Origin of the sequence: Paenibacillus methanolicus (assembly GCF_008124765.1) — a bacterium.
GTDB classification, from domain to species: domain Bacteria; phylum Bacillota; class Bacilli; order Paenibacillales; family Paenibacillaceae; genus Paenibacillus_Z; species Paenibacillus_Z methanolicus.
The window spans coordinates 345531-402281 of the sequence record NZ_VNHS01000006.1 but is presented as its reverse complement, the minus strand read 5'-3'; the positions used below and the strand labels follow the sequence as shown (position 1 = coordinate 402281).

The following is a 56751-nucleotide window of genomic DNA, read 5'->3' as shown; positions in this document are numbered from 1 at the left end:
TTGCTCATCGGCCGTATTTTGCAAGCGGTCGGGATCGGCATTCTGCTGCCGCTAATATTCAACACGATCCTCGTTATCTTCCCGCCGGAGAGACGCGGCCAAGCGCTCGGCACGATGGGCCTTGTCATTATGTTCGCGCCGTCGGCCGGACCGACGCTCGCCGGACTCACCATTGAATATCTATCGTGGAATTATATTTTCTGGTTCACGATTCCGTTCCTGCTCGTCTCGCTGTTCGTAGGCATTCGTTATATGCAAAATATTTCGAAAATCACGAAGCCGAAAATCGACGTCCCGTCGATCCTGCTGTCGACGATCGGTTTCGGCGGCATCGTCTTCGGATTCAGCCACGCGGGCGAAGGAGACGGCGGCTGGTCGGATCCGGTCGTTATCGCCTCCCTGCTCATCGGCGTCGTCTCGCTGCTGATCTTCTGCTTCCGCCAGAACGCGTTGAAGCAGCCCATGCTGAACCTGCAGGTATTCCAATATCCGATGTTCGTCGTTGGCCTGCTCTCGGTCTTCCTATGCTTCATGATCATCATGTCGACGATGCTCATCTTCCCGATGTACTTCCAAGGCGCGCTGGCTAAGACCGCGATGGCAGCCGGTTTGATCCTGCTTCCGGGCGGCATCGTGAACGGCTTGCTCGCGCCGGTTATGGGCATTCTGTACGACAAATTCGGACCAAGATGGCTCGTTATTCCAGGATTCCTGCTCATCTGCATCGTGCTGTGGACCATGTCCGGCTTTGACGTGGATACGTCGATCGGATTCATTATCGGGCTGCACGTCTTGCTCATGATCGGCATCTCGATGGTCATGTCGCCGGCGCAGACGAACGGGCTGAACCAATTGCCGTCGCATCTTCATCCGGACGGCACGGCGTTCATGAACACGCTTCAGTAAATTTCCGGCGCGGTCGGCACGGCGGTGGCAGTCAGCATCATGACCGGCGGCATCGCCGATTACATGAGCGGCTCGTCCGATCCGGCTGCGGCTTCGGAAGCGGGAAGCGCGATGGCGTTCGGTTCCCAGCACGCGTTCATGTTCGCGCTGATCGTCGGCGTCATCGGCTTCGTCATCTCGCTCTTCATCCGCCGGGTGAAGGTCGAGGGCGGAGCACGGCCGACATCGATGCATTAAATAAGACAACAATCGAGGGCAACCCCCGTAACCGCTTTGCTGGAAGAACGTAGAAGCTATCATACACGAGAGGGGGGCGTATGTTCCTTTCCTCTTTATTCGCGGGACGTTCAGGCTGCTGCTTCGCATATCCAATGATGTTGATTGAACGGTCCGTTCGCGGACCGTTTTTTTTTATTGAGAACAGGTGCTTAGAGCACCCCTAATCATATCCAACCATTGACATCAATCGATCTAAGTTTTATCCTTTATTTAATTCGACTGGTCAGTATAAATAATAGGGGGCGAACCGATGCCAAAGCTGGGCATGGAACCGAGACGACGGGCGGACGTCATCAACGCCGCGCTTGCGTGTATCCGCATGTACGGAATCGACGGCATGACGCTCGACAAGGTGGCCGAACAAGCGGGCTGCTCGAAGGGCGTCGTCACGTATTACTACAAAAACAAAGATCATCTGACGCTCGAGGCGTTCAAGTCGTTCATGGCCTATTACGGGCACAAGATCGAGTCCGAGCTGGACCGCGCGATGCCGGCCGAGGCGATGCTGGATGTCGTATTGCGGCATATCCTTCCTCCCCGCGGCGAGAATGCGGATGCGACAATCAACGTGTCGCGGCTGGACGGGGAGGAGAAGATGAACATCCCTTACGACGATCAAGCCAAGCTGTTCGTGCAGTTCTTCGCTAGAGCGATGCTGGACCGCAATTTGCAGGAAGTCATCGCCGAGAGTTACGCGGGCGACCTGGTAGGCATTGCCAAAATATTCGATTACGGCAAGGCAACGGGCCGGATGGCGGTCGACGATTCGCGCGGGGCGGCATATGGGCTGCTCGCGATGACGGTAGGACTGAGCTTTTTTCGGGTGGCGGGCTTCCCGCTCAAGGACGGCGAGGATAATCGCATCGTAGGTGAAGATTACTTGAACAGGTATTGGATGAAATAAGAACGGAGGCAACCGAAAACGATGACGCATTCAGCAAACCAGCATGCCATACCCTATTCGATGGTCCCCATTCCGGCGGGAGAAGTTGCACTGCGGGATGACCGAATCAAGCGGTCATGGACGGAACAGGTCGACGCGTTCATGCTCGCCGCATATCCGGTCACGAACGCTCTGTTCGCTTCGGTCATGCCGAGCCCGCTCAGACCGAAGGAATCGTCGCCGGATGCGCCGGTCACGGACGTGTCGTGGCTGGAGGCGATCGCATTCTGCAATGCTTTATCGGAACGAGAAGGGCTCGCGCCTTGCTACGCGATCGGCGAGGACGGGGAGACGGTCGTCTGGGATCGGCGCGCCGGCGGCTACCGTCTTCCGACCGAGGCGGAATGGCAATACGCGTGCAAAGCGGGCACGTCCGGCTACCGGTACGGAGAGCTGGACGACATTGCTTGGTACAGCGGCAATTCGGAAGGCGGCGTGCGGAAGGTCGGAGGCAAAAAACCGAACGACTGGGGTCTGTACGATATGCTCGGCAATGTATGGGAATGGTGCTGGGACATCTATGATGCGGACGTATACGGCTCGTATCGGGTGTTCCGCGGCGGGAGCTGGGCGGAGGAAGCCCGAGGCTGCGGAGCGACGTGCCGCCGCCGCAGCCATCCGACGTTCCGCATCGACGATCTCGGCTTCCGTCTGGCCAGAACGTGATAAGAGTGGCGGCCGCTCCGGCATTGATGCGTTCGTCCATTGCATGACCAGCTCCCGTTAATGCGCTTCGCCCGAAACAAATCCGAGGTCGTATCCTCGTCATCCGCATCAGCTCCTCTCAATCCTCGTGTATTCCTCCGGAATGAAACGCGCATCGTCGCCAAAGACGGGCCAGCCTTCTCGTCTTGTGACAAGCGATGCCTACGCCGACCTTCGTGCCTCCGTCTCCGGACTGAACCGGGAAACGCCGAATTAAGGTACATTGAACGTAAAGGGCTCCGATTTGTTTAACTTCCGTTTAAATTCGGCCGGTAAGATCACCTTATCAACGATTACAGGAGGAACCAAGATGGTACGGAAACAACAAGGAGAATGGGCGGTCGAGGCGCGCGGGCTGGTCAAGACGTTCGGCGACAATCGCGCGGTAGACGGCGTCGATCTGAACGTGAAGACGGGTTCGATCTACGGGGTGCTCGGCCCGAACGGGGCGGGCAAGACGACGACGATTCGCATGCTTGCGACGCTGCTGCGACCGGATGCGGGCTCGGCCCGGATCTTCGGCCATGACGTGGCGAAGGAGTCGCACATCGTCCGGCAGCTGATCGGGGTGACGGGCCAATACGCGTCCGTCGACGAATCGCTGAGCGCGACCGAGAACTTGATCATCTTCTCGCGGCTGCTCGGACTCGGACGCGCCGAATCGCGGAAGAAGGCGCAGGAGCTGCTGGAGGAGTTCGGCCTGACGGAAGCGGCGAAGCGTCCGCTCAAGAACTTCTCCGGCGGGATGCGGCGGCGGCTGGACCTGGCGGCGAGCTTGATCGCGCAGCCCCCGCTTATTTTCCTCGATGAGCCGACGACGGGGCTGGATCCCCGGACAAGGACGCAAATGTGGGAGACGATCCGGCGGCTCGTCAAGACGGGCTCGACCGTGCTGCTGACGACGCAATATCTAGAGGAGGCTGACCAACTGGCCGACCGGATCGCGGTCATCGACCGCGGGCATGTCGTCGCGGAAGGGACGGTCGACGAACTGAAAGCTTCGGTCGGCACGTCGTCGCTGCACGTGAGCGTTCTTCGGCGCGAAGAGCTGGAGACGGCTCGCGGCATCGTGGAGCGGGTGCTGGGCGTTTCGTCCAGTCTCGTGCCGGAGGCGGCCACGATCACCGCGCCGATGGCGGATGCCGATTTGGTGACGGATCTCCTGGTGGAGCTTCGCGCGAGAGGGATCAAGCTGGCGGAGATGAGCGTGCAGAAGCCGACGTTGGACGAAGTGTTTCTCACGATTACCGGGCACGGCGCGACATCCACGGATACGACGAAAGCGGAGGGGAATTAACATGAATCAACAATCGATCATGACGGCCGGCGTTGCCCGGCCGCTGCGCCAGCGCGCGAGCCTCGGACAGACGATCCGGCATTCGCTGACGATGGCCTACCGGGGCTTGCTGAAGATCAAGCGCACGCCCGAGCAGCTTTTCGACGTGACGCTGCAGCCGATTATTTTCACGCTGATGTTCACGTATATTTTCGGCGGCGCCATCTCCGGCGACGTGCAGAGCTATCTGCCCGTCATCATTCCCGGCATTCTCGTGCAAACCGTCATCGGCACTTCGATCGTCACCGGCGTCCAACTGCGCGAAGATATGGACAAAGGCGTGTTCGACCGGTTCAAATCGCTGCCGATCGCGCGCATCGCACCGCTGGCGGGCGCACTGCTGGCCGATACGATCCGCTACACGATCGCGACGGTGCTGACGTTCGCGATGGGCTACATCATGGGCTACAGACCGGACGGCGGTCTTGACCACGTGGCGCTCGCCGGGCTGCTCGTGATCGTCTGTTCCTGGTCGGTCAGCTGGATCTTCGCGTTCTTCGGCGTCATCGCCCGTACGGCGTCCAGCGTGCAAGGCATCTCCATGCTCGTCTTGTTCCCGCTAACGTTCCTCTCGAACGCCTTCGTGCCGGTCGAGACGATGCCGAACTGGCTGCAGTGGTTCGTCAACGTCAATCCGATCTCTCACCTTGTCTCGGCCGTCCGGGATTTGACGAATGCGGGTACGGCCGGCTCGGACCTGGCCATCGCGCTGATCGGGGCGATCGCGATCGTGGCGGTTTTCGCGCCGCTAACGGTTAGGGCCTATATGAAGCGGACGTAGCCGGTCCATGAACAAGCAGCCTGAAGCGGGCTGCTTTTTTTCATGCAACTGGAACCGCTAGAATTGCTTGCGCGAAACGGCCGTATTAGAATGAGAGTACTTTACTTGACGGGAAGGGAAGCGGGAGAGGCGACAGAGGAGAACACGTGGGAGAAGCTCGATACGAGGGTCACGGAAGCGAACCGGATCGCGGGCGTCATCGCATCGGTCGTCTACGCCGCGATCGTGCTGACGCTCGTCGCGCTTACGGTCCGGTTCGGCTGGCCGTGGTGGATTGCGGCGGTTGCCGGCGCATTGGCCGCGGCGGCGATTCCGGTCGAACTTTTCCTCGCGCCCCGTTTCGCGTACCGGACATGGCGCTACGCGCTGCATGAAGAAGAGATCGAGCTGCTTCACGGTTTTTGGTTCCGGTGCAGGACGTTGATTCCGTATGCCAAAATTCAGCACGTCGATGCGAAGCAGGGACCGATCATGCGCAAATACGGCTTGTTCGCGATCACCTTCTCGACCGCAGCGGGCAGTCATCGCATTCCGGCCTTGGCCGAGCAGACCGCCGATCGCGTACGGAGACAAATCGCCGCGAAAGCGAGGATTGCCGATGAACGGCTCTAACGAACGCGCGGCGGGCGCGGGCAGACGTTTGCATCCCGTATCGATGCTATATTTTATCGGCAAAGGGATGAAGGAGCTGTACGGCTGGCTGCCGCTTATTCCCGTCCTGGCGCTATCCGCCCCCAAGGTGTTCGGTCCCGGCGCGAACCGGCTGGCCGTGGCGTCCGTCTTGGCCGGGATCGCCGTCCTGGCGCTTCTGGCGATGGCTTGGGTGCGATGGCGCAAATTCGTGTACCGGATCGATGCGAACGGCGTGTATGTAGAGCATGGGTTATGGATTCAAAATCGACTATGGATTACGAAAGAGAGCGTGCAGTCGCTGGATGTTAAAACGGCCGTATACGACCGTCAATTCCGCTTGGTAACTCTGCATGAACGGCGCGAGGAGAAGGCGATGTCTGGCGCTAACGTAATACAGGACAGGGGATTGACGGCCTCGCAAGCGGACCTAGAGGGTGGGAACGGCGGTATCGAGAACAGCTCAACGGCGATCGCGAGAAATCTAGGCAGGAGAGAACTGCTGCTGCATAGTACGACGTCGGATAAATTCGGGTGATCCTGCTGCTGGCGTCGGGCGGCATGGGCAAGCAATGGGACAGTTGGCTGGCCGATTCGTCCGCGCGGGACTTCTTCGCGCATCGGCTCGGCGCGGCAGGCATCGGGATCGCGGCGCTGCTCCTCCTCTTCCTTTGTTGGATCGTGGCGGTCGCGGCGACCTATCTCACCGATTACGGGTTCGAGGTGCGGCTGCAGGACGAGAAGCTCTATATCGCCAAAGGGCTGCTGGAACGCAAGCAATTCACGCTGCGCCGGGACCGGATCCAAGCGGTGCATCTCGTCGAAGACGCCCTGCGAAGACCGTTCGGACTAGTCGCGATTCGGCTCATTATCGCCGGCGCGCAAGAAAACAACGAGAAGACGACGGTGCTTTTCCCGCTCATGAAAGAAGCCGATGTGGCCGATTTTCTGGCGCAATTCCTGCCTTCCTACGCCTATGAGAAGGACTGGTCCGTCTTGACGCGTTCCGCCAGGCTAAACTACGTGTTCACCCCTGTTTTCATCTGCGCGTTGCTCGCGATTCCGGCGATGATCTGGATTCCCGGAGGCTTCGGTTGGCTGGCGCTGCTCCTGCCGGCTTTCGCCTGGTGGGCGGGCGAATCGTCGTACCGGCAGACCGGTTGGGCGATGCGGGACGGCCAGCTTTCCGTACGCACAGGGTTGTTCGCGCGCCATCGGATGCTAATCCCGAAGCGCCGCGTCCAATGGTATCAGGTGACCGAGACGCCCCTTCAGCGCAAGCGAGGGACCTCTTCCCTGAAGCTTGCGCTCGCTTCGGGCAAGGAGGGCAAGCCGCTCGGCATCGCGCACTTGCCGAAGCCGCAGGCAGAGGCGATCGAGCGCTTGTTGTCGCGTCGCTAGAGGACGTATTGCGATTTCCAGAATAGGGCATTGCCGGTCAAAGTTTGTTAGCGCTTGCTAGACGGCTTGATCGGTCCGATGCTATACTGGATTACGGGTGAAGCAGACGATGAATAAGGAAACGACGAACGAAGAAATCGGGGAAAACCAAGAGCAAGAGCAAGATCAAGCGGCCAAAGCGCAAGAGCAATTAGGCGAGTTGGTAAAGGCGGTTTTCCATAACGGCCTTGTCGCATTGAAGACGCACTTCGAGGATGTCGAAGGACAAGTCGTGAACCAAGAGGTTTACGGACCGGTATTCATGTATCAAGTGAAGGACGATTCGGACAACGCGTACGTGACCGGCTTTTTGCTTCGCGAGCTGGTGGCGCGATTCCAATCGGGCAAGGATCCCGCCTCGTGGCTGGCCTCCTTCTTCTACGAGCTCATGAAAACCCCAGGCGGCAAAATGCTGCCAAGACCTCCTGCCAGTGAAGACGAAGCGAAAGCGATGATCGACAACGTGCTCGTGCCGCAATGCATGGCGGCGGTGCGCGAGGAGTTCGATGGCCTGGACGTGCACGTCGGGCTTCAGTGGCATAACGAATACGGTCCGGTATTCGAATCAGGCTTCCCGGAGATCAAGGACGGCAACAACGTGTGCGCGGTTCCGCTCCATCTGCTGCTGACGCAAATGCTCCTTAACCGGGACCCGTCGGAAATCATCATTCAAGGGTTGTACAATATTCGCAAAGAACACGGGCTGGAATCATAACCGGGAAACACGCCGAACAGGCGTGTTTTTTATTTGTCATTAACCGTCCCGTCAAGACTAACGCTTCTCCGCTGGAACGCATCGAGGAAGAGAGTTGTGCGGCTGAATGTAATGCGGCTGCCATTGAATCGCGGCAATAACAGCAATAACATCGAGCATAAGAAAGATCACGAGTCACCGACTCGTGATCTTTCTTATGTGTCATCCGTCTAGGCCTTGAGCAGCCATAGCGCAGGCACGTTCGGCGGTTCCCAGCCTTGCAGCGACGTATGCGGCTGCCTGCAGGTATACGTTTTGCCGCCGTACGTGACCTCGTCGCCCGCTTTATAGCTGACGGCTAACGCCCACGGACGCGCCCCGGCGGTATCGGTCGTCGCGCTGACGACGGCCGCCGCCGAACGGTTGCCGGCCGCATCGAGCGCCGTAACGGAGAATATGTACGCCGTGCCCGGATTCAGGCCGCTCAGCGTCGCGGTCGTTCCGGAGACGTTCGTCGTGACGCCGCCGTACGCGACGGCATAACCGGCCACGCCGACGTTGTCGGACGACGCGCTCCAGCCGAGCGATACGGTGGTCGACGTTTTGCCCGTCACGGTCAAATTACTCGGCATCGACGGCGCGGTCTGATCCGTCGAGGCGATTGCGGTGCGGACCGTCACGGGACCGCTGGACGGAGAGACGTTGCCGGCGGCGTCCTTCGCCGCGACCGTGAACGTGTAGTTGGTATCCGGCGCAAGACTCGTGATCTGCGCCGACGTGCCGGTTACTTCTTTCGAGACCGAGCCGTACTTCACCGTGTAACCGGTCACGCCAACGTTGTCGGTTGACGCGTTCCATGCGAGCGAGACGGTCGTGGACGACTTCGCCGACGACAGAAGGCCGGCAGGCGCGCTCGGGGCTTGCGTATCCGGCGTCGGCGGGACGATCGCGTTCAGATAGGCACGGTGTTTCGACGAGAACTCGAAATTGTTATACTTATCCCAGTTGATCGACCACGTCATCAGGCCGCCCAAATTCGGATAACCGGTTGCGCTTCCGCGCGTCTTGTAACTGGTCAATTGTTTGCCTTTAATGAGCGCGTCGAGCGCCTTCTGCACCTCGGCGACCGGGGTGAAGCCGCCTCCCGCGTTGTTGTTGGCCGGCAGTCCGAGCAGCACCTGCTCCTGCCGAAGCGGCGGGAAGAAGTGGTTCGCGTTCTTCGCGACCGGGAAGCCGGTCAGCACCATATCGGCCATCGCGACGTGGAAGTCGGCGCTGCCCATCGTGTGGTATTGGTCGTCGAGGCCGGTAATCGGACCGGAATTGTAGTTCTGCACCTGCAGCCAATCCAGAATGTCCCTCGTGGCATGGATGACAGGCAGGTAGGCGCCGGCCCGCGCGTCGCAGCTGATGCAGCTGCCGCCGTAGAACTGGTAGCCGAGCTGGACGAAGAATGTCTCGGGCGCCATCGTCAGCGTGAATTTGTCCGTCCCGAAATAACCGTTGATGTTCTTCAGCGCGTCGATCAGATTCACGATGACCGGCGTCGTCGGATTGCGGAAGTCGGCGTCTCCTTTGTTGAGATAGAGCGAATGGCCTTCGAAATCGACGTCCAACCCATCGAAGCCGTACTTCTCGATGATGCTCTTCACGGAATTGACGAACGCGTCGCGCGCGGCGGTCGTCGTCAGCTGCACTTGGCCGTTGGCGCCGCCGATGGAGATGATCACCTTCTTGCCCTTGCTCTTCAAATAGGCGACGTCCGCTTTGAAATCGGCCTCCGTATAATCGAAAGGCGTAAAGGCGATGTTGCCCGCAGCGCCGGAGGGCTCGGCGAACGAGACGTTGACGACGTCGAAGTCCGGCGAGACGTCGCGCAGACGGACGAAGCCCGAACCGTTGTCGAAGTTGTGCCAGTAGCCGACGATTTTGTAGCCGCCGGCCGGAGAGGCCCACGCCGTCGGCACGGTAGACGGGGCGAGTATGGCGGCGGGTAAGCTAGCGGCCAATAATGAAGCGGATAGAGAGAGGATGCCGATCGTACGCTTGAAGCGAAATGGGTTCATAACAAAGACCTCCTTACCGGAATCAGACTCGATTATGAAGCGCTTTCAATTCGGGACAAGCCTCCTCTCCGGCGCAAATAGGGGGGATCAAGCTCGGCTAGCGTAGGAATGTCGCCCCGAATGCGGCCTATCTCGATTTTCCCACCCGCTTGCGGGTCGTTGAAGGGGGAAGTTTCGCGTGTACAGGGGGAATATCATTTCAATGGCTGTCAATCGTTACGCAAGCTTTGTCCGCAAGGACAAAAGCGTGCCCAACTCGAAAGCAACCGCATTCCACAACCCATCGTGCCAGCACGAAAACGGGAGTCCAGAGGGCGGAGCCCTTGGAGCCCCTCGGCGGAGGGGTTGGGGAAGTGTCCTTTGGGGGAGGGTGAAAAATGAGGAGTTTTTCATAAATCAATGTCAAGAAACCGTTAATTCTGAGAATTTGTTAATCCTACGGCGCAGGTGGGCTATGCTATAATTTCCGAGAGAAGCACGCCCGGGAGTTATTACATCATGAAGAACGTGGGAGGTACACATGATCAGAGAAGGCAAATCAACGGTTTGGCTGATGAGCGTCATGGTTCTGGGGTTACTTCTGCTAAGTTTCGGTCCGATGAGCGTCGTATCCACCGCGGAAGCGGCAGCCGAGCATCTAGCAACGATCAAGGTGAACGGCAAGACGGCGAAGCTATCCGATCCCGTCCTGGTGCAAGACGGCAGAATGTACCTGCCGGCGGCTAGAATCGCCGCATTGGCCGGAGCGGAAGCAAGCTGGGATAATGATAATGAAGAGTTAACGATACATACGGCAGTGAACGATGAGGTCGTGATCGGCAATGGAGTTCCGGTCGTATATTTCAACGATTCGCGTTTTCGTATGGATGCGCTTCCATTCACGCGGGACGGAAGGTTGTATGCGCCGCTTCGCGAACTGGCGGAGCTGCTCCATGCCAGCTTCCAGAGCAGCGCGGATGGCGACGCGATCGAAATCAACGTCGAAGCGCAGAAGGTCGTGGCCGACGGTTACGGTTTGAACGAGATTAGCAAGGAAACGGGCATCAGCGCAGCTCAGTTGGTCAAGCGCAACGGGTTGGTTTCCCAGGCCGCGGCCAAGAACGGCACGAAGTTGAAGGTCGTCATGCCGTCGTTCCTCGATAAGCCGGCCGCTCCTTATACGGAGGCGGACCTGACGCTGCTGGCCAAGATTACGATGGTCGAGGCCGGGTATGAGAGCTACGAAGGTCAATTGGCCGTGGCGAATGTCATTATGAACCGGGTGAATAATCCGGCATTCCCGGATACGATTAAAGGCGTGATCTACGCGGGCAAGCAGTTCCCGCCGGCGCATAACGGCCTGCTCGACAAGAGCAAACCGCACGCAAGCGCATATCGCGCCGCCAAGGACGCGTTGAACGGGAAGAGCATCGTCGGGGATGCGGTCTATTTCTTCAATCCCGCCCGAGCCAAAGGGTCGTACTTTTCCAGCATGGACGTCGTGGCCACAATCGGCAATCATAGTTTTGCCCAATAAGAAGAGTCCGCTGCGGCCTAGAGGCTGCGGCGGACTTTTGCTTTGTACGCTTCCAGTTACCGAATAGGCTCTAGCAGGCAGCCTTCATCATCAAATACTGGTTTTATATGGTAATATAATCATATGCTGATGAGTGACAGATGGCCGATTACCAATGGAATGGAGGCATGCCAGATGAAATCCATTCGTCTTATTCTGTTCGATCTTGACGATACGCTCGTGCATTTCGATGATTATTGGGAGATCAGCGTGAAGGAAACCTTCGCGCAATATCCGCTCACCTGTCAATACGATGCCGATGCGTGTTTTCGCATTTTCGACCGCGTGGACCGCAAGCTCGTCGAGCTGCTGGACCGTCAACAGATGACGATCGACGATTATCGGCTGCAGCGATATCTGATGACGATGGAGCAGTTGGGCAATGCATCGGAAATCGATGCAGCTCTCGCCTTTGAAAGGCTGTATCAATCGATCGGCAAGCGCAACATGAAGCCGGATGCGAAGGTGAACCAATTGATCGCCGAGCTTGGCGAACATTACAACTTAGGGATTATTACGAACGGCAGCCAGGGGTGGCAGCGCGATAAGTTGGAAGCGATCGGTCTTCGCGAAGCATTCCCGCAACCGTATGTTTATATCTCCGGCGACATCGGGCATGAGAAGCCAAGCCAAGCGATCTACCGGCATGTGCTGGAGCAGGCGTCTTTATCGCCAACAGAGGTGCTCGTCATCGGAGACTCGTGGGAGAATGACGTCAACGGCCCGATGAAAGAAGGGATGCAGGCGATCTGGTTCAACCCCAAGAAAAAGCCGATCTCGGTCCAAGCTCCCCGGCCGCTGGCGATGATCGAGCATCTGGAGGAACTTCGCGCTTTGCTGCTGCCGATGCAGGCGGTCGTGAACATTCGGCAGTCATAGCCGGCTGCGCGTGATGAATACGCCAAGAAAGGTATATTGATCAAGCGTGCAGCCATACGAATGGGGGGAGAAGCGAAGGAGGGATGCGACTAGATGACGAACGGGTTCGTCGTACGTTCATTGGAAGAAGTACGGTTTTGGTCACGCATCATGAAAGAGCATTCGTTATTTCTAAAGCTCGGATTTCGCAGTGAAGACACGCAATTGATTCAGGAGGCCAATGGATTTTACGCGATATTCGAAAACATTGAAAACAAATCGCACGCTTATACATTCGATGTCGATCCTGCCGTGATTAAAAGATTCAACGAAGAAGTCCATCAAGCGGTATCTCATATCTGGGTCTTCAAAAGAAAGGTGCTCGGTTTGATCCTCACGTGCAAGCTCCCGGGAGCGAACAATTTTCCCTTATTAGTCGATCACGTGAGCAGGGAGGCCAATTACTTTAGAAACCGGCTGGCGGAACTGAATACGGGCAGGTTAGAACCGTTGCCGGATGCCATCATTGACGAGAACGTCTTCTTCTTAAGAATCATGGCGGATCATGCGAAATTCATCAGCCACCTGCTTGATCCGTCGGAACGCAAGCTAATCGAGCAGGCCAACAACTTCAGTCAAGAATTCGACCAACTCTTATTCCAAGCAAGAGACTTGGAGTCCATGCGTCCGCAATCGCAGACGCTGCCTTTGCTGGATCAGTTTTTAGATCAGAACAGAGTATCGGTCAAATCGCTCCGGGACTTCAAGAAAACGGCTCGCGAGTTAATCGAAGCGTGCAGGATCAAGAGCATCATTCATCCTTTATTGGCCGACCACGTATTCCGGGAAGCGGAGCATTTCCTGTTTATTATCGATATGTTCGAGCACAGCTTGACCGGCAAACCGGTGCCGAAGATGCATCCCATGGATTAAGACGTAATCAGCGTAAAAGAGGTTGCCGGCTTACCGGCAGCCTTTTTGCGTCTAGCAATGAAAATGGCATCCACGGTTGTAACTTTATTGCGGGGTTCGGCTCAGCTCCCGCGCGGCCGCGACGCAGTCGGCGACGGCCTGCCGGACCGTCTCCGGTTCCGTCATCTGGGGGAAGTGCCCGCTGCCGAACGCAATGCGCTGCTCGCCTCGGCCATTCATCCGCGCGTAATCCAGTTGGTTGCGTTGGCGGATCGCGAACGCGTCCTCCGGCATCATCGGCGGCCGTTTGCCGCCGGAGAGCACGATGAGCGGCACGTCGGGGAAGGGGCCGGCAGCGGCGATCTGCTTCGCCGTCTCCTCCACGAAGTGGGTCTCCGACCATTGACGGTCGGGGAAGAAGCGGTCGAACATGCCGAGCATCCGGTTCAGCCCCTTCACGACCGCGCCTTGCGTCTGATTAATGATGAGATCTTCCGGATGGCTCGCTTCGAGCAGCACGACGCCCGCAATCTCATCCGGGTGCAGGCGCGCGAATAGATTGGCGTACAGTCCGCCGAGCGAATGGCCGACGAGCACGTAGGGCGGCGAGATGCCGAGTTTCTGCAGCAGCTCGCGAAGCGTCGCCACGATGGTTCGGCCATCTTGCGGACGGTCGGGCTTGGCGCTGCCGCCGACGCCGAGCCGGTTGTACGCCAGCGTGCGGGTATGGCCGGCCATCTCGTGAAACGTCCGCATCCAGCCTTCGATCGGCCCGCTGCCGCCATTAATCAGAATAACGGCAGGCGAACCCTCGCCGGATAAGGCGTATTCCATTGTGCCGACGCTCGTTTGAATTTTCGACTTCGAAATGGGTTTCATGGTGGCACCTCGTTATGGGGATGGCTTCACGCCGGTTAGGGTATTTCCGCGCACGGGTTTCGCGCCGCTCTGGAAGGAGACGGGAATGGTTGTCGCAATGTCCTCCACTTCCGATGGCGGCGACACTTGAAAATGAATATGCGCCTCGGAGGAATTACCGGAGTTCCCGCACTGTCCGATCACTTGTCCGGCGCGTAACCGATCCCCTTCTTGAACGACGATGGAGCCGTTCTTGAAATGGGCGATCATGCTGAATTCGCCATTCTCGTGACGGATGATAATCATATTGCCCGCCGGCTGTGCTTCGTTCATTTGGCCTACAGGTTCATTATCGGGGATGCCGTCGACGACCGCAACCACGACGCCGTCCGCCGGCGCCAGGACGTTCTGACCGAACGCGAAATAGCTCTCGTTCTTGGTCGGGTCGCCTTGATAGCTGAAGCCGTCCCGCTCGACGATCAGATCGTAGGCGTAACGGACTTGCTCGTGCTCGTAATGATAGTTCAGGAACGTGTTATGTCCGCCCCAGAACACGAGCCAATCTCCTTCGAACGGCGGCTGAAACTTCGTCTTCGAGTAGGCGGCGTCGGTCGCGGGGAATGCCGGAAGCTCCAGAATTTGAATGCCGGCGATCATGGACTTGTCGTCGAGCGTCGCGCTCAGTCCTTTCGTTCCCTCCGGGTTCGCCCAAACGAAATGCTCATATCCGTTCAGCCGCATATCGCTCGTCAGCTCGAAGGACGTCATGTTCGCGGTGAACGACTTGCCCATGGAACGAAACTGATCGAGCGTCACGGCCTTCTTCAGATCGTCGCTGAACTGGGCATACATCCGTTCATATTCGCCGACCAGCAAGCTGTCCGCGACGTCTTTGCCGCCGATTCTCCGCAAGGTTTCTTTCGATTCCTCCGTATTGCCGGCTCCGTCGACTTCCTGCGTGCCGTTGACCGCTGGCTCCGTCGTTTGCTGCTGTTCGCTCACCGTATTCTCCTCCTTCGCGGGTCCGTTCTCTCCCGTACATCCAGCCAGCAGCAATCCGGCCGCGAGCAGCGGTACCGCGAATTTGCCGGCGTACGCTAGCATGTTCCTCGATTTCCCGAAATACAGGAATTTATTAGTTTCACCTGTATCAATCATCCTGTATTTCTCCGGAACGAGTCGTTTCGCTTTGATCATGGCGCGTCCTCCTTCTTATGCAACTTTGAATCTAGTATATCGCCTCAAACTTACGTCCCCTCCAACGGGGGATGAACGCAATCTTAACTTTTGCAGCCGGGTAGACGCGAGAATTAAGGTAACGGTAAGATTGTCATTCGCTGGATGTACGATACAATACTAATATCTCTTACCTAATCTCTTACTATCGGGTGATGACAATGAAAGAAGCGAAGATTCTCGTCGTGGACGACGAACGCGCGATCGCGGACATGATGGCCACCGTGCTTCGAAAGGAAGGCTTCTCGCATATCGATCTGGCGCACGACGGGGAAGCGGCGTTGGCCGCGTGCGAGCGAACGCGCTATGACTTGGTGCTGCTTGACGTCATGATGCCGGGACGGAGCGGACTGGATATATGCCCGTTCATCCGCAGCACGACGGACGCGCCGATCTTCTTCCTGACCGCGCGTTCCTCGGATTTCGATAAGTTGTCGGGGTTCGCCGTCGGCGGCGACGATTATATTACGAAGCCGTTCAATCCGCTTGAAGTCGTGGCCAGAATACAGGCGCAACTGCGCCGTTATTTGCAGCCGAAAGCGCTGACGCAGCCAGCGCATCAGGAGGAGGAGACGCCGCTCGGTCGTTACGACTTCGGCCGGTTCCAGATCGACGAGGCGCAGGCGACGTTAACGGTGGACGGACAGCCGTCGCACTGCCCGGCGCTCGTGTTCCAGCTCCTCTTATTCCTGTGCAAGCACCCGAACCGCGTGTTTAGCAAAAGCGAGCTCTACCTGCGCGTATGGGGCGAGGAGGCGTTCGCCGACGATAACACGGTCATGGTCCACATTCACCGTATTCGCGAGCGAATCGAACGCAACCCGTCGAAGCCGGAGTATCTGGTCAACGTGCGCGGCATCGGCTACAAGCTGATCCGGCCCAAAGGAGCGCGCTGATATGGTCCGTAGAAGGCTGGCGGTTCGATTCGGCGTGCAGCTGGCGGGAGCGGGCGCGCTGCTCGTCGTGCTGGCGGTCGTCGTCATAATTTGGATATTGGCGCGGTTCGAAGAGATTGAGATTCGGCGGAACTTTGCGCCTACCGGTATTTCCAGGCTCATCGCGGAGTCGCGGACGGACGCAGGCGGCCTGATCGCGGATCCCGTGCTGCTGGAACGACTGCGCGAGGACGGGGGCTGGCTGCAAAGTTTGGATGATTACGGCAACGTGATTCAGTCGTTCAACGCGCCGGACGATCTTCCCGATCGGTATTTGCCCGGCAGGCTCATGGATTATTGGATCGGCAACGAACCGTACCCGTACCGACTCGGGTTATGGATTCAGGAGAAAGACGGCGTAACCTATACGCTGCTCTACGGCGCGCGGTCGCCGACCGAGGATCTGCTCGGACGCTTGATCGATGACGGCAGGCTGGATGGCGGCAGCTTGTCCTTCTCGGAGGCGACGCTCGCGATGCTCGGGCAACGCGACGGCTGGGTACAGGTGCTTGATCGCGAAGGGCGCGAGCTAGGGGCATGGGGGCGGCCGGAAGGCGCGCCTACATCTTACACGCTGCAGGATCTGGCGCTTCAGACCATCAATAACGACGGCGTCGGCACGCTGATGGATACGCGCTACGACAAGCGGACGGGCTATACGTGGGTGTATCAATATCCGATGAGCGAGGCGCAGCGGCATGCGATGCCGATACCGGGCATGATGCCCGAGGCGCAAGTGATGATCGCGGGCTTGGTCGTGTTTCTGCTCGGCGCGCTGCTGCTCTTCATCGTGCTCTCCGTTTGGTACGCCAACCGATTCGGTACTCCGCTTATCCACATTCTCGGCGCGATCCGGCGACTCGGGGGCGGAGAATACGCGGAATTGTTCCCGCAGCATCAGCCGAAGCGACGGTGGTTCGCGCTGCGCAAGAAGGGAGCGGCAGGCAAGCGCCGCAACCGGATTTTCGGCGAAGTGTTCGAGTCGCTCGAATCGCTGACCCGCGCGCTTCGCGCGGGCAAGGACGCGGCGGAGCGCACCCAGCGCACCCGCGAAGAATGGATCGCCGGGGTGACGCACGACATGAAGACGCCGCTCGCTTCGATCCAAGGCTACGCCCACATGTTGGCCGCGGACAGATACAGCTGGACGGAAGACGAGATCCGCAAATTCGCGTCGGTAATTCTGGAGAAATCGGAGTATATGGATAAGCTCATCAACGATTTGTCGCTGACGTACAGACTGCGCAGCGGGGACATGCCCGTCGTCTTCGAGGAGCAGGATGCTCGCGACTTGCTGGAGAAGGCGGTCGTTCGCGCTTCCGGGCAGCCCGGGTACGACGGCGGCAGGGTGCTGCTTTCTCTGCCTTCGTCGCCCGTGCCGGCGGAGCTGCACGAGCCTTGGTTCGAGCGGATCGTCGATAATCTCGTCGCGAACGCGTTCCTGCATAATCCGCCGGATACCATCCTGCGCATCGCGATGACGCAAGGCGAGGGAGAGGGGAGCTGGCGCATCGATTTTGCGGACAACGGCCGAGGGATGGACGAGCAGACCGTCGAGCGGCTATTCGACCGTTACTATCGCGGACTCAATACGGAGAGCGGCTCCGAAGGCAGCGGACTCGGCATGGCGGTCGCCAAGGAGCTCGTGCAGGCGATGGGGGGACGGATCGAAGCGCGGTCCGAGCCGGGACACGGTACCGTGGTCAGTCTGATCTGGGACAGTGGCAGAGGCGAACGCGTTCGAACGGCAGACGTTCAAGCAGGGAGGGATGGCAGTTGACGATCGATAATCGGACAGTACTGGTGGTGGACGACGACGCGGACATTCGCCGCATGATCGGCATCTACCTGCATCAGGCCGGCCTCGTCGCGATCACGGCCAATGACGCCGAAGACGCGCTGCGCCAGCTAACCGACCATCCCGTGGGGTCTCGTACTGCTCGACATTATGATGCCGGGAGCCGACGGATACGAATTGTGCCGGCGGATTCGCGATTTTTCGAAGGTGCCGATCATGCTCGTCAGCGCGAAGTCGGCGGACTGGGACAAAGTCCACGGGATGGACGTCGGGGCCGATGATTATATAACCAAACCGTTCAGTCCGGTGGAGCTGGTCGCCCGCGTGAAGGCGCATCTTCGCAGAGCGTCTTATACGAACGAACCGCCGAAGGCAGTGGTCTCGGGGATGATAATGCCCGGAGGACTGATAATTGATCATGCAAGCCGAAGCGCCTCGCTGCACGGACAGCCGATCCGGCTCGCGAAGACGGAATTCGAGATTCTGCTATTACTCGCGCGGCATCCCAACCGCGTCTTTCCCGCGGACGAGATTTATGAGCGCGTATGGGACGAGAATGGACCGGGCAGCCATAATGCCGTAATGGTTCATATTTCGAGACTGCGGGAGAAGCTGGGGCAGGTCGATGGCGAGACGGAATGGATCTCGAATGTATGGGGGGTGCCCCATCTTCATCTGCATCACCAGCGGCAGGATCCAACGACGACGAGCATGTACGTGACCGAAGGATTGCCGCTCTATTTCCGAGATGTCGAGGGACCCAGAATGCCGCTCGGCGGCGTCGCGGCCAAGGACGGCAAGGAAGTGCTGGCGGGTGACCGCGTCGCGCCTTCGACCCCGTAATCCGGCGTTGGTTCACGTCTGGCCGAGTCGTATTCGTTGGAGTGTCTGCATGATGTGGAATAGCGCCCGGAAGCTCGGCACCATCGCATCCGTCGAGCCGAAATTCATGACGACGTAGGTGTCCGTCGCCGGATCTCGGAACATGTGCGTCGCGAGGACGCCGATGTGGCCTTTCAATCTGGGCATTCCCCGCAGCAGGGGGAAGAATCCCTCGAACCGGATCTCCATCATGCCGAGTCCGTAATGAATGCCATTTCTGAACTTGTGGGCGCAGCGTTCCATCTCGCTCAGCGATTCCGCGCGGATGAGCGCCCCGCCGCTCAACCCCTTCTGAAAGCGGATCAGGTCTTCGGGCGTCGTCGCGAGGCCGCCGCCTGCCCAGTCGCAGCTGAGGCTGCGGAACCGGCTGATCTCGACGCCATCGAGCCATATATCCTGCAGCGGCGGCTCATCGGGCGGGATAGGAGCGTCCCGATCGAACAGGAGGTACGTATCGTTCATGCCCAGCGGCGCGAGAATCTCGCGGCGAAGCAACGTCCCTAAGCTAACGCTCGTCACGCGTTCTAGCAGAAGGCCGAGCAGAATATATCCGGTGTCGGAATAATGGAAGCGGGCGCCTGGTGCCGCGACGGCACGCTGGTTATGACGCGAGAAATCCAACAGCTTCTCGGGCGTCCATAATTCGTCCGGATTTTCGATGACGCGGGTTTGGAAAGAAGGCTGCTCCCGAACGGGACCTTCGAAATAATCCGCGACGCCCGACCTATGACCGAGCAGCTGGCGGATCGTGACTTCACGAGCGTGATCCTTGCCGTCCCAGACGAACAGCGAGCTTAGCGTCTCGGCCGGGAGGTATTCCGCGATGCAACTATCCAAAGTAAGGTCGCCCCGCTCGGCCAGCATCATGATTAACGTCGCGGTGAACGTCTTGCCGATGCTGGCGGCGTGGAACGGTTGATTGTCCGTAACAGGGGCGCCTCCTGCGGCGGTAAGGCTTCCCGCCGTATGCCGGTAAGACAGGACCGGGCTGTCGATCAGCACCTGCAGCGACGTTTGCCGTTTGCCGACTCGGAATGCTTTCGAGAAATAGGCATCGAGATGGGCCGCGGCTTCGTCGGGATTTAACGGCTGTCGGGACGTTCGCGCCGCCCGTGACAAAGCATATGCGCCTGCGCCGCCTAACGCGATCGCGGATATTCCGGCTGCAATGAGAAACATAGACATCCTCCTCGGGTTGCGGGATTCGATATTACACATGTATGTGGAATACTAAACGTAATATACCTAAAAGGGATATAAGAAGCGGAGGAGGGGCGGAGTTGGAATTTGTCGTGTTGGGGCTGCTGCTGCTCAAAAGCCATACTTTATATGAGCTGAAGCGTTCCTTCCAGCTAGGGATCGCCCTGTTCTACAGCGTCAGCAACGGCAGTCTGCAGGCCGCGCTCAAGAAGCTGGAGCGGGAAGGGGCTATCGGTTACGAGGAACGGGTCGAGAACGGGCGCAATAAGAAAGTGTACTCGCCTACGAATCTGGGACGGGCGGCTTTCTATGCGTGGATGGAGACGGATTTGCCGGCGGGCAAGCTGGAAGCGACCGCGCTGTCGAAGCTGTTTTTTCTCGGGCTGCTGGACGGGAACGACCGCAAGCAGGCTGTGCTAAGACGGATTATCCAAGCCATGCGTGCCGCGGAGCAAGAGCTGCGCGCCTTGGATGCGAGCCTGGCCATGCAGCAGGTGGAGGAGCCGTACCAGCAGGTGTTCCGCTATCAGACGAAGACGCTCGATTACGGATTGGGCGCGCATCGATTCGCGGTAGACTGGTTCGAGGGGCTGCTGGCGGAGCTGGAAGCGGCGGAAAAGGCGTGAATAGCGAGTTATAGCATGGAGCGTTCAAGCCGAATCACGATGCGCGGCAGGCCTTGATGACGCTATAATGGTCACATGACATTGATGATGTTCCAGTCGGGAGGGAGAGCCATGTCGTTCAAGTTAAACGAAGCGGTTGAAATTTTGGAGCGGACGCCAGCGATGCTGTCGAGCCTGTTGGCCGGGTTGTCCGACGGATGGCTGCAAGCTAACGAAGGAGAAGAGACGTGGAACGCGGTCGAGGTGCTGCTCCATTTGATCGAGGCCGACCGGACGAATTGGCTTCCGAGGCTTGAAGTGATTTTGCAAGATGGCGAAGCCGGCGCGTTCCCTCCCTTCGATCGGTTCGCGCACCTGAACGGCCGGAAGGGCGAGACGTCGGAGCTTGGCGGTTTGCCGGCGGAGTTCGCCGAGCTCCGCCATCGCTGTCTCGAGCGCCTTCGGCAGCTGATCGCCTCCGAGGAGCTGCTGGAGCGAACGGGCACGCATCCGGCTTTCGGCCCGGTGAAGGCGCGCGAATTGATCGCGACATGGACGGTGCACGATTTGACCCACGCGGCGCAGATCGCGCGCGTGCTGGCGAAGCGGTACCACACGGATGTCGGTCCGTGGAAGGCGTACTTAAGCATCTTGAAATAACGCACCGGCAAAGAAGGCGCTGCTTCGGGCAGCGCCTTCTTTGCGTCCGAATATAAGCAATTGCGCCGCCAATGACACCTAGGGCGGGCGATAGACGCCCGGCTGCTTCCTTCAGCTCCGGTTCCCGGCAGATCCGGTTGGTCCTGCCAGTCCGAAGAAGAACAGCTTCAGCCATTCGTCGAGAGCGGAACCTGCCTCTTCCGCATCGGCGGACGCGGCCAGCAATCGGGCCAACTCGCGGTTAAACATGTCGTAGTAGCGCTTGGCGGCTTCCTCCGTCAGCGCAGGATCGATAAAGCCTTCGGCTTTGCCCTGTTCCAAATAACGGCTGAAGAAGCGAGACGCTTGCCCGTCTCCGAACGTCTCGATCGACTGGCGCAGCGCCTCTTCGCCGTCGCCGCGCGTATGACGGGACGCATCCGCGAGCAGACGCAGGTTGTCCGCCTCCAGCTCCATGAGCGCTCTCGTTTTCTCGGGAAATCGGAGCGGCGCGTTCAACAACTGCTCATACCGGGCCACCTGCTCCTCCATCCAGCGCAGGACGGCCGCGGCGTGCAGACGTTCCTTCGTCTCGAAATAGTTATAGACGGTAGCGGGCGACACCCGCGCGGCGTCCGCGATGTCGTTCACGGCCGTTCCCGCATAGCCTCTTGACGAGAATAGCTGCCAGGCAGCGGTCAAAATGAGTTCCTTCTTCTGCATCGTACGCCGTTCGAATCCGTTCATGCGTTCACCTCGCTATAAGTTTAGGATGAATTTTAGAGATTTACAACCGGCCAAGTATAAATATATTGCGGGGGACAAGCGGTTGCGGATATATTAGTTTTGTAGTTTGTTGTGACTATGAGTACAAAACTAATTTTCGGATTAATCGAAGGAGGCCAATGACTTGCTCGGAAACGAAAGAACGATGCCATCCTTTCTGCACGAGGTGTTCGGAGCGAAGCAGTCGGTCGGGACGATCCTCGCGATCGTGGCCATCGGAACGGGAATCGCCTGCGCGTTGTGGCTGGGCTTCCCGGATTCGACGGTCGATCTGCCGGCATGGCGGACGGCGTTGGCGCTGCTGCTTATCTTCGACGTGGGCGCGGGCTGCGCCGCCAATTTCACGGCTTCGACGAACGACTTCTATGCCGCCGACCGGCGCAAAGGCTGGCTGTTTATCGCGGTGCACGCGCATTTGCCGGTCATTGCGGCGCTGCTAGGCGCGGATCTCGGTCCGGCGTTAGCGGTTTGGGCGTTCACGATCTCGGGGGCGAGCGCCGTATACGCCCTGTCGGCCAGGCCGTTCCAGCGGTTCATCGGCGGCATGCTGCTTGCGGCAGGCGTTGTTCTTGTAGCGCTGCTTCCGTATCGAACCGAATGGATGTCGGCCGTCAGTCTGTTGTTTATGCTGAAAGTGCTGTACAGCTTCGCGGTCGACCATGAGGGGCGGAACGCGGGGACGGGGAATGGCGCCCCGTGATGCCCGTCTTTACGTTTGAACGACTGACCGACCGCGACCGTGAGGCCTTCATCTCGCTGATGAGGGCGGCATTCGACGAAGACCCGTTGTTCGAGACGTTGTTCGGTTCGTCGGGCAGCCGGGGGAGACTCGCTAACGACCATTTGCTGCCGGCGTTCGCGTTCAGGCAGGGCTTGGCGCGGCGGTCCGAGCTGTGGGGCTGCTATCGCGAAGGCGCGCTGGTCGGGGCATATGCCATGGAGGCGTCGAATCACGTCGGGCTATCCGCTGCGGTTACCGTCGCTCAGACCATCGCGCGAGCCGCCGTCTTGTCCTTGCGCCTGCCGATTCGCGCCACCGTGCTTCTGAACCGCTACATGCGGCACTCCCGCAAGCTGGCGCCTTCGGTTCCGCATCATTACCTGCTCATGATCGGCGTAGCCCCCGGCGCCCAAGGGGCCGGCATCGGGAGCGCGCTGCCGGCTCATGCCGCCGAACGATCGGCCTTCTGCGCACGGTCGCGCGGCGTAGCCCTGGACACGGAACAGTCGGCGAATGAAGCTTGGTATCAGGCCAGAGGGTACGCGAAGACGGGGGAATCGCAGCTCGGCGGGCTGCGCGTCATCGGGATGTTTTATGCGAGCGCGGACGGCTAGCTGCCGATCGCACATGCAAGCCGGGAATGGCGTTTCATCCGTTCCTGCCGGTGTGCTATAATACTGTTTATACAATACGCAATTATGTGGGCAGCATGGCGGTAATGGCTGCAGGAGGAACGCAATGGACGAGGAAACGACACAGAACGAGCTGCCGCGCGGCGTGGCGCTCAGCTGGGGAATTGTCAAGGAACCGCAGCGGGGACCGAAGCGGGAGATGAACGTCAAGCAGATCGTGGATGCCGCGATCGCGATTGCGGATGCGGAAGGGCTGGCCGCCGTGTCCATGAACCGGGTGGCGTCTTCGCTCGGCTTCACGGCGATGTCGCTCTACCGGTATATCCCGAGCAAAGAGGATCTGCTGCTGCTTATGCAGGACGCGGTGTGCGAGCTTGGGATTGAGGAACGGATTTATGAGGGGATGCCCTGGCGAGAGGGCTTGCGCGTGTATGTAGGCGCGATGATTCATCTCTTCCAGGCTCGTTCGTGGGTGAGCGAAATTCCGATTACAGGCGCGCCGATCACGCCGAACAACTTGCAGGTTGTCGATAGCGCGCTGCGCATCATGCGCGGGCTTCAGTTGACCGATGCCGAGAAAATGTCCGTCATCCTGCTGCTGAGCAGCTACGCGCGGGCATGCGGCATTTTGCAGCGGGACTTCAACCGGGCGTTAAAGGGAGGGATGACGTCGGCCGCTTTCAGCGGCGCGCCGTATCTGGGAACGCTCAGCAGGTTGGTGACGCCGGAGCGCTTTCCGGATTTGCATCCGCTGCTCGTCTCCGGTGCGTATACGGGCACGGACGATAATGCCGAGGAGATATTGGAGGATTTCGATTTCGGGCTGGAGCGGATATTGGACGGCATCGAACATTATATGGCTGGCAAATCGTGAACAAAGGCAGCTCGTTTCCGCAATCGCGGAGACCGGCTGCCTTTGTTTTTATCGCGTCTTATGGCAAGTATCCTTGCCAACGGCTACTTGCGATATACCAGCTTTCGCATTAGCGCGTCTGCCGGCCCAGACCGGTCATGCCTTTCCAGCCACGCGGCCAAGCATCCTCCGGACAACCAGATCAGGACGGCGATCAAGAAGGCTTCGGCGCTGCCGATGGCTGCCCCGATGCCGAACGCGACGGGCGATAGAAGCAGCACGAGCAGCGCTTCTTGATAAAGATAAAACGTCAGGGAGCGCTTCCCTATGGCGGCCAGAACATACGTCAGTCTCGGAACCGTCTGGGGTGCGGATAGGCTAAGCAGCGCGATCAGAGCTAAATAGCCGAAGCCCCCGGCGATTCCGCTGAGCAGGCTGAGCGCGACGCTCCAGTCGAGCGCGGCTGGCGGCGGATCCCACAGCCGCGCGCCGGCTAACGCCAGCGGGAGCGCTCCGGCAGCGGAGATGCCAATGCCGCCGAACGCGATTTTTTTCAGCTGCCGCCGGTATTCTTCCGGTCGTTCGATCCAGGGCTTCCCGGATAGCCATATGCCGAGGAGAACGGGCAGCACCATCGGGAAGAGGGTCATTTGGACCGCAATGACGAACGGAAAGGCGATCGCATGATCCGCGACCATCTGCGCGTAGGTGGGCGAATGCGAGGTGATGAAGGAATCCCCCGCGGAGATCGGCATGACCCATACCCACGTGATCGGAACGATGATGAGGTAGGCTAGGCTGACCCAGCCGATTGTCTTCAGCAAGGCTTGCTTCGGCCGGAATAGCAGTCTGCCGAACAGGAGGCCGGTCACGCCGTACAGCCCGAGAATATCGGCGCCTCCGATGAAGACGAAGTGAACGAAGCCGAACGCGATCAGCAGCCGCGAGCGGCGGCGCAGCGAGCGGCGGACCTCCTTCTCCGGCACCCCTGCGGCAAGCTGGCGGGATACCATGAACGCCAATCCGTAGCCGAATAATCCGGCAAATAGGGGGTAGGAGCGATTATCGACAAGCAGCAATCCGATAAAATTGACGACATCATCCAGAACATTCTCCCCGAGCGGACGGCTAATCACGACCGTGCCGGAGGAGTGAATGTACATCGGAACATGGGCGATCACGATTAACAGCAGCATGAAGCCTCGGCCAAGATCGGGCGCCAGCAAGCGCCTCTCCGGCGATATCGGGCTGTTGGATGCGGATCTGGAAAGGTGGCGTTTCGCGTTAGCCAAGCTCTCAGCCTCCCGTCATAGTTACGATTATGGGCAAGTTATCTGGCATTAGCCTTCCGTCGAAACGACCAAGCCGCCCAGATCAGCGAGAGCAGGAAGATAAGCGCGCACCAGCCGATGGCCAGCCAAGCCTGATTGCCGATCGGCGTTCCGGTAAGAAGCCCTCTAAGCGTCTCGATGACGGGCGTGATCGGCTGGTGCTTCGCCACGCCTTGCAGCCATGCGGGCATCGTGTCCGTCGGGACGAACGCGCTCGAGATGTACGGGAGGAACAGCAGCGCGAAGCCGTAGCCGCTCGCGGCGGTCGGACTGCCGGCCACGAGGCCGATCGCGGCATACGCCCAGGTAAGGGCGAAAATGAACAAGCTGACCATGCCGATCGCCAGCAGCCAATCGGCGAGGTTCGCGTTTGGCTCGAACCCGACGAGCAGGGCGACGCCGATGACGATGCCGGTCGCGAACAGGTTGCGGACAAGGCTTGCGACGACGTGGCCCGCGACGACGCTTATGCTGCTGATCGGCATCGTCCGGAAGCGGTCGATGATGCCGGAAGTCATATCGTGGGCGACGTCGACCGCGGTGCTCGAAGAGCCGAAGCCGGCGCACAGCAGGATGATGCCGGGCACAACGTAATTCACGTAATTTCCGCCCTGGTCGATCGCGCCGCCGAATACGTACGTAAATAGAAGCATAAGAATGGTGGGCAGCATAATAGCCATAATTAAGGCATCGGAATTGCGCAGCGTGAAGCGCATGCTGCGACCGATGAAGACGGCATTCGTGGCGAGCAGCGACGGCGTCTTCGCTTGCGCCTCCGGTTTGACGGTTATCATACGGACATGGCCTCCTTCGGCATGGCGGTCAATGCGACGAAGACGTCGTCCATGCTCGGTGCGCGGAGCCGAACGCGCGTCTCGTGTGGGAGGGACGGAAGCAGCTCGGCCAGCTGGCGCTGCACATCGGCGATCCGGCCGCTGGTCGGGAGGGCGTGGACGACCTCGTCGCTTCCGTTCACGAGTTCGATCACCTCGCCGCCGACGCGCGACTTCAGTTCCGCGGGCGATCCGTTCGCGATGATGCGCCCGCCCGCGAGGACGGCGACGCAATCCGCGAGCTGATCGGCTTCTTCCAAATATTGCGTCGTGAGGAAGACGGTAATGCCCTGCTTCGCGAGGTGAAGGATGATGTCCCACAAGGCGCGCCGGCTGGATGTGTCGAGCCCGGTCGTCGGCTCGTCGAGGAACAGAATCGGCCGCGGCGAGATCAGGCTGGCCGCAAGATCCAGGCGGCGCCGCATGCCGCCCGAGTAGGTCTTGACCCGCTTGCGGGAAGCGCCGTTCAGCTCGAACTGTTCGGACAGTTCGGCCGCGCGAGCCTTGGCCTCGGCGGAGCTCAGACCGGATAAGCGGCCGATCATGACGAGGTTCTCCTCGCCGGTCAGCATGTCGTCGACGGCGGCGAATTGACCGGTCAGACTGATCGCGCGTTTGACGTCGTTCTTCTGGCTGACGGTATCCGATCCCGCCACGCGCGCGGTCCCCTGATCCGGGATGACCAGCGTCGCGAGAATGTGGATCAGCGTCGTTTTGCCGGCCCCGTTCGGACCGAGCAGGGCAAAGATCGAACCGGCTGGCACGTCGAGATCAAGGCCCTTGAGTACAGGATGGCTTCCGAAACTTTTGTGCAAGTTACGGATTTCAATCGCGTTCGGCTGCATGGTTGCACCTCTTTCTGTTTAATATATAAACAGTATATTATATAAACAGTGTATAGAATAAGCAGTAAAAGCGCAACGAGAAATTCGCGATGGTTGTCCTTCCCTAGTCACTTCCTTATGCAAAGAACCCGCGACGCCGTTCGGCGTCGCGGGTTTCTTCATCCTGTTTGCTATCTGGTTACGCTAGGAAAGCGGACCTCGGCGACGGCCGCCGCCTTGGACTTGCTGCCGTTCGGTTTCGTCCAGCTCCTCCGGCAAATCGTTCAGCTCCGCTTCCTGCGAGCTGCCTGCTTGTTCTTGGTCGTCAGGTTTCAAGTTATTGTGGTCCGTCATACAGCACCTCCATGTCAGATACCCCGATCGTATCAGACCGCAGTCGGACTGAACATCACCCATAAGGGTAATTGCTCCGGCTGCATCCCGCTTTCATCCGTAGACGACGCCGGCTGATCGCGCTTCGGCTTTATAGGTATCGCCCGTTGAGCGGTACTCCCTTTTCCGTTAAGATGAATGGATAGATGATGCTATCTTAATTCTACGGAATGAAACGCGCTGCGCCGCCGCTGAGGAGGGCGACAGCCGCATCACGTTGTAAGGAGCTGTTAGCCGCATGAAACGCGTTACGATCTTAATCGCCGACGACGAACCAGAGATTGCGGATCTAATCGCGATGCACGTCGAGCAGGAAGGCTATCATGCCATCAAGGCAAACGACGGCGCGGCCGCGCTGCAGGCGGTGCTTGCGCATCCGATCGATTTGGCGATCCTGGATATTATGATGCCGAAGCTGGACGGCCACGAATTGACGCGGCAAATCCGGGAGCGATATCGGTTCCCGATCATTTTCCTGAGCGCGAAGGCGTCGGATCTCGACAAAATCACCGGCCTCGTGATGGGCGCCGACGATTATATGACCAAACCGTTCAACCCGCTTGAGCTCATGGCCAGGGTGAACGCTCAACTTCGGCGCGCCTTGCAATTGAACGCGCCGCACGCCGGGGCGAAGCCCGTGATTGAGTCGGGCGGACTCATGATCGACCCGGACAAGCGGACCGTCGTCTTGTACGGCGAACTGGTCATTCTCACGCCCAAGGAGTTCGATATCTTATGCTTGCTGGCCGGCAATCCGAACAAGGTGTTCAGCGCGGAGCATATTTTCCAGCAGGTGTGGGGGGACGCCTACTATGAGAGCGGCAGCGGCAACACGGTCATGGTGCACATCCGGACGCTGCGCAAGAAACTGGGCGAAGACAAGGACAAGTTCGTCAAGACGGTGTGGGGAGTAGGGTACACGTTCAATGGTTAAATCCAGACGCAGCTTCCGGTCCAAGATGCTCGGGTTGTTCGGGCTCAGCATGCTGCTCTCCGGCCTGCTCACGTATTTGCTCTACAAAGGGCTGCAAAGCTATTATCACGAGCACGTGTACGCGGAAGACCCGATCGTGCGCCTGCGCAGATTCATGAGCGAAGTCGGGGACGTCAACACGTTCATGGTCGTCTTCATTCCGATGGCGGTCTTATTCTTCTACCTCTTGTCCAAGCCGTACGCCGCGTATTTCGAGAAAATCTCGAGCGGCATCCGCCGTCTGGCCGGCGGCGACTTCGCGACGCGCGTGGAGATCGACTCGGGCGACGAATTCCAGTCGATCGCCGAGGACATCAATCGCGCGGGCGAGAAGCTGAAGAACGCCATCGAGCGAGGCGACTTCGCGGAGACCAGCAAAGATCAGCTCGTGCTCAATTTGGCGCATGATTTGCGAACGCCGCTGACTTCGGTGCTCGGGTATTTGGACTATATTCTGAAGAACGAGCAGCTCCCGCCCGAGCAGGCCAAGCACTACGCGATGATCGCGTATACCAAGTCGCGGCGCTTGGAGCGGCTGATCGAAGAGCTGTTCGAGATTGCGAAAATGAATTATGGCATGCTCGATATCGAGCGCCGGCCGGTTGATCTGAGCGAGCTGCTGTACCAGATGGCCGAGGAAATGGTCCCCATCTTCGAGAACGGCGGCTTGTCCGCCCGACTGGCGATACCGCCGCGCGTCATGGTCAGCGGCGACGGGGCGATGCTCGCGCGGGTGTTCGAGAACCTGCTGTCGAACGCGGCGCGTTACGGGACGGACGGACGTTTCATCGACATCGCCTGCGAGACGGATCTGGAAGCGGTAACGGTGCGAGTGACGAATTACGGCAATCATATTCCGGAACAAGAGCTACCCTTTCTATTCGATATGTTCTATACGGGAGACCGGGCGCGCACCCATCAAGGCGGGAGCACCGGACTCGGCTTGTTCATCGCGAAGAACATCGTCGAGCGCCACGGCGGCAGCATTGCGGCGCATAGCGACGTGACGCGGACCTCGTTCGAAGTGCGGCTTCCGCTGAAGCGGGAGGACGGCCACGCAGCCCCGGCGATGCCAATTTAAGAAAAATTTAAACTACAACCCACTTTCGATTTAAACACTTTTCATTAACCTTAAGGACAGACGGTTAAAGGAGAGAGTTTGATGAAGAAGTGGGTTGTTTTATTATTGCTTGCCGTGTTGATCGGCAATTCCTATATGCAGCGCCAGCAAAAGGAAGGAGACGCAGGTCGCATGGAAGGGGATGCGGGTAATCCGACGGTCTTGGCAGCAGAGAAGAACGGTAACCGGCGGTCGATCGAGCTGTCCGAAGCGCAGACGTACGGCGGCAACTTGATTCTCGTCAATTCGGCGCATCCGGTTCGCGAAGAAGGCGTTCTACCCGACATCGTCGCGTTAGCGGCGCATCCCGAATTAACGGAAGGCTATGGGCTGTTGGAGGCGGATACGCGGCTCTCCGCCGCGGTGGCGGAACGGTTCGGCGCGATGATCGAGGCGGCCGCGGAAGACGGCGTCACCCATTTTCGCATTAGCAGCGGTTACCGGGACATGGAAGAGCAGCGCCGGATGTACGAAGCGAAGGGCGCGGACTACGCGCTGCCGCCCGGCCGAAGCGAGCACAATACCGGATTGTCGCTGGATGTCGGTTCTATGCTGGGCGAAATGGGCAGCTCGCCCGAAGGAGAGTGGCTAATCCGGCATGCCGCGGAGCACGGCTTTATTCTTCGATATCCGAAGGACAAGACCGAGATCACCGGCATTCAGTACGAGCCGTGGCATTTTCGTTACGTCGGCTTGCCGCACAGCATGATCATCGAAGAGCACGGATTGGCATTGGAAGAATACGCGGCATTTCTGCGGAAGAAGGGCATCATCCAAGCGGAGGCGAACGGCGAACGGTATGAGATTCAGGTTGTCGCCGTACCCGGTCATGCGACCGCGCATGTACCCGCGGATGCCGAGGTTGAACTATCAGGGGACAACCAGGGCGGCGTCATCGTCACGTCGCGGCTGAAGTAGAGGAGGAGCGAATCATATGGAGAACGCAAGAACGGTAAGCGTCATGAACGTCGGCAAGAGCGCGAAGAAGCTGTTTTGGTTTGCGTTATTTCTCATTTACGGGTATGGTCTCGTTAAAGTCATTTTGTTCAAATACGGCACGGTGGACGCCGCGGTGCTCGGCCGCCAGCTCCAACTGGCGGTGGACAACCCGGAGCATGCGCTGCACAGGCTCAGCTTCGGCAACTTTACGCCGCTCGAGTCGATTACGCGGAATTTGCAGCGATTGTCCAACCGCAACGATGCGGTGAATCTATTCGGCAACATCGCGATATTCGCCCCGCTCGGCGCGTTCGTCGGCTTGCTCACCCGCATGAAGTGGCTTGGCGCGATCTTGGTTGCGTTCCTGGTCAGCCTGTCGCTCGAGTGCGCGCAGATCGTGTTCTCCATGGGGACGTTCGACGTGGACGATCTAATCCTCAATACGCTGGGCGGTTTGCTCGGCTATGCGGGTTATCGGCTGTTTACCCTGCAGCATTGAACACCGAATGTCGGGCCGGTCTGGCGGCGACCATGGTACGGTAGACGTGAGAGGAGGCGCGTAAACGTGCTGGAGACGATGAATGAAGCGCTGGCGTATATCGAAGCGCATTTGACGGAGGATATCGACTACAAGGAGGCGGCCAGGCGGGCGTATTGCTCGGAGCATCACTTCAAGCGGATGTTCTCTGCGCTCGCGGGCATCCCGTTGTCGGAATACGTCCGCCGCCGCAGGCTGACGCTGGCGGCCGTGGAGCTGCAGGATGAGGCGGTCCGCATCCTCGACGTCGCGCTCAAATACGGCTATGAATCGCCCGATTCGTTCACCCGAGCTTTCGCGCAGCTGCACGGCGCGACGCCGTCCGAAGCCCGCAAGCAGGGCCGGACGCTCAAGGCGTTCCCGCGCGTGACCTTTCAATTGACGATTAGGGGAGGAAGCGAAATGGAATATCGCATCGTGGAGAAGGACGCGTTTCGGGTCGTGGGCGTGATGCGGCGGGTGCCGATCGTGTTCGAAGGCGTGAATCCGGCGATCGCGGAGCTGGCGGGGACGCTGACGCCGGAGCTGATCGCGACGATCAAGGGGCTGTCGGACACCGAGCCCGCGGGCATGATCAATGCTTCGGTGAATTTCTCCGAAGGGCGCATGGAAGAGAAGGGCGAGCTGGACCACTATATCGGGACCGCGACGACGCGGCAGGCACCCGAGGGACTCGCGAGGTTGGAAGTCGAGGCTTCGGCTTGGGCGGTGTTTACCGCCGTCGGACCGTTCCCGCAGACGCTGCAATCGGTATGGGGGCGGATCTATTCGGAATGGTTCCCGTCCGCCGGCGCTGGCTACGAACAGACGGGAGGTCCGGAGTTGCTCTGGAACGAGTCGCCGGATACGTCGCGGCCGGACTATCGCAGCGAAATTTGGATTCCGGTGCGGAAGAAGCCGCAACCGTAGGAGCTAAGCTGTACGGCCGGTTAGGCAAATAAACATGGAATGGCGGCTCTCGCGCATTGCGGCGCGGGATGCCGCTTTTTTTGTTCATTCTATTCGCCTACGCGCCGCACGAAGCTAGCCAGGTCATCTAAGTAACCGGGATCGAACAACTTCCGGGGAAAGAACAGCGCATAGAGGGCCGTCCGCAGCTCCGACGCCGCGTTTGCGCTCGTCAGCATGGCATGGTCCGCGTCCGGCAGGCGCGTGACGGTGAGCAATCCGGGGGCGACGCGCTGCCGGTAGACGCGCTCGGTCTCCGCCACGTCCACGTTCAGATCCCGCCCGCCGAGGACAAGATGAACGGGGCTGCGAAAGGCGGAGAGATCCGCTGCGGCGTCTGAACGGAAGTTCCGCGCGACGAATTGCCAGCGTTCCCGGGTCATGCGCGATCCGCTCTTGGCGATCCGCGTATACGCCTCATAGGATGCTCCTTCTTCAAGCAGCCGGTTGACCCGTGCTTCGTAATCGAGCCGAGCGCTGATATCGCGCTCGGCGTAACCGTCTTGTTCCATCTGACGTCGCGTATTGTACGCGCCTTGGGAGAGCCAGTTGATCGCGGGGGCGACCAGGATGCTGAACGCGATTTCACGGTCCTGCTTGATGACGGTCGGAATGACCCAACCCGCCTGGCTAGCGCCCCATAAGCCGATCCGCAGCGGGTCGATCATAGACTGCTGCTTCGCCCAGCGGATTGCCTGCAGCGTTTCCTCGGCGCGGTCTTCCATGCTTTGGTTCAGCCAGTGGCCTTCTGATCCGCCGATGCCGGGCTTGCTAAGGGATAAGGAAGCGTAGCCGGCTTGCGCGAATGCTTCCCACAGCGGCTTGTAAAACCCGTCGTAGGACGCATCGGCAGGACCGTCGCCGTGGACGAAGACGACGAGACCAACCTTGCCGACCGGCTTCTCGGGCATTGTCAATATGCCGCGCAGCACGCCTTCTTTCGTTCGAATGGCGACCTGCTGTTCGACCATCTCGAAGTCGTGCTGCCAGACGAAGAGCAGGACGGCGGCCGCGATCGTCCCTGCTAAGAGGGCTGCCGTCCATCGCATCCAATTGCGCATCATCCCGAGACCTCCGATCCATGGGCGATCCATATCATATATTCCCAGCGATATTCTTTCAGAATCCATTCGCTCGTCCGGCTTGCCAACTCGCGCATCGTCGCGAAACCATGGCGTTCGTACAGCCGGGACGCGCTCTTATTCGAACCCGCGACGTGAAGCGACAGTTGCTTCAGATCCGGGCAGTCTTGGACATATTGCTGCGCCCAAGTTAAGAGTCGGCTGCCGATTCCCAAATTACGATGGCCGGCGCTTACGGCGAGATGGTCGATGTAGCATTCGCCTGGCTGCGGCTCATAGTGTAGCAAAGACATCCCTGCCGCGAATTTGCAGGCGCGCAGCCAGCCGTACTCTCGCCGCAGCCCGGTTAACGCCTCTCTCCAACGCAGATCGGAATTAGCCGAGCCGCCGGCCCGGGTTAAGCCGATTGAACCGATCACTACGCCTTGCATCCGGGCGATCATGTGCGGTGCGCCGGCGCCTCCATTCTCCGGCAAGCACGCGGCAAGCAATTCGCCCAGCCGAGCCTCGTCGATGGGCAAGAGCGCTTGAAATTTGCGGCGGAACGATTTCGCAATTAATTGGGCGACAACCCGATGATCCGCGGTACGTTTGGGGGCCAGCTCGATTTGCAGCGGATCCATCATTTGCCAACCTCCTTCATTCTGCTCACGGCAAACTGAATTTCATAGAGGAGCTTGCCATTATCGAACATGGACATGTACGAATCCTCGATCGCGATCACAGGCCCCGAACGTTCCAGTCCCCATTGCTCGGCCTGGCGGAGAAGGCTTGCGATTTCGGGTTCCAATTCGTCTTCATCTGCCAGCGATGACCGTTTCGCAAGATACTCGCCGGCCTCCAAGACGAGATCCGCCGTGTCTCCGGGTGCGGTAGCGATGTAGATCGCGCTCTCCTCGTCCATTCCGTAGACGAAGTGCAAATCGGACTTGAACAGATCGCCGCGACTAGGCTTCCGTTCGGCGAGATGGCGGGCATGAAGCGTTTCCTTACCGGGAAGCAGGATCCAGCGAGTTAATCGTCGCGACTCGAGCATCTTGATTTCGCAGCAGGCGTCTTTACCCGTCTGCGACCATTGTGCCCGTCGATCCAACAGCTGGCCGGTGAAGTCGCGGAGCTGGTGAAGCCGATCGATCTCGGCCGCGATACGCGCCATGGACCGGTTCAGGAGCGCCTCGTAATCTTCCGGCGCGTAGGAAGCAAGGGCAACCTGAATGTCGCCGACCGGAACCTCGAGCTCGCGCAGCAGCAGGACATGAGACAAACGGTAAATCTCTTCGATCCCGTACATGCGATATTGGTTGTCGCCGGTAAAAGCGGGGTTCAAAATGCCTTTCTCTTCGAAATAACGGATTTGGTGGACGGATATATCCATGAGTTTCGCTAATTCGCCGATCGTGAGATGGGTATGCAAACGATCCAGCTCCTTTCTTTTCTTGCGGCGTTATCGTTAACTATAAACCTTAGGTCTGACCTAAGGTCAATAGCGAACCTAAGAGATAGAACGTTTGACAAGAATGGTTGGAAAAGGTAAGCTGAAATCACACAATGTTAGTTATCACTAACTATCACATCAGGGAGTGGGCGTGAGAGTATGACCGTATCGCGTAGCGGGAGCAGCAAGGAGCGGCTGATGGCGGCCGCGATCGAGTTGATGGCCAACCGGGGATTTAAGGGCGTATCGACGAAGGAAATCGCAGCCGCGGCCGGCGTCAGCGAGATGACGCTGTTTCGCCAGTTCGGCAGCAAGAAGAATTTATTGGATCAAGCGGTCGACCGCCATCATTACTCGGCCGAGATGGAGCTTTTCTTCCGCGAGGACATCGTTTGGGATTTAGCGCAGGATTTGCATCAAATCAGCCGTCTATACCACGACATCATGAACCGTAACCGGCATCTGTTCTTGATCGTCCTGAAGGACGACGAGCTGACGGATATCCGGGAGCGGGCGCAGCAGCATCCGCGCAAGCTGCTGGAACTGTTGACTGGGTATTTGGCGGATATGCGCGAACGGCAAGCCGTAATCGAGATGGATGTGCAGGCGCAAGCCATGGCGTTCATGTGGATGAATTACGGCGCGTTCATGGCGGGACTGTTCGTCGCTTCGCCGATCGCGGATCGCGGTGCCGAGGCGGTTATCGCTGGCGGCGTGGAGACTTTCGCGCGGGCATGGGCAGCTTCGAATTGACGGCTTAACGAATCGATTCGCTTCAAGGAGAGGGGAGAGGTTGCAATGGGGAATGATCGGTCAAGAGAAGGCGTGATCGGCTTGACCGCGGCGACCGGCTATCAGATCGGCGTTCGCCGGACGCTGCCGTGGTCGCAGGAGCAGGCGTGGGCGTTCCTGACGTCGTCGGAGGGATTGCGTCTATGGATTGGCGAGGTCGAGACGCCGCGCTTCCAGGTCGGCGAGACGTTCGAGACCGCGGGAGGCGTGAGCGGCGAGTTTCGCGTCGTGAAGTCCCGTGAGCAGCTGCGCCTGCGTTGGAAGCGAGCGGCCTGGCCGTCGCCGTCGACGCTGCAGATTCGGCTGCTGCCGGCGAAGACCGGCACGACGGTCAGCTTCCATCAGGAGCAGCTTGCCAGCGCGGCGCTCAGGGAAGAGATGAAGCAGCTATGGGAAGATGCGATTGCCGCTATGATGGCCAAGGCCAGCCAACGTACGTAAATATGGGAGAGGATGAGAGCAATGAACCGATTCAGCCATATCGATCTTCGAGTGAACAGTCTGGAGCAGGCGCTGCCGTTCTACGAGCGGTTGCTGCCTGCCTTGGGTTTTACCCGAGCCTACCACAGCGCGGATTGGAACGTATTCGCGGGGGAAGGCGAGCTGCCGAGCGTCCCGTATTTCGCCATTACGGAAGATGCGGCCCATCGGCCTTGCGCGAATCTGGTCGGCTTCTGGGCGAACGACCGGGAGGAAGTGGACCGGATTGCGGCGTTGGTGAGAGAGGCTGGCGGCAAGTTGAGCGACGGGCCGCGGCTATTTCCAATCAGTCCGACGTATTATGCCGTATATTTCGAGGACCCTTGTGGCAATAAATATGAAGTCGTGCACAGACTGAACTGAAGAACGTGAAACGTCCGGCCTGCTTGTACGTAAACAAGGGAACCGGGCGGTAGCCTGGGCTAACATTTGCGGGAGGTTTTGAACCATGGGTTTGTTTGATATGTTTAAAGGCGATAAATCGACGGAGGGCATGACGCCGCATTTCGCGTTCGCGACTTCGCTGCTGTACATGATGAAATCCGACGGCGAAATGGATAACGAGGAAATCGGCCAGCTGCTCGCGGTACTCGGCGGCGAGTCCAAGAACGGCGTCATCGGCGTAGGCGCGAACAACCGCGCGCTGCTGGATCGGGCGCTGAAATACACCCGGTCCAATCCCATCGAAACGTTCCTTCGCGAAGCGGCTCCAATTCTGACGGATGCCCAGAAGATGTGTATCCTCGTCAACCTGGTCGACTCGTCCCTGGCGGACGGCGAGCCGGAGCGCGAAGAGCAGGAGCTGTTCGCCAAGTTCTTGACGGCGTTCAACATTACGGAAGAGCGCTTCAAGCCGTTCTTTGAAGTAATCATGCTGAAGAACGACCGTTCCGTCTTTATCAACCAGAACCATCCGATGAACCAGCCGGGCTATCAAGTTAGCCTCGGGATCTAAACATTCGAATTGTTTGCAAGCACGCCTCTGTTAGGGGGCGTGTTTTTTGCATTCGGGACCTCCTCCCGGCAACATTTTCGAAGGAATGACGTCTATGTTGGAAGTGGAACATTTTGGAGGTAGATACAAAAGTGGGCATGACATGGAAGGTGAAAACAAGCGTGCTGCTGATCGGACTAGCAGCGGCTACGATGCTGACTGCGGGATGCGCGTCGCAAGACAAGCCGGAGAACGGCGGGAATCTGGCTGCCGATGAATCGGGCGCGGCTGGCAAAACAGAAACGAAAGGCGGCGAAGCCGAGCTCGAAATCCCACCCGTCTCGATTCCGAAGCACGGCATTACGCTGTCGCCGGTTCAACCGCAAGGCGCGCTGCTCCAAATCGGCGAGAAGCGACAGCAATTCGACTGGACCTACACGACGCCTAGGATGATTCTGCCGCGGCTGCAGGCAAGCGATTATGATCTAGACGGCGCCGATGAGCTGTCCGTCGCCCTGAACGTCGATTCCGGGACGGGCCTATCGGTGGACGAACTGCACATCGTCGAGTCCGAGGGCGATGAAGCGAAGGCCGCTGAATCGGCCGATAGCGCTACCCCGTTCGTTGATCACGTCTTCGAGAAGGACGATTACCTCGCACAGCTTGGCAACGCGCTGACGTTCAAGACATCCGAGGTCGATGGCGAGTTGTTCGGGCATCTGACGTTGAACGGCGAGACAACGAAGGTGAGTTTAAAGTCCTTTCAAACGGGCTATAACGGCGAAGTGACCGAGAAGCTTGGATTTGGCGCCATCGTCGGGTTTGAGGCGTCTGCCAACAAGCTGATCGCGACGTTCGGGGTTGGCATCGTCATCGAGAATGTAGCCGAGCCTCAGTATTTCGGCGAGATTCAAGCGGATGTCGGCTACAAGGACGGGGAATTCCAACTGAGTAGTTTCCGGTTCACGGCAGAAGAATAATGATAAACGAGTCCGTTGTCCGGAACATTCGCAATAGGCCGCGCACGCTCCAAATTCCATGGGGCGAGGCGGCCTTTTGCTTTTCGTTCATGCGTGCAACGGTTTCGGTTTCGGATTCGCCGCATCGCTATAGACTAGCGTTAGCCGCGGTTCATCCCAAGGTTGCGCACGTCGGCCAGCCATTTCTCCCGCTTCTCGGCCGTCGATGGCCGCACGGGGCCGATCTCCGTAATCCGCACGGGCGAGATGCCGCAAAATTTGAGAATGTTGTCGCGCATGACCCGGTGTCCCGCATGACGATAGATCCACCGGTTGTACCACGGCGGCGTATCCATGGTGACGATCATGCGCGCGGATTTGCCGGTTAACAGCTTATCCCACAGCTGCGAGTTATTGCGGTACTTGAACGCGAAGCCCGGGAGGAAAACGCGGTCGATAAAACCTTTCAGCAGCGCGGGCATCGTCCCCCACCAGGTTGGATAGACGAATACGAGGTGGTCGGCCCAGCGGATGAGTTCCTGGGCTTCCGCGAGCTCCGGTTCCAGTTCGTTTTGCTTCTGGAAACCGTTGACGTAGTTTGGCTGAAATCGGATGGCGCCGACGTCGAGACGACGGACATCGGCCCGGCTTTGGGCGGCGCCTTCGGCATAAGCGTCTGCTAGAGCGGCGCAGTAGGTTTGCGTTTCGGGGTGGCCATTGATTACGAGAACTTTCATGTTCTTACTCCTCCTTCGGTTGCGTGCAATATGCTATCCTTGCAATAAGCATAAGACGAACGCAGGCCGGCGGGTATGATGAATGGCGCAAGGACGGCTGCGAATTCGCGCAAAGGGGGCAAATGATTGTTGAATACGCCGGATGTTACGATTTCGATGATGTACCCGGTCATGAAAGCCATCGTGCACAAAGGATTAGAGTGGGAGGCGTTCTGCGCGGACGCCGCCTTTGACGCCCGGCTGCTGCAAGATCCGGACGCGCGCATCCCGGGCCTGGAACTGGAACGGGTCATGATCGCCGCGGCGCGCTATTCGGGAGACGATCATTTCGGCCTGCATCAAGGGCAAATTACGGAATTCGCGGATCTGGGCATCTTGGGCTACGTGATGATGCACTCGCGAACCGTGGAAGGGGCGCTGGCCGCCTATCAGCGGTACAACGACATTTTGTGCAGCGGCTTCAATCTGGATTGGGCGACGGAAGGGGAAGAATTGCGCATTCGGATGATTATTTCGCATCCCGGCCGAATGTCTAGACATTGCGCGGAAGATATGACGAGCTCCATCTATAGGCTGATCGAAAGACTGACGAATCGTCGGATCGGGCTGCTACGTGTTCATTTCGCGCACGAAGCACCCGAGATGCTGGAGCCCTATCGCCAAGTATTCGGACTGACGCCGTCGTTCGGCGCCACCGGCAACGAGCTGGTCTTGCCTCGCGGCGTGCTGGACGATCCGGTGTTGTACGCGGACGCCAAGCTGCTCGGGATTTTCGAGAGCGTCGCGCGGGAGACGAAGCTGGGGCTGGCCAAGCCGGAGTCGTTCACGCAGCGGACCGAGCAATGGATCGGCGTCTGCATGCCCGCGAGCTTCCCGAGCTTGCAGCAGACGGCGGAGCATTTTGGCCTGAGCACGCGAACGGTCCAGCAGAAGCTGAAGGAAGAAGGAACCTCGTACCAAGAGCTGTCGTCCCGGGTGCGTCGGGAACTGGCGATCGCGTATTTGCGCAGACCGGGCTATTCCGTCGGAGATATTGCGTATGCGCTGCATTTCTCGGAACCGAGCGCCTTCCAGAATGCTTTCAAGAAGTGGACCGGATTCACCCCGGGCCAATATCGGGCGCAGGCGGCCGGCGGTAATTGATATTGTTGCGGGAGCCTAGCGAATCGCTATATGATGGAGTCATAGGAGGTGGTAAGTATGGCAACACGCGATTGCCGGGTTCCACTCACTCATGCAAAGCCACGATTAGGAGGCGATACTTTGCATGGGGCGCTAATGAGAGATTACATCGCCTAAATCGGCTGGCATCGTTTCTAATGGTGGCTTTGCCCCTTATTTGACAGGCATGAACATCCAAAATAAGGAGCTGACCAGCAATGGGACCATTTATTAGAAACCACCGCTATAACTTTATAAAGAAACAAACGGGCATCGTGCAGCAGGCGCTGCGGACGAGCGCGGATCCGAAAATCGTGCAAACGGTCCGAAGCAGCGCGATCGCGAAAATCACGGAGCAGTTCCCGGAACTGACGGGAGCGCAGCGCGAGCTGCTCGAAGGATTGGCGGAAGCGAAGACGGCCGAGGATTTTCAGACGTATCTGCGAACGCTGGAAGCGCTGGTCGAAGTCTTCCCCGAGGTAAGCGAGACGGGGATTCGCAAGCTGTTCCCGAAGAATAAGAAGCTGAAGGTGCCGGATGTCGGAGCTATCGACCGCCGATTCGTCACCTATCTGGGCTGGCACGACATCGCGACGGGCAAAATGTTCCTTGTGTACGACTATGACGGACGAATCGTCGGCATCGAAGGCAAGTTCACGCCGTCGCACAAGAAGAGCTACTGCTTCGTGTGCAACCGGGTGAGCGAGGTGGGGATGTTCTCGGCGATCGCCAAGTCGAGACCGGCCAAATCTTCGCCCGACTATTACAAAGCCGTCGGCAATTATATGTGCATGGATGCGAGCGCGTGCAACCAGAGCGTGTCGGAGACGGCGCAGCTGGAGCGGTTCATCGGCAGCGTCGTGGATTAACGCGGCAGCGGCAAGCTCGAATGGGGCGGAAACTTCGGTTTCCGCCTTTTTTTACATATAGGGACGTATACGCTTCGCCGACATCGTTCGTCTTGCACATTCTCGCCTACCCGCCCATAATGGAGCATAAACGAACGGCGCGACTGAATCGGGAGGAGAAAAACGAACATGGAATTGACTTATTTGCACACCTTCCTGGAGGTTGCCAAATCCGGAAGCTTTACGCAGACGGCGGAGAAGCTTGGTTATGCGCAGTCTAGCGTTACGACGCAAATCCAACGGCTCGAAGAATCGTACGGGGCGGTGCTATTCGAGCGGTTCGGCCGCCGCATGAAGCTCACCCATGCGGGCGAGGTGCTGCTTGGCTACGCGCGGGATTTGATCCGGCTGCACGGCGAGTCCAAGGAAGCCGTCTCCGCGCAGAACGGGGGCTCGCTCTCCATCGGGACGATCGAGACGATGGCTGCTTTTTTCCTGCCGCCGCATCTGCAGGCGTTTCAGCGCGCATACCCGGAAATGAACGTCATGCTGCAGCCCGGCAACGAGCCGGCGATCATCGAGGCGGTACGGGCAGGGGAATTGGATTTAGGCGTCATTCTCGATCCGCCCTTCGCCGATCCTGATTTTCATACCATCGCGGTGAGGGAAGAGCCGCTCGTCATCGTGACGCATCCCGATCATCGGCTGGCGGGAATTGACGAGGTGACCATTGGCGATTTGGCAGGCGAGTCGCTGATTCTAACCGAGGATGGATGCACGTACCGGGCGATGCTGCTTGGCGCGCTCAAGGAGGCCGGCGTCAGCTGCAAGCTGTCGTACGAATTCGGCAATTTGGAGGCGATCAAGCAATGCGTCGTCTACGGACTTGGCGTCGCGCTGCTGCCCGAGATCGTGGTCCGGGAAGACGCGTCTCGCGGCAAGCTGTCCGCGAAGCGGTTCGCGCATCCCGCATGCAGGTTCTATACGCAGATTATCTATGCGAAGCGAAAATGGGTGTCGAAACCGTTCCGGCACTTTCTGGAACTTGTTGGCGGCGCGAGCGGCAAGGATGACGCAGGCGTAGAAGCTGCCATTTAATGGCGATGATACGCGCGCATGACAAACAAACGGCGCGAAGGCCCGGGGTTGAGTTCCCCTAAGCTTTCGCGCCGTTTGGCGCTTGAGGCGCGGTTCTACTGAAACAGCCACGCCAAGGCATGGACGAAATGTTTCACGAAGAACACCTGATCATGCGTGCCGCGTTCTTCGACCTCGAACCTCAGCCGGTCTTCGCCGAGCCCCTGACGTTCCAGCGCGCGGCGGGCATCGTGCGAGAAGGGCACCATGTTGCGCTGGATGTTCGTTTTGTGGATCCCTTCGAAATTGCCGATAGACATGTAGATCTTCTGGCCAGCCTGCGGCAGCGGCGTCTCCTGGACGAACGGTAGGAACCGCTCATACCAGACGGAGGGGGACAGCGCGCCAATCCGTCCGAATACGTCCGGTTTGCGGAAGGCGGCGTAGAGCGAGATCATGCCCCCGAAAGAAGCGCCGATAATCCCGGTTTGCGCCGCTGCGGACTCGGTGCGGTAGGTTTGGTCGATATGCGGTTTCAATGTCGCGGTCAAATACTCGAGATAGTCGTCGCCCTTGCCGCCGAAGTCCGCATACGTGCCAGTGAGCGACTTGGCCGGCCATGGCGTGTAATCATCGTTGCGGATGAGCGGCTCGATGCCGACGAGGATGAGCTCCGGCAGCTCTCCCGTCATGAATTTATGTTCCAGCAGGTTGAAGCAATCATACGCCAGATCGGCGCCGTCCTGCATGTAGACGACGGGATACCGTTTTTGCGATTGGGCATAGGATTGGGGCAGGGATATATGGACGATTCGATCTCCGATCGTATCCGATTGAAAAGGCCTTCTCATTAGGCGATGCACCTCATTCGCTAACTACTCCGATTATCCGTTCATGATAAAACAACCTGAAGCGGCCTTCCATGGATGAATGGCCGCTTCGGCATGGACAATGCGAGTGCGCGGCGGGGGCTCCTTTGCGAAAAATGTCTGAATATTTAAATGGTTGATAAATGACCAACAATTTATAATTTTGGTAATCGACTGCAATAGGAGGTGGTTGGTCTTGATGAATGCCTTCCGGCGTTCATGTTCGGACGCGGTAGGGATTCGCGTATCGCCAGTCCAAGAGAAGGCTACTAGAACGAGGAGGGAAATAACGGATGATGACGGTCAACGTACAACGAGCACGGGCCAAGCGGGGAACGATGCTCCTGCTCGCGCTGCTGCTCGCCGCAAGCGCGATCTTGATGACGGGGATTGCGATCGCGAAGCCGCGGCATGCCTCGGCGGCCGCGTGCACGGCTCCGGCATGGAGCGCAAGCGCCGCCTATAGCGGAGGCGCGCAGGTGACGCATCAGAACAAGCTGTGGCAGGCCAAATGGTGGACGAGCGGCGAAGAACCCGGCACGACGGGGCAGTGGGGCGTTTGGGAAGATAAAGGAGCATGTGACTCAAGCGGTGGAGGCGGAACGACGCCGCCGCAGGAGCCGGCGGCAGGCACGATCCCATGCTCGACGGCTTCTTGCCTGCACGGCGCGCTCAAGAACGTGCAGCCCGGTCAGCGGATCGCTCTAGCTGCCGGCACCTATACGGGCAGCTTCTCCTCCGCGGTGAACGGCACGGCGGCGGCCCCGATTACGATCGAGAGCGCCGATCCGAACAACCCGGCCATTCTGTCCGGTTATTCCGCAGGATCCGGATATGCGCTGCAAGTGACGGGCGACTACTGGGTGATTCGGAAATTGAAGTTCACGAACGCGCAGAAAGGTATCATGCTCGATAATGCCAACCATGCCCTTATTACGGGCGTCGAAGTGTACAACATCGGCTACGAGGGCGTTCATTTCCGGGACGGCAGCTCACATGGCACGATCGAGAATTCGCATGTCCACGACACGGGCAAAACCAACGCAGGCTTTGGCGAAGGCGTATATGTCGGCTCGGCGGACGGAGCCAGCTACAATCCGAATACGCACCACAACACGATCCGGAACGTCGTGATCGGGCCGAACGTGACGGCCGAGCATATCGACATCAAGGAACGGACGATCGGTACGCTCGTGGAGTACTGCACCTTCTATGGTGAAGGCATCAGCGGCGCAAATTACGCCGATAGCTTTATCGATGTCAAAGGGAACGAGGCGATCATCCGCAACAACGTCGGCTACCAGAACGATAACAACGTGCTCGTCGACGCCTTCCAGCTGCACGAGATTATCGCGGGGTGGGGCATCAACAACCAGTTCATGAACAACACCGTTCATTTGACGAATAGCGCCGTCTACGTGGTAGGGGCGTACAGCAATTCGAACGCGATCGCCAAGGGCAACACGAGAAGTCCGGCCGGCAATATGTACAGAGGGAACGTGACGGTGCAGTAGGGCAGATAGGGCGGCATTCGCAGGTTGGCATGATGGTCAGGCGGCGCGCATAAGCGGACAGATGGAGGAAGCCTCGCAGGAGATTGGGGAAGGCACGCGGATGTCGGATGAAGCGGAGAAGGCGTTCACCCATGCCGTTGAAGCGTTCCGTCTCGTCGCTGGCCAAATCATGGAAGTGTCGGCTGCGGTCGAGGAGCTGTCGGCAGGCGCGGAGGAAGTGGCGGCGACCGTCAGCAGCATGGCCGGCGTTGCAGGCGGCGTCTCCGAGCGGACGCGGAGCATTCAGACGCTGACCGAGCGCCAGCTGGAGAAGATGCGTCAGGTGCACGATGGGGCGGCGGCGTTAAGCGCAAGCGCAACGCGAATGCAAGAGGCGGTCGAGCAGGTGAAGGTGTAGCGGCATCGAGTCTTACGAGCTGCGGTTGATGTTGAGTTTCGTAGATTAGGATTTGCCTGTCTCAACATGGAGGGCGGCTTTTTTGCGAAATAGGATACTTATATTCATCTTGTAATTGCATCATGCAGCAGCGTAACATCATAATCAAATGCATTTGTTAAATTTTATCTATTACAACAAGGAAATAATAGCACGTTCGTTGTAATAATTAGATGATCCAGGCTAATGTTCTGGGATTTATTAGAAATACAGGCGAGATGGATAGGTTCGCGATTTTCTGTAGCCTTGTATTTCTACAACCAATTTGGAGGGTGGGCTCAAGTCATGATTTTCAACGAATTCCGCTATGAACGGCCGGATGTGAAGCAGATCGAACAGCAGTACAAAGCACGGATTCAACAATTTAACGATGCCCAGACTGCCCAGGAACAGAATGAGGCGATCAAAGCCGTCAACGAGCTGCGGATCGCGTTCGAGACGCAGTGCACGCTGGTCGAGATCCGGCACTCCATCAACACGAACGACGAATTCTACAAGGCGGAACAAGATTACATCGATGAAATCAAGCCTGTCATTCAAGAATATACGACCGATTATTACCGGGCGCTCGTCGAGTCCAAGTTCCGCGGCGAGCTGGAGGCGATCTGGGGCAAGCAGCTATTCCAGCTGGCCGAACTCTCGCTGAAGACGTTCAAACCCGAGATTATCGAGGATTTGCAAAAAGAGAACAAGCTGATCTCCGCCTACGCGCAGCTGATGGCCTCCGCCAAAATTCCGTTTGAAGGCGAGGAGCGGACGCTGCCACAGCTCATTCCGTTCGAGCAGTCGAAAGACCGCGAGACGAGACGGCAGGCAGCCGAGGCGCGCTACGCGTTCATGGCCGAGAACGGACAGGAGCTGGATCGCATTTTCGACGAGCTTGTCCAGGTTCGAACGACGATCGCCCGCAAGCTGGGATTCGATAATTTCGTCGAGGTCGGCTACGCGCGCATGAGCCGGACCGATTATAACGAGGAGATGGCCGCCAACTTCCGCAGCCAAGTGCTGACGCACATCGTGCCTGTGGCGAGCAAGCTGAAGGAGCGTCAGCGGGCGCGCATCGGCGTGGAGCAGCTGAAGTATTACGACGATTCGTTCAGCTTCGCGACCGGCAACCCGACGCCGAAGGGCGATCCGGAATGGATCGTGGCGGGCGGAGCCGAGATGTATCGCGAGATGTCGCCGGAGACCGACGCGTTCTTCCAGATGATGAACGAGCGCGACCTCATGGATCTCGTGAGCAAGAAAGGCAAACAAGGCGGCGGCTATTGTACGTTCCTGCCGCAATACGAGGTGCCGTTCATTTTCTCGAATTTCAACGGTACTTCGGGGGACATCGACGTGCTGACGCATGAAGTGGGCCACGCGTTCCAGGTGTATGAGAGCCGACATGTGGGCGTTCCTGAATATTACTTCCCGACGTCGGAAGCGTGCGAGATTCACTCGATGAGCATGGAGTTCTTCGCATGGCCGTGGATGGACCGGTTCTTCAAAGAGGACGCCGAGAAATACCGGTTCGACCATCTGGCCAGCGCGCTGCTGATCGTGCCGTATATCGTGGCGGTGGACGAATTCCAGCACGTCGTTTATAGCAATCCGAACGCGACGCCGGACGAGCGGAAACAAGCGTGGCGGGAGATCGAACGCAAGTATTTGCCGCACCGCAACTACGAGGGGAACGATTATCTGGAACAAGGCGGTTATTGGCAGCGTCAGCTCCACATTTATCACTATCCGTTCTACTATATCGATTATGCGCTCGCCCAAATTTGCGCCTTCCAGTTCTGGAACCGGATCAACGACAGCTTCGAGACGGCGTGGGCCGATTACCTCAAGCTGTGCCGCGCGGGCGGCGGTCAATCCTTCCTAGGCTTGGTCGAGTTCGCCGGGCTGACCTCGCCGTTCGCGGATGGCTGCGTCGAATCAATCATCGGCGGGATCGAACGTTGGCTGGATGGGGTAGACGATACGAAGCTATAATGCACGGGCAACAAGCCGGTACCTTAAGGGTGCCGGCTTATTTTTGCGTCTACCGTGTCACAATCGTGACCGAACTGGTCACCGGATCGGTAGAGGAATGATGCGCGATCGGATCGGCGAGCTGAACCGCGCAAGGTTAGCCAGAAAGGCGTACGCTCGCGCTCGACCGACATGCGGCGAATTCAATTCGCGATTTGAAAAACGGAGTCGATGATCACCGGCAAATCGTCGCGCAGCGAGTTCGCGCCGAGCACCGACCGGCTGTGGATGCCACGCTCGCCGAATAGCTCGCGCATCAGATCGGAGCATCCGTTCAGGACGAGATGATGCTCTCCGAACGTCGGCGCGGCGTTCACGAACCCTTGCAGTTTCACGACGCGCGCGACCCGATCCAGGCTGCCGAGCGCTTGGCGGACGACGGCGACGATTTCGAGCCCGGCGCTGCGCGCGAACCGGTAGCCGTCCTCGGTCGCGAACGTCTGGCCTAGTTTGCCGCTTGGCCGGCCGGCTGGTCCTTTGCCCGAGACGAAGAGCAGCGACCCGGCGAAGACGACATTGGCGTAATTCGCGGCAGGCTCGCTCTCCTGGGGGAGCGAGATGCCAAGCTGCGCGAGCCGGGCCTCGGCGCTGAGGGCGGAATCGAAGGCGCTCATGGTCGCACCTCCGGCGTTGCGGTTGACGATTGTTCAGGCATGGTTATTCTCCTTTTCGAATGAGGATTGAAGGGGGATATGCATCAGCTTATACTTAATGTTGACCATGGATAAAGGTATACATGAAGCGAATATTTAGAGGTCAGATTAGGGGGCGAACATGGAAATCACATTGCCGCAAAACGATGATCAGCCGCTGTACCGCCAGCTCTACGGCGCGATTCGCGGCATGATTTTGCAAGGGACGCTCCCCGATGGCACCAAACTCCCTTCGGTGAAAGCGATGCAGCTTCAGCTGTCGATGAGCAAGACGCCTATCGAGACCGCCTGCCATATGCTGCTCGAAGAAGGGTATCTGATCAGCAAGCCGAGATCGGGGTTCTATGTCGTCAATCCGCGGTTCCCGATGGAAATAGCTGATCGCCACGACACCGTTCACCGGCAGGCGGCACCTCGTCTGGCAGCGCGCGCATCGGCAGGCGGCCATTCAAAGGTTAAGCCCATAAGCATGCTGGATCGGGAAGAGCCGATACGCAACGTGATCGATTTTGACCTGCTGGCCGTGGATCCGAGATCGCTGCCCGTTCGCGAGTGGAAAGCGGCGATAGCGGCGGCGATCGACGAATATGGCGGCACGCTTCACCGGTATGGCGACGCGAGGGGAGAAGAGGCGCTTCGCAAGCAGATCGCCGATTATTTGCTTGTTTCGCGCGGCGCGCGCTGCTCGCCCGAGCAGGTCGTCATCGTCGGAGGCATCGGCGCAAGCATACGGCTGCTGGGAAGACTGCTTCGCGATCGTCCCGCGGGCGTGGCGTTCGAGTCGGGCGGCATCGCGCAAGTCGGAGCGCATTTCGAGCAGAATGGGTTTACTTTGCACGATATTTCGCTCCATACTGGCAAGCTGGACGGCGGCGCGTTTAGCGAGATGGGCGTTCGCGCCTTCTACTTGACGCCGTCTCATCGGCCATCGGGCCAGCCGCTGCCTTATCCGGCCCGCAAGGCGCTGCTCCAATGGGCGAACGCCGAGGATGCTTACCTCATCGAGGACGATTACGAAGGCGAATTCCGGTATGCGGGCAGGCCGGTCCCGTCCTTGAAGGCGTTGGACGAGGAGGACCGCGTCATTTACCTAGGGACGTTCTCCAAGGCATTCTCGCCGGCGCTTCGCATCGGATATCTCGTGCTTCCGCAACGTCTATTGCCCGAACTGGCGAATGAGGGCAGCGTGTTGTCCCCGCCTTCCCGTATCGATCAACTGGCGATGGCGCTCTATATGGCCCAAGGCAATTGGTATCGACAAATTCGGCGGATGCGGTTGATCTATCAAAAGAAGCGGGAACGGCTGATCGAACTGGTCCATAAACGATTATCCCCGCATGCCGTCATTACGGGAGGCGGCGCGGGACTGTACGTCGAACTGGCGATACGCGCCCCGGGAGGCGCGAGCGATTGGATGCAGAAGGCGGAGCAGGCAGGCGTGCGCGTGTACGTCGGCCGCATGAGCCGCGCCGATCGGGATAACGCCAAGGGGGGCGGCAATCCAGATGCCGCAGCGCTCGTTTATTTAGGTTTTGGCGGGGTGGACGAGAGCCAGATGGAAGAGGGAATATTACGGCTAGGACAGGCGTGGTTTGGCATGAGGACCTGCGACGAATGCTAGGCGAGAAAGGTCGCTGCGATTTTTGGGGTACGCTTAAACCTACGCGGCTGATCTTTCCGAGTCTGGCAAACGACAAGCTGCCGGCGGCATATTTGACGCGCATCAGTCACACGGCAAGCCCGGGGAATCCCGGGCTATTTGCCGTGCTTTGCATGCTCACGAATTCGAATCGGCAGGCGCGGACGAAGCCGGCAGCGAGGCCGCGGGCCCGAATACGGGGGCAAGCCTGGAGGTCGACAACTGATCGCCAAGTCCGAAATATTCGCAGAAATTCATGATCATCGGCTTCCATTTCGCCGGGTCGATATAGCTGGAACCTTGGGCAGACAGGATCGATGTCTCCGCATGAACGCGTACGATCGCGACTTCCAGGGCGACGAGCGAGCTTGGCTGTTCGAAAGGATGCGCGCGGACCAGCTTCGCTTCGAGCTGCACCGGGCACTCCAGCACCCGAGGCGGAGCAACGGCATGCGACGCAGTCGGAGTTAGCCCGGCGATCCCGAATTTATCGGCTTCGTAACGATAACCCCGTTCGGCTTTGCTGGCCGGGACCGGATCGCTGCCCGTTAGCAGCGTCAAACGGTCGATCGCCGGAATCAAGTCGACGGATGGCAAATTAAGCACGCACTCGCCGTGCCGCAGCAAGTTTCGCACCGTCTGCGACTTGCCGCTCATCCCGAGCATGCAGGAGCGGTTGAGCCACCAAGCGGACGACATCGGCGCCAGATTCGGCGTCCCGTCCGGGTTCAGCGTGCTGATCAACACAATGGAGGTGCCAAAGTACAATATTTTCGGTTCAATAACGGTATGCATGGGGGAACACGTCTCCTCGGATGAAATTGGCATCAGTGTACCACGCGGCGGCGGAGGTTAGCGGTTGCCGGGGATATAAGAGCAAGATCGCGAAAAAGACGTCGAATCCGGGCGAGGGATCGACGCGCACACTTTTCGATTTTTGTAAAGCCATGAGGGAATGGCGGCGCAAAAGCGGAAAGAATGGCCGGCATGACAAATAAGATTTTCAATATTATGGAATATCGTACAAGGTATGAAATGCATGTTAAGGAGCAGTCCCCGCCTACTAGTCGAATAGTCCGGGAAGTAATGGAATTTAGTATATTATGGAAAATATTACCCATCCTATTTGCCTATGAATGCTTGGTTTATCCAGTCATTATTCCCCCATGACCAAGAGGAAATTGTCCTTGTCGGTTGGATGGCGACGTCTTAGAATTGCTATTATTTACTACTTCTCGCCTACAACCGCATAGCTGCCAGCGTCCTGCAACGTCAGTGCTCGTTCAAATTCATGGGGGGTTTGATGCCTTGACCGTTTTCGGAAGTTTAACGCAACTGCTGCAAGACCGCGCGTCGGAAGAGAAAGGGATGACCTTCATCCAGGCGGCGCATGAACGATCGCTGTCGTACGCCGGATTATACGATCGGGCGCATCGTCTGCTATTTGCCCTGCAGGCAAAGGGGATGAGGCCCGAGGACGAGCTGGTCTTGCAGATCGACGACAACGAGACGTTCGTCTGCTTGTTCTGGGCGTCCATATTGGGCGGTTTCCGTCCGGTGCCGGTAACGGAAGCGGGCAATGACGAGCAACGCGCGAAGCTCGGCAACATTCTGAGCTTGCTGAATCGTCCTTTCCTGGCGGCTTCCCGGGAAGACCGGACGCCGCTTGAACGAATCTGGGGCGATGCGACGGACGGAACGTCCTCGTTCGTCGAGCGATTCGTCGATCTCGAGGAGCTTGACCGCCTCGGTGGTCTCGGGACGATCTACGAAGCCGGCCTGGACGACATCGCGTTCATCCAATTCTCGTCCGGTTCGACGGGCGAGCCCAAAGGAGTCACGCTGACGCACCGCAATCTGCTCGCCAACATGAAGCAGATCGTGAATGGCTCTCACGCGGCGGAGAACGGCTCGTCCCTGAGCTGGATGCCCCTCACGCACGATATGGGTTTAATCGGCTTTCACCTGTCGCCCATCTATGCCAACATCGATCAATATGTCATGCCTACATCGCTTTTCGTTCAAAACCCGACGCTATGGCTGCAGAAAGCGCATGAGCATCGGATCACCCAGATCTCCTCTCCTAATTTTGGCTACAAACACTTCCTGAACTACTTCAAAGAAGAGCAAGCCCGCGAGTGGGACTTGTCCTGCGTCCGGCTCATATTCAACGGCGCCGAGCCGATCTCGGAAGCATGGTGCCGCTTATTCACGGAGCGCCTAGCCCCTTACGGCTTACGGCCTGGCGCGATGTTCCCGGTCTACGGCTTGGCCGAAGCCAGTCTCGCCGTCACGTTCCCGCCCGTGAACGAGGGCCTGATTTGCGCCCATATCGACCGGGACTCGCTAGCCGAGAACTCGCTTGTCCGGACGGCGGAAGCGGACGACGAGCGGCGATTAACGCTGGTCGATCTCGGCTATCCTGTGGAAGGCTGCGGGCTGCGGATTTGCGGCGATGACGGCGCGATCCTAGCCGCCGAGCGAGTCGGCGAGATTCAGATCAGCGGAGCTAACGTGACGCGAGGGTACTACAATAATGCGGCGGCGACCCGCGAAGTCTTCACGGCGGACGGTTGGCTGCGCACCGGCGACATGGGCTTCCTGCGGGGCGGTCGGTTGACCGTGACCGGCCGGAAGAAAGATCTGATATTCGTCAACGGACGCAACGTCTACCCGCACGATCTGGAGCGGCTGGCCGAAGCGCTGGACGAGATCGAGCTCGGCAAGGTGGCGGCCGCGGGCGCGGTCGATCCGGCGACGGGCGCGAACATCGCGCTGGTGTTCGTCCTATACCGCCGGAAGCCGGAGCAGTTCGCGGACTTGGCGGCTAAGCTGAAGCGGCACCTGAACCAAGGCGCGGGCATCGAAGTCGCGCATGTGCTGCCGGTCAAACGGCTGCCGAAGACGACGAGCGGCAAGCTGCAGCGCTACAAATTAGCGGAACAATTCGAAAGGGGGGAATTTCAAGCGACTATCGAGGCGCTGAACGGCATGTTCGGCGACCTTCATTCCGGCGCAAGAGACGCGGAGGACCATACGGACGAGTTAGGAGGGATTTTGACAACGTTATTCCGGGAAGTGCTGCGCATCGATGGGCCGATTGGCGGCAGCGCGCATTTCTTCGAGCTCGGCGGCAACTCGCTGAAGGCGACGATGCTCGCCGCCAGGCTGCGCGAGCAATTCGGCTTCGAAGCCGGCATGAGAGACATATTCGACCACCCTACGGTTGCCGAGATGTCGGCTTGGCTGCGGACGGCCGCGAAAGGCGAGGCCGCCCCTCTAACGCAAGCGTCTTCCGCCGATACCTATCCGGCGACGCCGGCGCAGCGGCGCATTTTCATCCAAGAACAGTTGAACGACATCGGCACGAGTTACCATATTCCGCTCGTGCTCGCGGTGAACGGCCATGTGGATACGCACAAGCTGGGCGAGGCGATCGACGCGCTGGTGGAGCGGCACGAGCCGCTGCGGACCTGCTTCGAGCACGCGCATGGGGAGATTCGGCAGCGCGTCGTGCCGAATGCGGAATGCCCGATCATGTTCTTAACCGGCAGCGACGCGATAGACGAAGCGGCGGAGCGGTTTTTCGCCCGCCGGTTCGATCTGAGCGAGGCGCCGCTATGCCGATTCGGACTGTTCGCCGAAGAAGGCCGCAGTTATTTGCTGATGGATTTTCACCATATCGTATGCGACGGCATATCGATCTCGCGTCTCGTTCAGGATTTCCAGCAGCTGTACGCCGGCGAGTTGTTGCCCGAACTGACCATCCAATACAAAGATTACGCCGTCTGGCAGGCGAAGCGGGATTCCTCCGAAATGTTCGCGCGGCAAGAACGTTATTGGCGCGGGCAACTGGCCGGCGAGTGGCCGGTCCTTCAACTGCCGGCGGATTATGCGAGGACGCCGTTCCGAACGTATGAAGGCGACATCGCGCGAGAAGCCATCGGACTGGAGCTCGCCGACGGCATCGATCGGCTGGCGCGCTCGCTGGGCGTTACCGTCAATACGCTCCTGTTCGCCGCCTATATGTGGACGCTTCGCTTATATACGGGACAAGACGAGTTGATCGTCGGATCGTTGGTGGCCGGCCGCGCCCACCCGGATGCCGAGTCGATGATCGGCATGTTCAATAACTATTTGCCGATCCGGGCAGCGGTGCTTCCCGGCGAGACGTTCCGCGCGTTCGCCGGCAGGCTGCATGCCGTGCTGCTGGAAGCGTACGACCATCAGGATTTTCCTTTCGACGCGATGGCGGCGTTCGACGGCGATCAGCTGAACGCCTCGCGGAATCCGCTGTTCGATACGATGCTGATCTTCCACAACGAGCTCGATCCGCATCTTCGCTTCGAGCTGGACGGCATCCGTTGGGAGCAGGTCGGATATCACAACGGCACATCCAAGCTGGATTTCAAATTAGACGTGTACTGCCGCGAGGACGGCGGACTGGACGCGGTATTCGAGTATAACGCCAAGCTATTCAAGCCCGAGACGGCCGAGGGCATCGCGGAGCGGTTCGTTCATGTGCTGGGCGAGGCGGCGATCGCGCCGGATCGTTCGATGGAGAACCTTCCCCTCCTGTCCGCGGAAGAGGAACGCCGGCTGCTGCTTGCGATGAACGACACGCGCGCGCCGTATGACCGGGAACGCCTTATCCATCAGTGGCTCGAGGAACGAGCGGGATCGATGCCGGAAGCGGCGGCGGTCACATGCGGGAGCCGAACGCTAACGTACCGGGAGTTGAACGAGCGAAGCAATCGGCTGGCTCGCACGCTTCGAGAGCGGGGGGCCGCGCCGGATACGATCGTCGGCGTGCTGGCGGTCCGGTCGCCGGAGATGATGGTCGCGATCATGGCCGTTCTGAAAGCGGGCGCCGCCTATATGCCGATCGACCCGGCCTATCCGACGGAACGCATCCGTTACATGCTGGAGGACAGCGGGACCAGCCTCTTGCTTGCCCAGCGGCCGCTCGCGGATGAAGCGTGGACGCAAGGCGCCGGGTACGAGGGCGACCTGCTGCTGCTGGATGACGCGGGGCTGTATGAACAGGATGGCGGAGATCTGGAACAAGTGATCGACTCGCGTCAATTGGCTTACGTGTTGTATACCTCGGGCTCGACCGGCCGGCCGAAAGGCGTCGCGATCGAGCATCATAGCGTCATCAATCGGATCGAATGGATGCAGAAGGCGTACCCGCTTCAGCCCGGCGATGTCGTGCTGCAGAAAACGCCGATTACCTTCGACGTCTCCGTCTGGGAGCTGTTCTGGTGGAGCCTGGCCGGCGCATCCGTCTGCCTGCTCGCGCCCGGCGACGAGAAGGACCCGTCGCGAATCATGGCGGCGATGGAGGCGCATGGCGTGACGACGCTGCACTTCGTGCCTTCGATGTTCGGCGCGTTCCTCGACTACGCGGAGCGTCATCCGCGCGCGTTCGCCAAGCTGGATCGTCTAAGCGCCGTATTCTGCAGCGGAGAAGCGCTCCCCGTCCGACTGGTTCAACGGTTCCGGGCGCTGAAGGGGCTGCGGCCGGCGAGACTGGTCAATCTGTACGGTCCGACGGAAGCGACGGTTGACGTCTCTTATTACGATTGCACGGAAGGCGAGCTGGGGTTGTCCGTTCCAATCGGCCGTCCGATCGACAATACGCGTCTGTACGTGCTCGACGAACGGCGCGAATTGCTGCCCGCGGGCGTTGCGGGCGAACTCTATATCGCGGGAGCGGGACTGGCGAGAGGCTACTGGAATCAGCCTGCGCTAACCGCGGAACGATTCGTGCCGGACCCTTACGTACCCGGCGAGCGCATGTACCGGTCGGGCGATCTCGCGCGCCTCCGCCCGGATGGCAATCTAGACTATTTGGGGCGCATCGATCATCAGGTGAAAATTCGCGGCTACCGCGTCGAATGCGGCGAGATCGAAGCCGAGCTGCGGAAGCAGCCCGGCGTGAAAGACTGCTTGGTCGCGGTCATTGCGGACGATGGCGGGGACATCCGGCTGTGCGCCTATGTCGTGGCCGACGAGGATATCGAACTTCGCGGGCTGCGCGGCGGTATCGCCGCAAGGCTGCCGGACTATATGGTGCCGACCCATTGGGCGCGCCTCACCGCGATGCCCTTGACGGCAAGCGGCAAGGCCGATCGACGGGCGCTGCCGGAAGCGGTTCCGCTCGCCGCGGGCGAGGCGGAGCGCGTAATGCCGGGCAGCGAGCGGGAAGCGCAACTGGCAGACATCTGGCGGCAGGTGCTAGGTACGGGGGCATTCGGCGTCACGGACAGCTTCTTCGAGCTCGGCGGCCATTCGCTCAAAGCGGCGCAGGCGGCGGCGCTGATCCAGCAGCGGCTGGGGCTGTCGGTCTCCATACGCGACTTGTTCGCGGAGCCGACCATCCGGGGATTGGCGCGGTTGCTATCCGCGACGGGGACGCAAGCCAATGGCGTGATTGAACGGGCGGAGGCGCATCGTCATTACCCGCTCTCGTCGGCGCAGCAAAGATTGTTCGTGCTCCAGCAAATGGAGGGCATCGGCACCGCGTATCATCTGCCATTCGCGCTGCGGTTCGAAGGCGAGATGGATGCGCGCAAAGTCGAGGCGACGATCGAGCGGCTGATCGCGCGGCATGAAGCGCTGCGCACCTCGTTCGGTTGGGCGGACGGAGCGCCGGCGCAGTTCGTTCACGAGACGGCCGCATTCAAGCTGGAGCGCTACGCGGCCGATAGCGAAGCAGATGCGCGGGAGCAGCTTGCGGCCTTCGTTCGCCCGTTCGACCTCGGCACCGCGCCGCTCATGCGGGCGGCCGTCGTCGAGGTCGGCGCGAGCGCCGGTTACTTGATCTTCGACTTCCATCATTTGATCGCCGACGGGTTGTCCGGCGTTGTGTTCGCGGAGCAATTCCTGGCCCTGTATCAAGGTGAGGAGCTCCCGCCGCTCGCCATTCATTACAAGGATTACGCCGTCTGGCAGAACAAGCTAGCACGGACGGAAGCTTACATGGATGATGAACGCTATTGGCTGGAGCTGCTGTCGGGCGAGCTGCCGGTGCTGCAACTGCCGACGGACGTCGTGCGGCCGGCCGTCCAGCGGTTCGAGGGAGCGAGCGTGCCGCTTGCGTTCGACGACATATTGGAGCGGAAACTCCATGCGTACGCGGCAAGCGAGGGGGTCACCCCGTATATGGTGCTGCTCGCGGGCTACTACGCCCTCCTCGCCAAATATTCGGGCCAAGAAGATATCATCGTCGGCACGCCAGTAGCCGGCCGGGGGCAGGCGGAGACGCTGCCGCTGATCGGCATGTTCGCGGGGACGCTGCCGCTGCGGCATTATCCGTCGGGGGACAAACGGTTCGCCGATCTGCTGGCCGAAGTGAAGCAGGGCACGATCGAGGCGTTGTCGCACGACCGTTACCCGTTCGAGGCGATGGTCGAGAAGCTGAACGTGAGGCGCGATCCGAGCCGGCCGCCGCTGTTCAGCGTCATGTTCGCGATGCAGAATCAAGAGCTGCCCGCGCTGTCGGCGAACAGCCTTTCGATTAGCGCGGAGCATCTGGAGTCGGGCACGGCGAAATTCGATTTGACGCTCGAAATCGCCATGTCCGATGGTCGGCTGTCCGGCCGGCTGGAATACGCTTCCGGCCTGTTCCGCCAGGAGACGGCGGCGCGGATGGCGCGGCATTACGTCCACCTGCTGCGAGAAGCGATCGGGGACCCGGACCGGCGGCTCCATGAGCTGACGATGATGTCGGCGGACGAAATGACGCAGATCACGGAGACGTTCAACCAGACGGCGAGTCCGTATCCGGAAGAGCTGCTCGTGCATGAGACTATGGCGCGGCATGCCGCGCGGACGCCTGACCGGCCGGCGGTCACGTGGGACGGCGGGATGCTGACGTACGGCGAGCTGAACGCGCGGGCAGCAGCGCTCGCGGCGCGGCTTCGAGAACGCGGCGTCGGACGCGACGCCGTCGTTGCCGTCAT

The 56751-nt window shown here is 59.1% G+C and carries 54 protein-coding genes and 1 pseudogene (2 of these 55 running past the window's edge); 39 read left to right on the top strand and 16 right to left on the bottom strand.

The annotated features are described in order from the left end of the window. The 9 genes and pseudogenes from BCM02_RS17975 to BCM02_RS17935 all read left to right on the top strand — a co-directional run. Positions 1-1143: pseudogene (locus BCM02_RS17975) on the top strand (DHA2 family efflux MFS transporter permease subunit) (it extends 267 nt beyond the left edge of the window). 292 nt (positions 1144-1435) lie between these two features. After that, entirely contained in the window at positions 1436-2089 is a 654-nt protein-coding gene (locus BCM02_RS17970; RefSeq protein WP_148930487.1) for a TetR/AcrR family transcriptional regulator, read from the top strand. Positions 2090-2110: 21 nt separating this feature from the next. Further along, entirely contained in the window at positions 2111-2794 is a 684-nt protein-coding gene (locus tag BCM02_RS17965; protein ID WP_246183435.1) for a formylglycine-generating enzyme family protein, read from the top strand. Between the two features lie 349 nt (positions 2795-3143). Continuing rightward, positions 3144-4130 (top strand): ATP-binding cassette domain-containing protein, encoded by a 987-nt coding sequence (locus tag BCM02_RS17960; protein WP_148930486.1) that lies wholly within the window; start codon positions 3144-3146, stop codon positions 4128-4130. Between the two features lie 19 nt (positions 4131-4149). Continuing rightward, the gene (locus BCM02_RS17955) at positions 4150-4950 is read left to right on the top strand and encodes an ABC transporter permease (protein ID WP_148930589.1); all 801 of its coding nucleotides are present in this window, start codon (positions 4150-4152) and stop codon (positions 4948-4950) included. A gap of 105 nt (positions 4951-5055) precedes the next feature. Further along, positions 5056-5562 (top strand): PH domain-containing protein, encoded by a 507-nt coding sequence (locus BCM02_RS17950; protein WP_246183434.1) that lies wholly within the window; start codon positions 5056-5058, stop codon positions 5560-5562. Continuing rightward, a complete protein-coding gene (locus BCM02_RS17945; protein ID WP_148930484.1) occupies positions 5549-6118 on the top strand; it encodes a PH domain-containing protein in 570 nt (189 codons plus the stop codon). Before BCM02_RS17950 ends, BCM02_RS17945 begins: the two co-directional genes overlap by 14 nt. After that, positions 6115-6981, top strand: a complete 867-nt coding sequence (locus BCM02_RS17940) for a PH domain-containing protein (protein WP_148930483.1) — start codon at positions 6115-6117, stop codon at positions 6979-6981. The genes BCM02_RS17945 and BCM02_RS17940 overlap by 4 nt, the downstream gene beginning before the upstream one ends. A gap of 109 nt (positions 6982-7090) precedes the next feature. Continuing rightward, a complete protein-coding gene (locus BCM02_RS17935) occupies positions 7091-7735 on the top strand; it encodes a hypothetical protein (RefSeq protein WP_148930482.1) in 645 nt (214 codons plus the stop codon). A gap of 209 nt (positions 7736-7944) precedes the next feature. Here BCM02_RS17935 and BCM02_RS17930 read toward each other — a convergent pair whose 3' ends face one another. Then, positions 7945-9723: a fibronectin type III domain-containing protein gene (locus BCM02_RS17930; protein WP_425466186.1), complete on the bottom strand. Its 1779-nt coding sequence runs from the start codon at positions 9721-9723 to the stop codon at positions 7945-7947. A 577-nt stretch (positions 9724-10300) separates the two neighbouring features. On the opposite strand from BCM02_RS17930, the gene BCM02_RS17925 reads away from it, so the two are divergent. The 3 genes from BCM02_RS17925 (at position 10301) to BCM02_RS17915 (ending at position 13126) form a co-directional block, all read left to right on the top strand. Beyond that, on the top strand, positions 10301-11296 hold the full coding sequence (locus tag BCM02_RS17925; protein ID WP_148930480.1) for a cell wall hydrolase: 996 nt from the start codon (positions 10301-10303) through the stop codon (positions 11294-11296). Positions 11297-11470: 174 nt separating this feature from the next. After that, the gene (locus tag BCM02_RS17920) at positions 11471-12214 is read left to right on the top strand and encodes an HAD family hydrolase (RefSeq protein ID WP_187434279.1); all 744 of its coding nucleotides are present in this window, start codon (positions 11471-11473) and stop codon (positions 12212-12214) included. 93 nt (positions 12215-12307) lie between these two features. Further along, positions 12308-13126, top strand: coding sequence for a DUF2935 domain-containing protein (locus BCM02_RS17915; protein WP_148930478.1), 819 nt, complete (start codon positions 12308-12310; stop codon positions 13124-13126). An 84-nt stretch (positions 13127-13210) separates the two neighbouring features. On the opposite strand, the gene BCM02_RS17910 is transcribed toward BCM02_RS17915, so the two are convergent. After that, on the bottom strand, positions 13211-13984 hold the full coding sequence (locus BCM02_RS17910; RefSeq protein WP_148930477.1) for an alpha/beta fold hydrolase: 774 nt from the start codon (positions 13982-13984) through the stop codon (positions 13211-13213). Between the two features lie 12 nt (positions 13985-13996). Continuing rightward, positions 13997-15160, bottom strand: a complete 1164-nt coding sequence (locus BCM02_RS17905; RefSeq protein ID WP_148930476.1) for a M23 family metallopeptidase — start codon at positions 15158-15160, stop codon at positions 13997-13999. A gap of 200 nt (positions 15161-15360) precedes the next feature. On the opposite strand from BCM02_RS17905, the gene BCM02_RS17900 reads away from it, so the two are divergent. Genes BCM02_RS17900 through BCM02_RS17890 form a run of 4 tightly spaced genes read left to right on the top strand, consistent with a single transcriptional unit; the run spans position 15361 to position 18775 of the window. After that, entirely contained in the window at positions 15361-16095 is a 735-nt protein-coding gene (locus BCM02_RS17900; protein ID WP_148930475.1) for a response regulator transcription factor, read from the top strand. A gap of 1 nt (position 16096) precedes the next feature. After that, entirely contained in the window at positions 16097-17914 is a 1818-nt protein-coding gene (locus BCM02_RS17895) for a sensor histidine kinase (RefSeq protein WP_148930474.1), read from the top strand. After that, entirely contained in the window at positions 17911-18213 is a 303-nt protein-coding gene (locus tag BCM02_RS36005; protein WP_246183445.1) for a response regulator, read from the top strand. The genes BCM02_RS17895 and BCM02_RS36005 overlap by 4 nt, the downstream gene beginning before the upstream one ends. Next, positions 18110-18775: a response regulator transcription factor gene (locus BCM02_RS17890; protein ID WP_246183433.1), complete on the top strand. Its 666-nt coding sequence runs from the start codon at positions 18110-18112 to the stop codon at positions 18773-18775. The genes BCM02_RS36005 and BCM02_RS17890 overlap by 104 nt, the downstream gene beginning before the upstream one ends. A 12-nt stretch (positions 18776-18787) precedes the next feature. On the opposite strand, the gene BCM02_RS17885 is transcribed toward BCM02_RS17890, so the two are convergent. Beyond that, positions 18788-19993 carry a serine hydrolase domain-containing protein gene (locus BCM02_RS17885; RefSeq protein WP_187434278.1) on the bottom strand — a complete coding sequence of 402 codons (1206 nt, stop codon included), beginning with the start codon at positions 19991-19993 and terminating at the stop codon, positions 18788-18790. 101 nt (positions 19994-20094) lie between these two features. On the opposite strand from BCM02_RS17885, the gene BCM02_RS17880 reads away from it, so the two are divergent. Together BCM02_RS17880 and BCM02_RS17875 are read left to right on the top strand one after the other, a co-directional pair. After that, positions 20095-20640, top strand: a complete 546-nt coding sequence (locus BCM02_RS17880) for a PadR family transcriptional regulator (protein WP_148930472.1) — start codon at positions 20095-20097, stop codon at positions 20638-20640. A 111-nt stretch (positions 20641-20751) separates the two neighbouring features. After that, complete coding sequence (locus BCM02_RS17875) at positions 20752-21279, top strand: DinB family protein (RefSeq protein WP_148930471.1); 528 nt, start codon at positions 20752-20754, stop codon at positions 21277-21279. Positions 21280-21390: 111 nt separating this feature from the next. On the opposite strand, the gene BCM02_RS17870 is transcribed toward BCM02_RS17875, so the two are convergent. Continuing rightward, the gene (locus BCM02_RS17870) at positions 21391-22005 is read right to left on the bottom strand and encodes a TetR/AcrR family transcriptional regulator (RefSeq protein ID WP_148930470.1); all 615 of its coding nucleotides are present in this window, start codon (positions 22003-22005) and stop codon (positions 21391-21393) included. A gap of 163 nt (positions 22006-22168) precedes the next feature. Between BCM02_RS17870 and BCM02_RS17865 the strand changes: the two genes are divergently transcribed. From BCM02_RS17865 to BCM02_RS17855, 3 genes are all read left to right on the top strand, one after another. Beyond that, positions 22169-22744, top strand: coding sequence for a hypothetical protein (locus tag BCM02_RS17865; protein ID WP_246183432.1), 576 nt, complete (start codon positions 22169-22171; stop codon positions 22742-22744). Beyond that, positions 22744-23379 carry a GNAT family N-acetyltransferase gene (locus BCM02_RS17860; RefSeq protein ID WP_246183442.1) on the top strand — a complete coding sequence of 212 codons (636 nt, stop codon included), beginning with the start codon at positions 22744-22746 and terminating at the stop codon, positions 23377-23379. The genes BCM02_RS17865 and BCM02_RS17860 overlap by 1 nt, the downstream gene beginning before the upstream one ends. A gap of 124 nt (positions 23380-23503) precedes the next feature. Then, on the top strand, positions 23504-24271 hold the full coding sequence (locus tag BCM02_RS17855; RefSeq protein WP_148930468.1) for a TetR/AcrR family transcriptional regulator: 768 nt from the start codon (positions 23504-23506) through the stop codon (positions 24269-24271). An 83-nt stretch (positions 24272-24354) separates the two neighbouring features. Here the strand turns inward: BCM02_RS17855 and BCM02_RS17850 are convergent, their stop codons facing one another. The 4 genes from BCM02_RS17850 to BCM02_RS35330 form a co-directional block, all read right to left on the bottom strand. Continuing rightward, complete coding sequence (locus BCM02_RS17850) at positions 24355-25542, bottom strand: DUF418 domain-containing protein (protein WP_148930467.1); 1188 nt, start codon at positions 25540-25542, stop codon at positions 24355-24357. Positions 25543-25580: 38 nt separating this feature from the next. Then, positions 25581-26375: an ABC transporter permease gene (locus BCM02_RS17845; RefSeq protein ID WP_148930466.1), complete on the bottom strand. Its 795-nt coding sequence runs from the start codon at positions 26373-26375 to the stop codon at positions 25581-25583. Next, positions 26372-27259, bottom strand: coding sequence for an ATP-binding cassette domain-containing protein (locus BCM02_RS17840; RefSeq protein ID WP_148930465.1), 888 nt, complete (start codon positions 27257-27259; stop codon positions 26372-26374). The genes BCM02_RS17845 and BCM02_RS17840 overlap by 4 nt, the downstream gene beginning before the upstream one ends. A 183-nt stretch (positions 27260-27442) precedes the next feature. Then, on the bottom strand, positions 27443-27592 hold the full coding sequence (locus tag BCM02_RS35330) for a hypothetical protein (RefSeq protein ID WP_187434277.1): 150 nt from the start codon (positions 27590-27592) through the stop codon (positions 27443-27445). 277 nt (positions 27593-27869) lie between these two features. On the opposite strand from BCM02_RS35330, the gene BCM02_RS17835 reads away from it, so the two are divergent. The 5 genes from BCM02_RS17835 (at position 27870) to BCM02_RS17815 (ending at position 32110) form a co-directional block, all read left to right on the top strand. After that, positions 27870-28565 (top strand): response regulator transcription factor, encoded by a 696-nt coding sequence (locus BCM02_RS17835; RefSeq protein ID WP_148930464.1) that lies wholly within the window; start codon positions 27870-27872, stop codon positions 28563-28565. Beyond that, positions 28558-29685 carry a HAMP domain-containing sensor histidine kinase gene (locus BCM02_RS17830; protein WP_148930463.1) on the top strand — a complete coding sequence of 376 codons (1128 nt, stop codon included), beginning with the start codon at positions 28558-28560 and terminating at the stop codon, positions 29683-29685. The genes BCM02_RS17835 and BCM02_RS17830 overlap by 8 nt, the downstream gene beginning before the upstream one ends. A gap of 81 nt (positions 29686-29766) precedes the next feature. Continuing rightward, on the top strand, positions 29767-30642 hold the full coding sequence (locus BCM02_RS17825; protein WP_148930462.1) for a M15 family metallopeptidase: 876 nt from the start codon (positions 29767-29769) through the stop codon (positions 30640-30642). Positions 30643-30658: 16 nt separating this feature from the next. Beyond that, positions 30659-31162, top strand: coding sequence for a VanZ family protein (locus BCM02_RS17820; RefSeq protein WP_246183431.1), 504 nt, complete (start codon positions 30659-30661; stop codon positions 31160-31162). A gap of 78 nt (positions 31163-31240) precedes the next feature. Next, positions 31241-32110, top strand: coding sequence for an AraC family transcriptional regulator (locus BCM02_RS17815; protein WP_148930586.1), 870 nt, complete (start codon positions 31241-31243; stop codon positions 32108-32110). A gap of 89 nt (positions 32111-32199) precedes the next feature. Here BCM02_RS17815 and BCM02_RS17810 read toward each other — a convergent pair whose 3' ends face one another. The 3 genes from BCM02_RS17810 to BCM02_RS17800 are packed head-to-tail and all read right to left on the bottom strand — an operon-like array spanning position 32200 to position 34645. Beyond that, complete coding sequence (locus BCM02_RS17810; protein WP_246183430.1) at positions 32200-33213, bottom strand: alpha/beta hydrolase family protein; 1014 nt, start codon at positions 33211-33213, stop codon at positions 32200-32202. After that, positions 33210-33857: a GNAT family N-acetyltransferase gene (locus BCM02_RS17805; protein ID WP_148930461.1), complete on the bottom strand. Its 648-nt coding sequence runs from the start codon at positions 33855-33857 to the stop codon at positions 33210-33212. Before BCM02_RS17805 ends, BCM02_RS17810 begins: the two co-directional genes overlap by 4 nt. Beyond that, positions 33854-34645: a MerR family transcriptional regulator gene (locus BCM02_RS17800; protein WP_148930460.1), complete on the bottom strand. Its 792-nt coding sequence runs from the start codon at positions 34643-34645 to the stop codon at positions 33854-33856. Before BCM02_RS17800 ends, BCM02_RS17805 begins: the two co-directional genes overlap by 4 nt. 180 nt (positions 34646-34825) lie before the next feature. Here BCM02_RS17800 and BCM02_RS17795 point away from each other — a divergent pair, with 180 nt between their 5' ends. The 5 genes from BCM02_RS17795 (at position 34826) to BCM02_RS17775 (ending at position 37852) form a co-directional block, all read left to right on the top strand. Beyond that, positions 34826-35419 carry a TetR/AcrR family transcriptional regulator gene (locus BCM02_RS17795; protein ID WP_148930459.1) on the top strand — a complete coding sequence of 198 codons (594 nt, stop codon included), beginning with the start codon at positions 34826-34828 and terminating at the stop codon, positions 35417-35419. Positions 35420-35464: 45 nt separating this feature from the next. Beyond that, on the top strand, positions 35465-35899 hold the full coding sequence (locus BCM02_RS17790) for an SRPBCC family protein (protein ID WP_148930458.1): 435 nt from the start codon (positions 35465-35467) through the stop codon (positions 35897-35899). 21 nt (positions 35900-35920) lie between these two features. Next, positions 35921-36301, top strand: coding sequence for a VOC family protein (locus tag BCM02_RS17785; RefSeq protein WP_148930457.1), 381 nt, complete (start codon positions 35921-35923; stop codon positions 36299-36301). A gap of 85 nt (positions 36302-36386) precedes the next feature. Further along, a complete protein-coding gene (locus BCM02_RS17780) occupies positions 36387-36893 on the top strand; it encodes a tellurite resistance TerB family protein (RefSeq protein WP_148930456.1) in 507 nt (168 codons plus the stop codon). A gap of 131 nt (positions 36894-37024) precedes the next feature. Continuing rightward, the gene (locus BCM02_RS17775; protein ID WP_148930455.1) at positions 37025-37852 is read left to right on the top strand and encodes a hypothetical protein; all 828 of its coding nucleotides are present in this window, start codon (positions 37025-37027) and stop codon (positions 37850-37852) included. Positions 37853-37992: 140 nt separating this feature from the next. Here the strand turns inward: BCM02_RS17775 and BCM02_RS17770 are convergent, their stop codons facing one another. Further along, positions 37993-38568 (bottom strand): NAD(P)H-dependent oxidoreductase, encoded by a 576-nt coding sequence (locus BCM02_RS17770; protein ID WP_148930454.1) that lies wholly within the window; start codon positions 38566-38568, stop codon positions 37993-37995. A 129-nt stretch (positions 38569-38697) separates the two neighbouring features. On the opposite strand from BCM02_RS17770, the gene BCM02_RS17765 reads away from it, so the two are divergent. The 3 genes from BCM02_RS17765 (at position 38698) to BCM02_RS17755 (ending at position 41675) form a co-directional block, all read left to right on the top strand. Next, the gene (locus BCM02_RS17765) at positions 38698-39711 is read left to right on the top strand and encodes an AraC family transcriptional regulator (protein WP_148930453.1); all 1014 of its coding nucleotides are present in this window, start codon (positions 38698-38700) and stop codon (positions 39709-39711) included. A gap of 236 nt (positions 39712-39947) precedes the next feature. Then, a complete protein-coding gene (locus BCM02_RS17760) occupies positions 39948-40598 on the top strand; it encodes a FusB/FusC family EF-G-binding protein (protein WP_148930452.1) in 651 nt (216 codons plus the stop codon). 168 nt (positions 40599-40766) lie between these two features. After that, a complete protein-coding gene (locus tag BCM02_RS17755; RefSeq protein ID WP_148930451.1) occupies positions 40767-41675 on the top strand; it encodes a LysR family transcriptional regulator in 909 nt (302 codons plus the stop codon). Positions 41676-41770: 95 nt separating this feature from the next. On the opposite strand, the gene BCM02_RS17750 is transcribed toward BCM02_RS17755, so the two are convergent. Further along, positions 41771-42505: an alpha/beta hydrolase gene (locus tag BCM02_RS17750; RefSeq protein ID WP_148930450.1), complete on the bottom strand. Its 735-nt coding sequence runs from the start codon at positions 42503-42505 to the stop codon at positions 41771-41773. 311 nt (positions 42506-42816) lie between these two features. Between BCM02_RS17750 and BCM02_RS17745 the strand changes: the two genes are divergently transcribed. From BCM02_RS17745 to BCM02_RS17735, 3 genes are all read left to right on the top strand, one after another. Then, positions 42817-44037, top strand: a complete 1221-nt coding sequence (locus BCM02_RS17745; protein ID WP_246183429.1) for a right-handed parallel beta-helix repeat-containing protein — start codon at positions 42817-42819, stop codon at positions 44035-44037. A gap of 61 nt (positions 44038-44098) precedes the next feature. Beyond that, entirely contained in the window at positions 44099-44434 is a 336-nt protein-coding gene (locus tag BCM02_RS17740; RefSeq protein ID WP_148930449.1) for a methyl-accepting chemotaxis protein, read from the top strand. A 324-nt stretch (positions 44435-44758) separates the two neighbouring features. Then, positions 44759-46453, top strand: a complete 1695-nt coding sequence (locus BCM02_RS17735; RefSeq protein ID WP_148930448.1) for a M3 family oligoendopeptidase — start codon at positions 44759-44761, stop codon at positions 46451-46453. Between the two features lie 182 nt (positions 46454-46635). Here BCM02_RS17735 and BCM02_RS17730 read toward each other — a convergent pair whose 3' ends face one another. Then, positions 46636-47106 carry a RidA family protein gene (locus BCM02_RS17730; protein WP_148930447.1) on the bottom strand — a complete coding sequence of 157 codons (471 nt, stop codon included), beginning with the start codon at positions 47104-47106 and terminating at the stop codon, positions 46636-46638. Positions 47107-47266: 160 nt separating this feature from the next. On the opposite strand from BCM02_RS17730, the gene pdxR reads away from it, so the two are divergent. Then, entirely contained in the window at positions 47267-48766 is a 1500-nt protein-coding gene (gene pdxR / locus BCM02_RS17725; RefSeq protein ID WP_148930446.1) for a MocR-like pyridoxine biosynthesis transcription factor PdxR, read from the top strand. A 156-nt stretch (positions 48767-48922) separates the two neighbouring features. Here the strand turns inward: pdxR and BCM02_RS17720 are convergent, their stop codons facing one another. Further along, positions 48923-49579 carry a flavin reductase family protein gene (locus tag BCM02_RS17720; protein ID WP_148930445.1) on the bottom strand — a complete coding sequence of 219 codons (657 nt, stop codon included), beginning with the start codon at positions 49577-49579 and terminating at the stop codon, positions 48923-48925. Positions 49580-50092: 513 nt separating this feature from the next. Between BCM02_RS17720 and BCM02_RS17715 the strand changes: the two genes are divergently transcribed. Then, on the top strand, positions 50093-56751 hold the 5' portion of the coding sequence (locus tag BCM02_RS17715; protein WP_148930444.1) for a non-ribosomal peptide synthetase. Its footprint extends 2254 nt past the window's final position; the window shows 6659 of its 8913 coding nt (coding positions 1-6659); it begins with the start codon at positions 50093-50095; its stop codon lies off the right edge, out of view.

Bases quoted from the DNA above. Each gene is read 5' to 3' on its own strand.
- BCM02_RS17970 (WP_148930487.1), top strand. From the start codon at position 1,436: ATGCCAAAGCTGGGCATGGAACCGAGACGACGGGCGGACGTCATCAAC.
- BCM02_RS17965 (WP_246183435.1), top strand. From the start codon at position 2,111: ATGACGCATTCAGCAAACCAGCATGCCATACCCTATTCGATGGTCCCC.
- BCM02_RS17960 (WP_148930486.1), top strand. From the start codon at position 3,144: ATGGTACGGAAACAACAAGGAGAATGGGCGGTCGAGGCGCGCGGGCTG.
- BCM02_RS17955 (WP_148930589.1), top strand. From the start codon at position 4,150: ATGACGGCCGGCGTTGCCCGGCCGCTGCGCCAGCGCGCGAGCCTCGGA.
- BCM02_RS17945 (WP_148930484.1), top strand. From the start codon at position 5,549: ATGAACGGCTCTAACGAACGCGCGGCGGGCGCGGGCAGACGTTTGCAT.
- BCM02_RS17935 (WP_148930482.1), top strand. From the start codon at position 7,091: ATGAATAAGGAAACGACGAACGAAGAAATCGGGGAAAACCAAGAGCAA.
- BCM02_RS17925 (WP_148930480.1), top strand. From the start codon at position 10,301: ATGATCAGAGAAGGCAAATCAACGGTTTGGCTGATGAGCGTCATGGTT.
- BCM02_RS17920 (WP_187434279.1), top strand. From the start codon at position 11,471: ATGAAATCCATTCGTCTTATTCTGTTCGATCTTGACGATACGCTCGTG.
- BCM02_RS17915 (WP_148930478.1), top strand. From the start codon at position 12,308: ATGACGAACGGGTTCGTCGTACGTTCATTGGAAGAAGTACGGTTTTGG.
- BCM02_RS17910 (WP_148930477.1), bottom strand. From the start codon at position 13,984: ATGAAACCCATTTCGAAGTCGAAAATTCAAACGAGCGTCGGCACAATG.
- BCM02_RS17905 (WP_148930476.1), bottom strand. From the start codon at position 15,160: ATGATCAAAGCGAAACGACTCGTTCCGGAGAAATACAGGATGATTGAT.
- BCM02_RS17900 (WP_148930475.1), top strand. From the start codon at position 15,361: ATGAAAGAAGCGAAGATTCTCGTCGTGGACGACGAACGCGCGATCGCG.
- BCM02_RS17895 (WP_148930474.1), top strand. From the start codon at position 16,097: ATGGTCCGTAGAAGGCTGGCGGTTCGATTCGGCGTGCAGCTGGCGGGA.
- BCM02_RS17885 (WP_187434278.1), bottom strand. From the start codon at position 19,993: ATGTTTCTCATTGCAGCCGGAATATCCGCGATCGCGTTAGGCGGCGCA.
- BCM02_RS17875 (WP_148930471.1), top strand. From the start codon at position 20,752: ATGTCGTTCAAGTTAAACGAAGCGGTTGAAATTTTGGAGCGGACGCCA.
- BCM02_RS17870 (WP_148930470.1), bottom strand. From the start codon at position 22,005: ATGAACGGATTCGAACGGCGTACGATGCAGAAGAAGGAACTCATTTTG.
- BCM02_RS17860 (WP_246183442.1), top strand. From the start codon at position 22,744: ATGCCCGTCTTTACGTTTGAACGACTGACCGACCGCGACCGTGAGGCC.
- BCM02_RS17855 (WP_148930468.1), top strand. From the start codon at position 23,504: ATGGACGAGGAAACGACACAGAACGAGCTGCCGCGCGGCGTGGCGCTC.
- BCM02_RS17845 (WP_148930466.1), bottom strand. From the start codon at position 26,375: ATGATAACCGTCAAACCGGAGGCGCAAGCGAAGACGCCGTCGCTGCTC.
- BCM02_RS17840 (WP_148930465.1), bottom strand. From the start codon at position 27,259: ATGCAGCCGAACGCGATTGAAATCCGTAACTTGCACAAAAGTTTCGGA.
- BCM02_RS35330 (WP_187434277.1), bottom strand. From the start codon at position 27,592: ATGACGGACCACAATAACTTGAAACCTGACGACCAAGAACAAGCAGGC.
- BCM02_RS17835 (WP_148930464.1), top strand. From the start codon at position 27,870: ATGAAACGCGTTACGATCTTAATCGCCGACGACGAACCAGAGATTGCG.
- BCM02_RS17830 (WP_148930463.1), top strand. From the start codon at position 28,558: ATGGTTAAATCCAGACGCAGCTTCCGGTCCAAGATGCTCGGGTTGTTC.
- BCM02_RS17825 (WP_148930462.1), top strand. From the start codon at position 29,767: ATGAAGAAGTGGGTTGTTTTATTATTGCTTGCCGTGTTGATCGGCAAT.
- BCM02_RS17820 (WP_246183431.1), top strand. From the start codon at position 30,659: ATGGAGAACGCAAGAACGGTAAGCGTCATGAACGTCGGCAAGAGCGCG.
- BCM02_RS17815 (WP_148930586.1), top strand. From the start codon at position 31,241: ATGAATGAAGCGCTGGCGTATATCGAAGCGCATTTGACGGAGGATATC.
- BCM02_RS17810 (WP_246183430.1), bottom strand. From the start codon at position 33,213: ATGATGCGCAATTGGATGCGATGGACGGCAGCCCTCTTAGCAGGGACG.
- BCM02_RS17805 (WP_148930461.1), bottom strand. From the start codon at position 33,857: ATGATGGATCCGCTGCAAATCGAGCTGGCCCCCAAACGTACCGCGGAT.
- BCM02_RS17795 (WP_148930459.1), top strand. From the start codon at position 34,826: ATGACCGTATCGCGTAGCGGGAGCAGCAAGGAGCGGCTGATGGCGGCC.
- BCM02_RS17790 (WP_148930458.1), top strand. From the start codon at position 35,465: ATGGGGAATGATCGGTCAAGAGAAGGCGTGATCGGCTTGACCGCGGCG.
- BCM02_RS17785 (WP_148930457.1), top strand. From the start codon at position 35,921: ATGAACCGATTCAGCCATATCGATCTTCGAGTGAACAGTCTGGAGCAG.
- BCM02_RS17780 (WP_148930456.1), top strand. From the start codon at position 36,387: ATGGGTTTGTTTGATATGTTTAAAGGCGATAAATCGACGGAGGGCATG.
- BCM02_RS17770 (WP_148930454.1), bottom strand. From the start codon at position 38,568: ATGAAAGTTCTCGTAATCAATGGCCACCCCGAAACGCAAACCTACTGC.
- BCM02_RS17760 (WP_148930452.1), top strand. From the start codon at position 39,948: ATGGGACCATTTATTAGAAACCACCGCTATAACTTTATAAAGAAACAA.
- BCM02_RS17755 (WP_148930451.1), top strand. From the start codon at position 40,767: ATGGAATTGACTTATTTGCACACCTTCCTGGAGGTTGCCAAATCCGGA.
- BCM02_RS17750 (WP_148930450.1), bottom strand. From the start codon at position 42,505: ATGAGAAGGCCTTTTCAATCGGATACGATCGGAGATCGAATCGTCCAT.
- BCM02_RS17745 (WP_246183429.1), top strand. From the start codon at position 42,817: ATGATGACGGTCAACGTACAACGAGCACGGGCCAAGCGGGGAACGATG.
- BCM02_RS17740 (WP_148930449.1), top strand. From the start codon at position 44,099: ATGGAGGAAGCCTCGCAGGAGATTGGGGAAGGCACGCGGATGTCGGAT.
- BCM02_RS17735 (WP_148930448.1), top strand. From the start codon at position 44,759: ATGATTTTCAACGAATTCCGCTATGAACGGCCGGATGTGAAGCAGATC.
- BCM02_RS17730 (WP_148930447.1), bottom strand. From the start codon at position 47,106: ATGAGCGCCTTCGATTCCGCCCTCAGCGCCGAGGCCCGGCTCGCGCAG.
- pdxR (WP_148930446.1), top strand. From the start codon at position 47,267: ATGGAAATCACATTGCCGCAAAACGATGATCAGCCGCTGTACCGCCAG.
- BCM02_RS17720 (WP_148930445.1), bottom strand. From the start codon at position 49,579: ATGCATACCGTTATTGAACCGAAAATATTGTACTTTGGCACCTCCATT.